Consider the following 55741-nt stretch of genomic DNA (forward strand, 5'->3'; position numbering starts at 1 on the left):
GTACCCGATGGCGGCCCGGAAGTCCTCGGCCGCGCGCGCGTAGTCGCCCCGTCTCTCGCTGGCCTCGCCCCGGGAGGAGAGCGATTCGGCGGCGCCCCAGTCGTCGCCGAGCCGGCTGAAGATCTCCAGGCTCTCGTCGGCGTCCGCCTGCGCGTCGCCCGCCCAGTCGGTCCGGTTGGCCAGTACGTTCGCCCGCATCTGGAGGGCTCCGGCCAGCTCCCACTCGTAGCCGTACTCCCGGCTGGCGCGGACCGTTTCGTCCAGCAGCTCGCGCAGTTCGCCGACGTCACCGGTGATCATGATCGCGAAGAACCAGAGCATCGCGGGGGTACGGCAGGTCTGTGGCTGACCCGCCGTGTAGGTCTGCGCGATGACACGCAGCCGGGCCATGCCCTTCTCGTCGACCCACACGTCCCTGGCGTGGTCCATGCTGACCAGCTGGACCAGGGCGACCTCGCGCCGCGCCTCCTGGAGCAGTTCGGGCGACATGGGCGGTGGCGCGTCGATGCACCGTTCGTGGATGGACGGCGCGGGCTCGGCGGGCGGGGCGAAGGGGTCGGGGCCCAGCGCGGCGGCCGCGTCGGCCCACTGCAGGGCGTCGGTGCGCAGATCGCGCATCTGCCAGTACCAGCACAGCGACAGCACCATGCAGAGCGCCTCCTGCTCGTCGCGGGCGGCGACGGCACGGCGCAGGGCGGTACGGAGGTTCTCGTACTCGCGCTGGAGGAGTTCGATGACGGACCGCTGTCCGGCGCCGCGGAGTCCGGGTTCCGCGGTACGGGCCAGTTCCCGGAAGAACACCAGATGGCGCCGCTCCACGGTGTTCCGCTCCGCCGCCGAGTCGAGCCGTTCGGCGGCGTACTCGCCGACGGTCTCCAGCAGCCGGTAGCGCATCTCGCCGTCGTCGGCGGGCGCGGCGACGACGAGGGACTTGTCGACGAGCGAGCCGAGCAGCCCCGCGACCTCGCGCGCGTCCCGCGGTCCGTCCGCGCAGACGGCCTCGGCCGCGGCCAGCGTGCAGCCGCCCGAGAAGACCGACAGACGGCGCAGGACGGCGCGTTCGGAGGCGTCGAGCAGGTCCCAGGACCAGTCGACGACGGCGCGCAGGGTCTGCTGACGGGGCAGTACGGTGCGCGCCCCGCTGGTGAGCAGACGGAACCGGTCGTCGAGCCGGTCGGCGATCTGACGCGGCGTGAGCATCCGCAGCCGGGCGGCGGCGAGTTCGATGGCGAGCGGCAGTCCGTCGAGGCGGCGGCAGATCTCGGCGGCGGCGGCCGCGGTCTCCTCGTCGGCGTCGATCCGGAATCCGGGCCGTGCGGCGGCACCGCGGTCGGCGAGCAGCCGAAGCGCCATCGGGTCGGGAAGCGGGTCGACGGGGCGGACGAACTCGCCGGGCACGCCGAGGGGTTCACGGCTGGTCGCGAGCACGGTGAGTTCCGGACAGTGGGTGAGCAGATGATCGGCGAGGGCGGCTGCGGCCCCGACGAGGTGCTCGCAGTTGTCCAGGAGCAGCAGCATGCGGCGCCGGGAGCAGTGCTCGATGAGGCGTACGAGGGGGTCGCCCACGTTCCCTTCGGCGACCCGGAGTTCCTCGGCTCCCGCCCCGCGCAGCACGGTCTCGCGGGCGCCGAGCGCGGTCAGCACGGCCTCCGGTACGGCCTCGGGGTCGTCGACGGGGGCGAGTTCGGCCAGCCAGACGCCGTCCGGCCAGGCGGGAGCGACGGATTCGGCGGCCTCCTGGGAGAGCCGGGTCTTGCCCGCGCCGCCGGGGCCCAGGAGGGTGACCAGCCGGGCGTGCGAGAGGTCCGCGCGCAGGGCGTCGATGTCCCCCTCGCGCCCGACGAAGCTGGTGAGCCTGGCCCGGAGGTTTCCCTGCGGGGCGGCGGCCGGAGGCCGGTGCGGGTGGACCGCGGCGGCGGCCGCGACGGGCATGGCCGTGACGGGCATGGCCGTGACGGCCGGTGCGGCCGGTGCGGCTGTCGGGGCCGCTGTGGCCGGTGCGGCTGTCGGGGCCGCTGTGGCGGGCACGGCCCCCGCGGCCGTCGCGGCGTCGGCGGCCGTCGCGGCGTCGGCGGCCGGGCCCGTCGGACTCACCCGCGTTTCCGGTTCCTGGCGGAGCAACTCGGCGTGCAGGGAGCGCAGTTCGGGCCCGGGGTCGGCGCCGAGCCGGTCGGCGAGCACGGTGCGCACCTCGTCGTACGCGGCCAGCGCCTGCGCCGTGCGCCCGGCATCGCGCAGGGCCCGCAGTCGCAGCGCCTGGAGGGGTTCGTCGATCGGGTGCTCGGCGCACAGGGCGACCAGTTCGGGCAGGGCCTCGTCCGCACGCCCGAGAACGAGGGCCGCGGCGAGCCTGCCGCGGCGGGCGTCCAGCCGCCGGGTGGCCCAGCGGGCCGCGGGAGCGCCGCGGTCGGGCAGATCGGCCAGGGCCGGTCCGCGCCACAGGGCGAGCGCGTCGTCGAGCACGGTCATGGCCTTGGCCGCGTCGCCCTCCTCCAGCGCCCGCACCCCCTCCCCCGCGAGCCGCTCAAAACGGTGGAGGTCGACCGCGTCCGGCTCGGCGGCGAGCCGGTAGCCGCTCTCCGCCGAGGTGATCGCCGCATGGCCGAGGGCCCGCCGGAGCCGTCCGACGAGCGCCTGCAGGGCGCCCACCGCGTCGGCCGGCGGGTCGCCGTCCCACACCTCGTCGACGAGCACGGCGACCGGAACGGTGCGGCCGGGCCGCAGCGCGAGGACGGTGAGCAGGGCACGCAGCCGCGCCCCGCCGAGGGTGACGGCCGTGCCGTCGTCGCGGAGTGCCTGGGTGGTCCCGAGGATGCAGTAGCGCACGCGCCTATTCTCCGTGACCGTGACCGGGAAGTGCACATATGTGCGGACGCGCCCCTGTGCGCCGTGCGCGCGGTGTCCGCCGTCTGCCGGGATCGCTCTTCATGGCCCCAGCCTTCATGGAACCACTGCCCCGACGCGAGACGTTTGTGACGTGTCGCCTGTACGGTCGCTCTCGCCGCGCACCTCCCCGTCCACCTTCCGGCCGGCCACCAGGAGTTCACCGATGCCTACCGCAGCAGCCCGCCGCGACCGGCGGATCAGCCCGGTCTTCCTCGCGATCGTCGCCGTGGCGGCGGTGTCGGGCTGGGCGGTGTGGACGGATTTCGCGCAGCGGCCCGGAGTCGCCGTCTTCCTCTTCGTGACGGCGGCCTGGGTGGTGTCGCTCTGTCTGCACGAGTACGCGCACGCCCGCACCGCGCTGCACAGCGGGGACATCTCCATCGGATCGAAGGGTTATCTGACCCTGAATCCACTGAAATACACCCATGCCCTGCTGAGCATCATTCTTCCGGTGCTGTTCGTGATCATGGGCGGCATCGGGCTGCCCGGCGGTGCGGTCTTCATCGAGCGGGGCCGGATCAGCGGTCGCTGGAAGCACAGTCTGATCTCCGCGGCGGGACCGCTGACGAACGTACTGTTCGCGATCGTGTGCACGGCGCCGTTCTGGCTGCACGCACTGGACGGCGTGCCGGTCGGCTTCCAGTACGCGCTGGGATTCCTGGCGCTGCTCCAGGTCACCGCGGCGATCCTCAATTTCGTCCCGATGCCGGGTCTGGACGGCTACGGCGTGATCGAACCCTGGCTCTCGTACCGGATCCGCCAACAGGTGGAGCCGTTCGCCCCGTTCGGGCTGATCGCGGTCTTCGGCGTGCTGTGGATCCCCGAGGTCAACCACGCGTTCTTCGACGCGATCCACGCGCTGTTGCGGACACTGGGCATCAGTGAATTCACGACGTACTGCGGATTCGACACCTACCGCTTCTGGCGGGCGGCCGATCCGGTCTGCGCGTCCGGCGGCTGACCCGTGGCGGTCCGCGGCCGCCCCGTGGTCACCGGGGACTCCCGTTCCGGCCGGGCCGCCCCCGCGGTCAGGTCCGCACGAAGACCCCAGGGCCTCTCGTCCGGGTTGCGCCGGGCCCGCGGGGTCCGGCGCGATCGTGAACGAAAGCCTCTAGCCCGCGGCGCTCTCCGCGCGCCGTCGGCGCAGATAGAACCACGCCATGTTGGACGAGAGCCCGGCCAGCAGCACCCAGACGATCCCGAGCCAGCTGCCCTGGACGAACGAGATCACGGCCGCGACGACGGCCAGGACGCAGACGGCGATGGCGTAGAGAGCGAGGCGGGGCATGGGGAGCGGCTCCTGTCCGGGTGATGCACGGTCCCGTCCAGTGTCCCTCATGCCCCTTTCCGCTCACCGCAGGGTGGGCCGGGAACACTCTCAGACGTCGGTGGTACGCAGACCGGCGTGCGCCTTGTAGCGGCGGTTGACCGAGATCAGGTTGGCGACCAGCGACTCGACCTGGTGGGCGTTGCGCAGCCGCCCGGCGAAGATGCCGCGCATGCCGGGGATCCGGCCCGCCAGCGCCTGTACGAGGTCGGTGTCGGCGCGGGCCTCGCCGAGCACCAGGACGTCGGTGTCGATCTCCTCGATGGCCTCGTCCTGGAGCAGCACCGCCGAGAGGTGGTGGAAGGCCGCGGTGACCCGGGACTCCGGCAGCAGGGCGGCGGCCTGTTCGGCGGCGCTCCCCTCCTCGGGCTTCAGGGCGTAGGCGCCCTTCTTGTCGAAGCCGAGCGGGTTGACGCAGTCGATGACGAGCTTGCCCGCGAGCTCGTCGCGCAGCGACTCCAGGGTCTTGGCGTGGCCGTCCCACGGCACGGCGACGATCACGGCGTCGCTGCGCCGCGCGCACTCCGCGTTGTCGGCGCCCTCGACGCCCTGGCCCAGCTCGTCCGCGGCGGCCCGGGCACGGTCGGCGGCGCGGGAGCCGATGATCACCTTCTGCCCGGCGCGGGCGAACCGGTAGGCGAGTCCGCGGCCCTGCGGCCCGGTACCGCCGAGCACACCGACGGTCAGCCCGGACACATCGGGGAGGTCCCAGGGGTCCTTGGCGGGGGGCTTGGGTGCGCTGCCGCTCTCGTTCGTAGTCATGTGCCCGACACTACTGCGCGCCATGGCGGGGAACGCAGCGTCGTAGCCCTGCGATATCCGTCACGGCTCCTGCCCCCGTCCGGCTGGTTCGGTGCCGTTCACCGGTGCGGGGGACGGCCCCTGCGGCATGATGCCGGGCCATGGATGCCGTACGCGTCGCCCTGCTGCGTGAAGTGCTCGCCGGGACCGAGTGGCCCACCGCCGCCCGGCGGTTCGCCGGGGCGCTCAAGTCGTCCGTCGTCCCGCACGGCGGCGGGCTGCTGCTGGTGGGGACGGCGGCGTACGAGCCGTGGCATCTGGCGGCCCACCTGGTCGACGAGTCCGCCTGGTCCGGACTGCCGGAACTGACACCCACCCTGGTACGCCACCGGGTGGAGCCGGGCGATCCGGCGCATCTGGCCGTCGGACTGGGGCGGATCGAGACGGCCGGGCGGGGCGAGACGCTGCTCCTGGTGGCCCCGGAGCGGCCCGGCGCCGGGCTGCTGGAGCGGGTGTGCGACGCCCGCCGGGCGGGGGCGACGGTCCTCTCGCTGGGCGACGGTGATCCGGACGTGCGGGGGCTCGCCCACGAGACGCTCGCGGTGACCGGCACCGACGACATCGACCTGGACACCGTGCAGCATCTGGTGAGCGCGGCGGCCGGGGAGAACAGTGCCCCCGCGCCGCGCCGGAACCGTCGCTTCCGGGACCGGCTGTCCCGGCTGGCCGACCAGCTGACGGCGCCACCGCCGGCCCGGTGGTGAGAGCCCGGGAGCCGCGGCGGGAGCCGCCGGGGCACCAGGACCGCAGGGTTCACCGAGGCGCCGTCAGGAAAATCTGTTGCACGAGGCACCTGTAGCACCTGACCATCACCTCTCGTGACCTCAGCCCCCTCACCGGCAGGACGGCTCGCCGCACTGCTTCCCGATCTCTCGCCCCTGCGTTCCTCCGCCGACTTCCGGCTGCTGTGGATCCAGGGCCTGGTGACCTACTTCGGCAGCTTCATGGCGCTGATCGCGCTGCCGCTCCAGATCAAGGACCTGACGGGTTCGCCCCTGGCCGTCGGTGCGATGGGTGCGGTCGAGCTGGTGCCGCTCGTCGTCTTCGGTCTGTACGGCGGGGCACTCGCGGACTCCGCGGACCGCCGCAAGGTGATCCTGGGCACCGAGGCGGGGCTGGGGCTGCTGGCTCTCGTGCTCCTGGTGAACGCCGCGCTGCCCGACCCGATGCTCTGGCCGCTCTATCTGGTCGCGGGCGGAGTCTCCGCGCTCGCCGGGCTCCAGCGGCCCGCGCTGGACTCCCTGATGGCCCGGATCGTGCCGCACGAGCAGCTGACCGCGGCAGCCGCGCTGAATTCACTGCGCTGGCAGTTCGGCGCGATCACCGGACCCGCGGTGGCCGGACTGGTGGTGGCCTACGCCGGGCACGCCACGGCGTACACGGTCACGGTGGCCACATTCGCCCTGTCCGTGCTGCTGTGTCTGCGGCTGGCACCCGCACCGCCCGCCCGGGACAGCGGAAAGCCCTCGCTGCGCGGCATAGCCGAGGGGGCGAGGTACGCCTGGAGCCGGCCGGTGCTCCTGGGTACGTACGCGGTCGACATGGCAGCGATGTTCTTCGCCTTCCCGAACGCGATCTTCCCGTTCCTGGCGGACGATCTGAACGCCGACTGGTCGCTGGGCCTGATGTACGCCGCGGATTCGGTCGGCTCCCTGGTGCTGGGCCTGACCAGCGGCTGGACGTCACGGGTACGGCGGCACGGACTGTTCGTGGTGTTCGGCGCGGCGGCCTGGGGACTGGCGATCGCGGCGGCCGGCTGGTTCAGCAACGTATGGCTGGTCCTGGCCTGCCTGGCGGTGGCGGGCGCGGGGGACATGCTCAGTGGTCTCGGCCGCTCCACAATCTGGAACCAGACCGTCCCGGAGGAGCTGCGCGGCCGGCTGGCGGGCATCGAGGTGCTCTCGTACGGCGTCGGCCCGCAGCTGGGCCAGGTCCGGGCCGGCGCGATGGCGGGCTGGACGGGAACCCGCTCCGCGATCTGGAGCGGGGGCGTGGCGTGCGTGGCCTCGGTCGCGCTGCTCACCGCGGCCCTGCCGAAGCTGCTGACGTACGACTCCGAGACGGACGAGGACGCGATGCGCAGGCGCGATGCGAGGGAGTCCAGCCCCTCCGGCGCCTGAGGAGCGGGGGGCTCCGCCCGCCTGAGGAGCGGGGGCTCCGCTCCTCCCCGGCCCCCGGGTCCTCAATCGCCGGTCGGGCCGGATTCCCCCCGGTCGTGCCATTTGGGGTCCGTCTCCCATTCGAGGTTCCGCTCCTGCGCCGTCTCCATCGCGTGCCGCGCCTCCTGCGGCGAGGCATACGGCCCGAAGCGGTCCTTGGCCGGGCACTCGGGGCCCTCCTCGACCTTCCGGTGCTGCAGGCAGTAGTACCACTCGCCCGGCTTGCCGGCCGTGCGCTTCTTGAACAGGGCCATCTCCGGCTCCTTCCCTCGGGGCCATGCTGCCCCACGCACGCTGGTTAGACTCGCTGACATGTCTGGCCAGTCGCTGCTCACACCCGGGGAGATCACTCCCATCCGTTCCGTACCCGGAAACATCCGGCGTCCCGAATACGTGGGCAAGCCGGCCCCCACCCCGTACACCGGTCCGGAGATCCAGGACGCCGACACCATCGAGCGCATGCGCATCGCGGGGCGGATCGCCGCACAGGCGATGGCGGAGGCCGCCAAGCACATCGCCCCGGGCGTCACGACGGACGAACTCGACCGGGTCGCCCATGAGTTCATGTGCGACCACGGCGCCTACCCCTCGACACTCGGCTACCGCGGATTCCCCAAGTCGCTCTGCTCCTCGCTCAACGAGGTGATCTGCCACGGCATCCCGGACTCCACCGTGCTGAGTGACGGCGACATCGTGAATCTCGACGTCACGGCGTACATCAACGGTGTGCACGGCGACAACAACGCCACGTACCTCTGCGGCGACGTGGACGAGGAGTCCCGGCTGCTCGTGGAGCGCACCGAGGAGTCGTTGCGGCGGGCCGTCAAGGCGGTCCGCCCGGGGCGGCAGGTCAATGTGATCGGGCGGGTCATCGAGTCGTACGCGAAGCGCTTCGGGTACGGGGTGGTGCGGGACTTCACCGGACACGGGATCAATGCGTCGTTCCACTCCGGGCTGATCATTCCGCACTACGACAGCCCGCGCGCGACCACCGTGATGCAGCCGGGCATGACCTTCACCATCGAGCCGATGCTGACGCTGGGCACGCATGACTACGACATGTGGGACGACGGCTGGACGGTGGTGACGAAGGACCGCAAGCGCACCGCCCAGTTCGAGCACACGCTGGTGGTGACGGAGACGGGCGCCGAGATCCTGACGCTCCCGTAGCCACCCGGACAGCTCCACCGAAAGCGGCCGCCCGTCCCCGGGCGGCCGCTTTCGCATGCTCCCGCTCCTCCCGCACGGAGGCGGAACCAGGCGTAGCATTTTTACCGACAAGCCGTCGGGAAGTCATTGACTTAGGTAAGCCTAAGTAGGAAGATCGGAGACGTCGACAGCCGCTGCCGTACGCAGTCGCTGCCGACGCTTCTGTCTCTTTCCGGACTTCCCCGTCCCCCTCGGCCCCCGGAGGCCCGCCTTGGACGCAACCGCCGCCCCCACGCCCTTCTCGACACTGATCCGCACCGCGTCGCACGAGCAGCACACCGAGGCGGAGACCTCGGCCTTCATGAGCGACCTGCTCGGCGGACGCCTCGGTGTGGACGCGTACACGCGCTACACCGAGCAGCTGTGGTTCGTCTATCAGGCACTGGAGGAGGGGGCCGGGGCACTGCGGAACGACCCGGTCGCCGGTCCGTTCATACGGCCCGAGCTGATGCGCACCGCCGAGCTGGAACGCGATCTGGCCCACCTGCGGGGTGCCGGCTGGCGCGACGGCCTGGAGCCGCTGCCCGCCACGGCCGCGTACGCCGCCCGGGTCGAGGAATGCGCCCGCACCTGGCCCGCCGGATACGTGGCGCACCACTACACCCGCTATCTCGGCGACCTCTCGGGCGGCCAGATCATCCGCGACAAGGCGGAGAAGACCTGGGGCTTCGCGCGCAAGGGCGACGGGGTGCGGTTCTACGTCTTCGAGGAGATATCCAACCCCGCCTCGTTCAAGCGGGGCTACCGCGAGCTGCTGGACGCGGTGGACGCGGACGACCTGGAGAAGCAGCGCGTCGTCGACGAGTGCAAGCGGGCGTTCGCGCTGAACACGGCGGTGTTCCGGGAGCTGGGCGAGGTGTTCCCGCTCAGCGCCTAGGGCCTTTCGTTTGGATCAGGCCGGATCAGGGAGCGGGGTCTGGTGCGTGCGATCGCAAGGCGGAGGAGGGAGGCAGATGGGGTCTCCCCTGCTCGAGCGGAGCCGAGAGCTTGGGGAAGGAGCCATGGCGACCGACGACAACGCGGCGAGCGTGCGTGCCGGACCCCGCGAGCCCGGCATGATCCAAACGAGAGGCCCTAGCGCCCGGGTCCCGGCCACGCATCGCCAACAGGACGCGGCCCCCGATCTCCACCGTGCCGTCGGGCGCGGGTGCGGTGAGGATCTGGGAGCCGCGTCCTTGTGCGATGTTGAGGGCGCGGCCCAGCTCCGCGCTGAGCAGCAGGGCCGCCGCGCCCGTCGCCTCGTCCTCCACGATGCCGTCGTCGCGGCGCGGGAACGCCCGCGCCCTGACCCGGCCGGCCGCCTCGTCCTCCCAGGCCCATACGTACAGCCAGCCCTCGCCCGGTGGCGGCCCGGTCAGCGCCTCGACCTCCGCGGCGGATGCGTACCGCTCCAGCGTGCGCGGCGGCGCCCACTCCGGGCGGGCGGTGATCCAGCTGAACTCCCCGTCCTGACGGGCGAATACCTCCCCGACCGGCAGCTCCAGGATCTCCAGGTCGAGCAACCAGGCGGTGCCGACGAGCGGGTGCCCGGCGAAGGGGAGGCGGAGCCCCGGTGTGTAGATGTCGACGTGTCCGCGCTCGGGGTCGTCGACGAACACGGTCTCACTGAAGCCCAGTCGACCGGCCAGCTTCTGCCGGGACGCCTCGTCGGGGTACGTACGCCCGTCGCGCACGACCCCGAGGGCGTTGCCGTGCCTTCCGTCGGGGCCGCAGAACACACGCAGTACGTCGATGCCCGCGGGTACGTCGAAGTCGCTGTCGCTCACGTGGGCATTCAAGCACCGCCCGGCTGACGGCCCCTTGACCGGGCCGTCCCCCGGGCGGTGGTGCCGGGCGATGCGGACGGATCAGGCGGTACGACGACGGCGTGCGGCGATCACGACTCCGGCGCCGGCCGCCACGACGACGCCCGAAGCGGCGAACAGGGCACCGGCCGGGATGCCGGAACCGGTGGCGGCGAGGGAGCCCGAACCGCCGACCGAACCGCCGCCCGCACTGCCGCCGCCGAGGGCCGTGGAGCCGTCCGCCGGACCGGCGGAGCCGGTCGAGCCGCTGGAGCCGGTGGAGCCCGGCAGTTCGGCGTCCTTGTCGAGGGCGACCGCGATGGTCGGCGCGTCGAGCTGCTCGCCCGCCGGGTACATGCCGCCGAAGGCCTTGGTGCCGTCGGCGGTGAGGGTCGCCGGGACGGACGGGAGGGTCACCACACCGCCCTCGGCCGCGAGTTCCCCCTGGGGCAGTTTCAGGTCGGCGACGGCCAGACCGGTGTACGTGCTGACCTTCCTGGTCTCGCGGTCCTTGGTGGAGACGTCCGCGATCAGCGTGCCCTTCGCCCCATTCACCTGGATCTTCATGTTCGTCAGGGAGAGGTCGAGGGTGTACGCGCCGTTCTCCTCGTGGCCCAGGAAGCGGACCTTGCCGCCGAAGCCGGCGTTCAGGGTCTGCTTGCCGGCGTCGAAGTGGCCGGTGGCGTCCGGGAACCGGTAGCTGTCGCCGGACGCGGTGGCACCGGCCGTCGTCTCGGCCTTGCCGTGAGCGATCGGCCCCGTGACGTACGTACGGAAGGACTTCTTGACGCCCCAGTCCAGGGTGCCGTCGACGATCGCGCCCGGGGCGGAGGCGGACGGCTTGCCGGTGGCCGGGGCGGAGGCGGACGGGGACCCGGTCGAGGTGGGCCGCTCCGTGGGCTCGGTGGTCGGCTTGGTGGTCGGCTTGGTGGTCGGCTTCCCGGTCGGTCCGGTGGTCGGCTTCTCCGTCGGCTTCCCGGTCGGGGCCGGGACCGCCTTCACCGAGAGCGTGGCCGGGTCGAGCGCATCGCCTTCCTTGTACTGGCCGTTGAACGCCTCGGAGCCCGCCTTCGTCAGCGTCGCCGGAATGTCCTTGAAGACCATTGCACCGCCCGCACCCTGCCCCGGCTTCACCGCCGACAGGTCGAGAGCCGCGAACGCCACGTCGTCGCGGGTGCCTTCCGGGGTCGTGACATCGACGGTGATCGCGCCACCGGTACCGGTCGTGGAGAGCTTCACGTCCGAGAGCGTGATGTCGAGAACGCCGCCGTGGGCGTAGAAGTTGATGCCGCCCTCGAAGGCGGTGTCGGTGCCGTGCGTGGCCGTGTCGTAGGTGCCCTTGCCGTTGACGAAGGTGAACACGCCGTTGTCGGGCGCCTGGGTGGCGCCGCCCTTGACGGTGATCTTCCCGCCGGAGAACGAGGAGGCGAGGTACGTGCGGAAGGACTCCTTGACGCCCCAGTCCAGCGTGCCGTCCGTCAGTTCCAGCTTCGGTGCCGCGGCGGGTGCCCCGTCGGATGCGGTGCTGTCGGCGGCGAGCGCCGGAAGGGCGAACGCGGTGACGCCGAGGGCGGCTGCCGTGGCGACAGCGGCGGCGAGAGCTATGGGGCGGCGGGTGGCTGCCATGGTCGGTGGTCTCCTCAGGAAATGGAACGGGGGTGGGACGAAGGGATGGGAAACGGGAAAGGGAGAACGGGGGGGAACGGGGGGGAACGGGGGAACGGGGGGGGAACGGGGGGCTGGAGAACGGGAGGACGGGGGTCTAGTTGCCGTTCTGCCGGGTGCCGCGGCGGCGGGCGAGATACAGCGCACCCGCTGCGGCGGCGAGCACGCCCGCGCCGCCGATGCCGAGATACAGCCCGGTGCGGGAGCCGGACTCGGACACCGATGCCGCCGTGGCGGTCTTCTCCGCGGGTGCCCCGGACGGCTCGGACGACGCGGCAGGGGCACTGCCCAGGTCGGGCAGGGCGGGCAGTTCGGCCTTGGTGTCGAGGGCGACGGCGAGCGAGACCGGGTCCATCGCGGTGCCCGCCTTGTAGAGCGAGCCGAATGCCTCGGCACCGTCGGAGGTGAGGGTCGCGGGGGCTTCGGTGAGAACGGCGAGGCCGTCCTCGGGCGCGAAGTCCTTCGCGGCGAAGGTGACCAGCGGGACGGCCTCGCGCCGGTCGCCACGGCTCAGGACGTCGGCGGAGAGCGTGCCCGTACCCGACTCCACCCGGACCGCGACCGCGGAGAGTTCCAGGTCGAGCCCGTCGGCGCCGGTGAAGCGGACACGGCCCGCGAAGTCTGCGTCCAGGGTCTGCTCCTTCGGGTCGTACGTGCCCGTGCCGCGCGGGAAGCGGAAGAGGGCCCCGCCGTCCTGGGCGCCGTCGGCGAGGGTCCACTTCCCCCTGCCGATGGGGCCGGTGACGTACTCGCGGAAGGTCCGGCGCACGCCCCAGTCGACGGCGGCGGCCTCGAAGCGGCCCGCGGCCTTCCCGTCCTTCTTCGGCTCCGCCGGATTCTCGGGGGACCTGGACGCGGCCGGCTTCCCGGCCGGGGCGGCGGTGTCCACGGAGAGGCTGACCGGGTCGAGCGGCGTGCCGGCCGTGTAGTAGCCGGCGAACGCCTTCGCCCCCTGTGAAGTCAGGGTCGCCGGCACGTTGTCGAGGGCGACGGGGGTGGCACCGCCCCTCATGTCGATCCCGGAGAGACCGAGCGTCGCGAGAGGTACCTGGGCCGTCGAGGTGACCCGGCCGCTCCCCCGGTCCTTGCTGACCATGTCGGCGTACACCGTGCCGTTGCCGCCCGCGGTGCGGACGGTCAGGCGGCTGATGGTGAGGTCCAGTTCATGGCTGCCGTCGGACTTCTGGTGGCCGACGAAGCGGACCCCGCCCGAGAAGCCCGAGGCGAAGGCGCCGGTCGCCGGGTCGTAGGAGCCGGTGGCGGAGTGGAAGCGGAACTGGCTGCCGCCGACCGTGGCGGCGCCGCCGGTCAGGCTCCAACTGCCGTTGGCGATGGGGCCGGTGACGTAGCTCTGGAAGGAGGACTTGATGCCCCAGTCCAGCCTGCCGCCCTGCACCGTGCGGCTCGCCGCTTGCGCGGCGGCGGCCGGGAGCAGGGCTCCCAGCAGGGCCGCGAGAAGCGCGACAGCGAGCGCGCGGGCAGGTCTGGACGACAGCATGGGGCCCCTCCGAGGTCTGGCAAATAAGGTAAGGCTAACCTAAGCTATGCACATTCTGTGGCGGTACCCCCCTTCCACCACATTGCTCGCAGAACCGTGCCAACTACTCACCGCAGAACGACAGGACGGTGCCCCAGTGCGCTTCTCGCAGGACTTCGCCCCGCCGGGTCAGGGATCCCGGCGGCCAGGGCGCGGGCCGGTCAGGACCCGTGGCCCGCTGGGCGCGCTGACGGCCGTCGTCGCCCTGGCCCTCGCCCTGACCGGCTGCGGCGGCGGTACGGACACCGCCGCTCCCGCCGCCCGTTCCAGGAGCGCCGCGGCCGACCGTGTCGAGCCCCTGACCACCGCCCCGAAGCCGCAACTGCCGGTCACCGTGAAGTCGGCGGACGGCGCCGAGGTCACCATCGCCTCGACGGACCGCATCGTTCCGCTGACCGGCAGCCTGAGCGAGATCGTCTTCACGCTCGGCCTCGGCAAGCAGGTCGTGGCCCGCGACATCACCGCCACCTTCGAACAGGCGGCGGAACTCCCGGTGGTGACCCGCGCCCATGACGTCTCGGCGGAGAGCGTGCTGTCGCTGAAGCCGACCGTCGTTCTCGCGGACACCACGACCGGGCCCGCGGAGGCCATCGGCCAGATCCGCGATGCCGGGATTCCGCTCGTCGTCGTCGAACCGGCCAAGGCTCTCGCCGATGTCGGCCCCCGGATCGACACCGTGGCGGCGGCCCTGGGCGTGCCGGACTCGGGCGCGGAGCTGAACGCGCGCACCCGCTCCCGTATCGAAGCCGTACAGAAGTCCGCACCCGCTCCGGCGGACGGCCACGAGAAGCCGCGGGTCGCATTCCTCTACCTGCGCGGCTCGGCCTCCGTCTATCTGCTGGGCGGCCGCGAGTCCGGTGCCGGTTCACTCATCGAAGCGGCCGGAGCCGTCGACGCGGGCAAGGCGTCGGGGCTGAAGAAGGACTTCACCGCCATCACCAGCGAGGCCCTCGCCAAGGCCGCGCCCGACGCCATCCTGGTGATGAGCAAGGGGCTCGAATCGGTGGGCGGCGTCGACGGCCTGGTGAAGATCCCGGGCGTGGCCGAGACCCCGGCCGGGATGGACCGGCGGATCGTCTCCATCGACGACGGCGTGCTGCTGAACTACGGGCCGCGCACGGACCGGGTGCTGGGTGAACTGATCGCGCAGCTCCACCGGAAGAACGGGGCGGCCGAGTGACCACCGCATACGAGGAACGCACCCGGCCGGCCGCCACCGCGGCGCCGGAACCGCGGACGCCCAAGTCCCGGCGCTCCACCGGCTTCGTCCTGACCGCGGGACTGCTCATCGCTCTCGTCGTGTGCTGCCTGCTCTCCGCCGGGTTCGGCGCCTACCGCATCCCGCTCGGCGATGTCCTCGGCTCGGTCCAGCACCGGCTCGGGCTCGGTGGAGCCGAGCTGGACCGGGTCGGTGAGAGCGTGCTGTGGAACGTACGGCTGCCGAGGGTCGTCCTCGCCCTGCTCGTCGGCGCGTCGCTGGGCTGCGCGGGAGCCCTGATGCAGGGCGTGTTCGGCAACCCGCTCGCCGAGCCCGGGGTGATCGGGATCTCCTCCGGTGCGGCGGTCGGCGCGGTCGCCTCGATCGCGCTCGGGCTGGACTTCCTCGGCAACTGGACCATCACCGTCTGCGCGTTCGCCGCCGGACTCGCCACCGTGCTGCTGGTGTACGCCTTGTCGCGGTCGGGCGGGCGGACCGAGGTCGTGACGCTGATCCTCACCGGTATCGCGGTCAACGCCTTCGCGGGCGCGCTGATCGGGCTGTTCATCTTCTTCGCCGACAACGCGCAGATCTCGCAGATCACGTTCTGGCAGCTGGGTTCACTGGCGCAGGCGACCTGGCCCAAGGTGCTCGCCGTGCTGCCGTGCGCGGTGCTCGGGCTGCTCGTCGCACCGTTCCACGCCCGGAAGCTGGACCTCCTCGCGCTCGGCGAGCGGCCCGCACGGCATCTGGGGGTCGATGTCGAGCGGCTGCGGATCGTGCTCGTCCTCGTGGTGGCACTGCTGACCGCGGCCGCGGTGGCGGTCGCCGGGATCATCTCGTTCGTGGGGCTGCTGGTGCCCCATCTGCTGCGGATGGCGAACGGTCCCGGTCACCGCTTCCTCGTTCCCGGCAGCGCCCTCGGTGGCGCTCTCGTGCTGGTGGTGGGCGATCTCGCGGCCCGTACCGTCGCCGATCCCGCCGAGCTGCCGCTCGGTGTGCTGACCGCGCTCCTCGGCAGCCCGTTCTTCTTCTGGCTGCTGCGCAGGACCCGTCGCAGGCAAGGTGGTTGGGCATGAGGACCTTGAAGAACCCGTTCCGGACCCGGGACCGGCGGCTGCCCGTTCGCGTCTCCCCCGGTTCCCCCGTCGCCGAGGCGCGCGGGCTGTGCGTGCGGCTGGGGCAGCGGCCGGTGCTCGACTCCGTCGAACTGACCGCGCACGCGGGCGAGGTGCTGGCGCTCGTCGGGCCCAACGGGGCCGGGAAGTCGACCCTGCTGGCCGCACTGGCCGCCGATCTGCCCGCCGAGAGCGGTGGGGTACGGATCGACGGGCGCCCGGCCGCCGACTGGTCGGCGCCCGAACTGGCCCTGCGCCGGGCGGTGCTGCCGCAGTCCGCCGCGCTGTCGTTCCCGTTCCCGGTGGAGGACGTCGTACGGATGGGGCGGGCGCCGTGGGCCGGGACGTGGCACGCGGACGAGGACGGCCCGGCGGTCGCCGCGGCGATGGCGGCCACCGAGGTCACCGAGTTCGCGCCGCGCCCCTTCTCCGCACTGTCCGGCGGTGAACGGGCCCGGGTCGCGCTGGCCAGGGTGCTGGCACAGCGCGCCCCGCTGCTGCTGCTCGACGAACCGACCGCGGCGCTCGACCTGCGCCATCAGGAACTCGTGCTGCGGATCTGCCGGGAGCGGGCCGCCGCCGGGGACGCGGTCGTCGTCGTGCTGCACGATCTGGGGCTCGCCGCGGCGTACGCGGACCGGGCCGCCGTGCTGCGCGACGGGCGGATCGCGGTGGCGGGCCCGCCCGCCGAGGTGTTCACCGGCGAGTTGCTCGGCGAGGTCTACCGGCAGCCGGTCGAGGTGTTCCCGCACCCCCGGACCGGGGCTCCCCTCGTCGTACCGACCCGAAGAACTTGACCATTACTTGACCATTTCATGAAACACCCATGAGACACCCGTGATCGCCTCGTTCTCGCACCGCCGAGATGAGAGCTGAATCACTGCACAGGTGGGTACCGGTCAGGTAAGCCTCGGTTAAGTTAGGTCCGCCTCACCTGTCTTTGTCCGACCTTCTCCCACTTCTCCTTCATCCTCTGTGGAGCCCGTATGCGAGCCGTTCGTTTCTCCGTCGTCACCGCTGCCGCCACGGCGGCAGCCCTGACCGCCGTCACGGGCTGCGCCGAGAAGAGCGACGGGAAGGGCGACGGGGCCGTACAGGTCGTCGCGAAGGACGACTCCTGCGAGGTCTCGAAGAAGAAGCTGCCGGCCGGTCACGTCGAACTGGCCGTGGAGAACAAGGGCTCGAAGGTCACCGAGGTCTATGTCCTCTTCCCGGACGACCGCATCGTCGCCGAGCGCGAGAACATCGGCCCCGGCACCAAGGCCAACATCACGGCCGAGATCAAGGCCGGTTCGTACGAGGTCGCCTGCAAGCCCGGCATGAAGGGCCACGGCATCCGGCAGAAGATCGAGGTCACCGGCGGCAACGCGGCCAAGCGCAGCCCCGAGATGGACAAGGCCGTCGCCGAGTACCGCACCTACGTCCAGGCGCAGGCCGACGAGACGCTGCCCAAGGCCAAGAAGTTCACGGACGCCGTCGCCGCCGGTGACATCGAGACCGCCAAGAAGCTCTACGCCGACTCCCGGCTCGGCTGGGAGCGCACCGAGCCGGTCGCCGAGTCCTTCGGTGACATCGACCCGAAGGTCGACCTCCGGGAGGACGGCCTGGAGGACGGCCAGAAGTGGACCGGCTGGCACCGCCTGGAGAAGGCGCTGTGGCAGGACAAGAAGCTGGGCGCCGAGGAGAAGGCCCTGGCACCGGTTCTCTACAAGGACCTGCTCGACTGGCAGAAGCGGGTCGGCACGGCGGACATCACCCCGACCTCGATGGCCAACGGCGCCAAGGAGCTCCTCGACGAGGTCGCGACCGGCAAGGTCACCGGTGAGGAGGAGCGCTACAGCCACACCGACCTGATCGACTTCAAGGGCAATGTCGAGGGCGCGGAGAAGTCCTACGAGCTGCTGAAGCCGATCGCCTCGAAGAACGACCCGGCACTGACGGCGTCCCTGGACAAGCAGTTCGCGTCGCTGAACACGCTGCTGGACAAGTACCGCAAGGACAAGAGCTCCTACGAGTTCACCTCGTACGAGAAGGTCGGCAAGGCCGACCGCAAGGAGCTGTCGGACGCGGTCAACGCGCTGGCCGAGCCGCTGTCCCGGCTCGCCGCCGCGGTGACGAAGTAACGGACGGGGAGGGGCCGGTCATGTCCGATCAGACGCAGAACAACACCGGGACGACGGCGGCATCCGGCGGCCTTGCCCCGTCGCGCCGGGCCCTGCTCGGCTGGGGCGGCGCCGGTCTCGCGCTGGGCGCCGTGGCGGCCGGCGGCGCGGTCGCCGCGGTACGTACCGACAGCGACCCGGTGCCGGCCGCGGACGGCGGGGCGGCCGTGCCCTTCCACGGCGCGCATCAGGCCGGTATCGCCACCGCCGTGCAGGACAGGCTGCACTTCGCCGCGTTCGACGTGACGACGAAGGACCGCGCCGAGCTGATCGCGCTGCTCAAGGAGTGGACGCGGGCGGCCGAGCGGATGACGGCCGGTCACGCGGTCGGCGACGGTGCGTACGGCGGTCTCGCCGAGGCCCCGCCGGACGACACCGGCGAGGCGCTGGGCCTCAAGCCGTCCCGGCTCACGCTCACCATCGGCTTCGGCCCCTCGCTCTTCGCCAAGGGCCGGTTCGGCCTGGAGGGCAAGCGCCCCGAGGCGCTCGTCGATCTCCCGAAGTTCCCCGGCGACAACCTCGACGCGACCCGCAGCGGCGGCGATCTCTGCGTCCAGGCGTGCGCGGACGACCCGCAGGTCGCGGTGCACGCCATCCGCAACCTGGCCAGGATCGGCATGGGCCGCACCGCGATCCGCTGGTCCCAGCTGGGCTTCGGCAAGACGTCCTCGACGACGCCCGACGCCCAGACCCCGCGCAACATGTTCGGCTTCAAGGACGGCACCCGGAACATCTCCGGCACCGACACCGCCGCCCTGGACAAGCACGTGTGGGTGGGTGAGAAGGACAGGGCGGGCTGGATGACCGGGGGTTCGTACCTGGTGGCCCGGCGCATCCGGATGCACATCGAGACCTGGGACCGCACCGCGCTCCAGGAGCAGGAGGACGTCTTCGGACGCGACAAGGGCGAGGGAGCCGCGGTCGGCAAGCCCAAGGAGCACGACGAGCCGTTCCTGAAGGCGATGCTGCCGACCGCGCATGTACGACTCGCCCACCCGGACAGCAACGACGGGGCGACGATCCTGCGCCGCGGCTACTCCTTCACGGACGGCACGGACGGCCTCGGCCGGCTCGACGCCGGGCTGTTCTTCCTCGCCTACCAGCGCGACGCCCGCAAGGCCTTCATCCCGCTGCAGCGGCGCCTCGCGGCGCACGACGCACTCAACGAGTACATCCAGCACGTGGGTTCGGCGCACTTCGCCGTCCCGCCGGGCGTCCGCGACAAGGACGACTGGTGGGGCCGGGCACTGTTCTCGTAACGGGGCCGAAGCAGCAAAGGAGAACGGAAACGTGTTCAGCAACTTCCTGATCGGCCTGCGCGAGGGCCTTGAGGCCAGCCTGGTCGTCTGCATCCTGATCGCCTATCTGGTGAAGACCGGCAACAAGAACAAGCTGGTGCCGATCTGGATCGGTGTCGGTATCGCGATCGTCGTCAGCCTGGCGTTCGGCGCCGGCCTCGAATTCGGCTCGCAGGAGATGACGTTCAAGGCCCAGGAGGCGCTCGGCGGCACGCTGTCGATCGTCTCGGTCGGCCTGGTCACCTGGATGGTCTTCTGGATGCGGCGCACCGCGCGGCATCTCAAGACCGAGCTGCACGGAAAGCTCGACGCGGCACTCGCGATGGGGACCGGCGCGCTGGTCGCCACGGCGCTCCTCGCGGTGGGCCGGGAGGGCCTGGAGACCTCGCTGTTCGTGTGGCGCGCGGTACACGCGGCGGACGACGGCTGGCACCCGATGATCGGCGCGTTCCTCGGAATCGCGGCCGCCGTCGTCCTGGGCTGGCTGTTCTACCGGGGTGCGCTGAAGATCAATCTGTCGAAGTTCTTCACCTGGACCGGCGGCATGCTGGTGGTCGTCGCCGCAGGTGTACTCGCGTACGGCGTCCACGACCTGCAGGAGGCCGAGTTCATCGGCGGCATCCACAACCAGGCGTTCGACATCAGCGCCACGATCCCGCCGGACAGCTGGTACGGCACGCTGCTGAAGGGCACGTTCAACTTCCAGCCCGACCCGACCGTTCTCCAGGTCACGGTGTGGGCGCTGTATCTGATCCCCACCCTCGCGCTGTTCCTCGCCCCGGTAGGGTTCGGACGGTCAGTGGGGGCGACGGACCAGAAGGCGCGGAAAGCAGCGGATGAGAAGTCTGAGGCCGATTCGGCTGGCGACGGGGCTCGCGACGGCGACGGTGCTGTCCTTGACGGCGAGCGGGTGCGTGACGGTGCACGGCGAGCTGGCAGTGGTGCCGGCGGCAACCAGGTCTGAGGCCGCCCGGGCCCTGAAGGACTTCACCACCGCGTACAACGCGGCGGACAAGGCCTACGACCCGGCTCTGGACGCGGACCGGGTCACCGGCCCGCTCGGCGCGATCAACCAGGCCGGGCTGAAGGCCCGGCAGAGGAACAACCCGGACGGCAACGCGAACCACCAGCCGCTGGAGCTGACCGACGCCCGGTACCTCATCCCGAAGAAGGCCGGCTGGCCGCGCTGGTTCCTCGCGGACACCGACTCCAACCGTGACGAGGACAGCGGGAAGCTGGACACCCGCTGGCTGCTCGTCTTCGTCAAGTCCGGGCCCGGCGCGGGCTGGAAGACCGCCTACCTGTCGGTCGTCGCACCGTCCCAGCTGCCCGCCGTCGCCGTGGACGACGACGGCCGCGCCGAGCCGGTGGCCGCGGACAGCTCCGAACTGGCCGTGGCACCGAAGGACTTGGGCACCCAGTACACGGAGTACCTGCAGAAGGGCGCGCCGGACGTCTTCGCTCCCGGCACCGCCACGTCCGGCTGGCGGGAGGCGCGCCGCACCACCCGGCGGGCGGGCTTTTCGTACCAGTACATCGACCGGCCGCTGGACGGCGGTACGTTCGCCCCGCTCGGCCTGGAGACCGAGGACGGCGGGGCGCTGGTCTTCTTCAGCAGCAAGCACTTCGAACGGCAGACGGCGGCGAAGGGGCTGCGTCCGCCGCTCAACCCGGACGTGGAGGCGCTGCTGACCGGTGAGGTGAAGTCCACCCTCACCAAGGAGCGGGTCTCCAGCCAGCTGGTGTACGTGCCGAAGAAGGGTGCGAAGGACGGCAAGGTGGCCATGCTGAACCGGCTGCCGGGCCTGACGGCGGCGAAGGGCTCGTGACCGGGGCGGCCGGCTTCGCCGAGCCGGCCGGCACCTTCTTCAGCGGCTCGTCGGCCACGCCACCGAGTCGTGGTCGAGATCGCTCTGGTCCGCCGCGTCCGCGTACTGCGCGCACGCGTCGGTGAGCGTCTCCAGCAGCGTCAGCGGATCGGGCAGCGGGTTCTCCGGCCCCCGCACCCACCCCATGTCCAGCTCACCGGGAAGCCTGGCCGGTGGCAGGAGCACATAGCTGCCGCGGCAGTGCCACCGCAGTCCCGGATGCTCGTCCATGGTCTCGGGGTGGCAGTCCAGCTCGCACGGCCACCACTCGTCCTCGTCCTCGGGCGTACCGCGGGTGGCGGTGAAGAAGAGCATCCGGTCGTCGCCGGACCGGGCGACGGGGCCGACGTCGATGCCCGCGGCGAGGAGCCGCTCCAGCGCCTGGCCGCCCGCGGTCAGCGGCACGTCGAGCACGTCGTGGATCATGCCGGTCGCGGTGATGAAGTTGGCCTGCGGCTGGCTGCGGGCCCAGCGCTCGATCTGGGCGCGGTCGGTGGTGGACTGCGTCTGCCAGGCGAAGGAGATGGGGTGCCGGGCGGGAGTGGGACAGCCGATGCGCTCGCACGAACATCGGTAGCCGACCGGATGGGCGGCGGGCGCGATCGGCATTCCGGCCTCGGCGACAGCCAGGAGCAGCGCCTCCCGGGCGGAGTCGTCGACCTCGCTCTGCTGCGGTTTGGGTCGGCGGCGAAGCCATTGGGAAAATCTGCTCTCTGAGCCGCGATAGCGGCCGAAATCGGCGCCCATCTATCCCCTCACCTCAGCGTTGCCCCTGTCCATGGTCCCACCATCCTGCGCCCCGGGTGGCCGGAGTTCCGAAGCGGGGTACGCGGCACACCACCACGAGCCGGGCACTATGACACGTGTTGTCGTGAAATGACGGGTGCGTCTCAGGGCTGCGTCAGCCCACGCAGGGTGTAGTCGACGATCGTGTCCGCGTACGCGTGGGTGAGCGGGAGGGTGCGCAGCAGCCAGCGGTGCGTGAGCGGGCCGACGAGGAGTTCCAGGGCGATCCGCGGGTCGACGTCGGCGCGCACCTGTCCCGCCTCCTGGGCGGCACGCAGCCGTGCGGCATAGAGCCGGAGGGACGGATCGAGCAGCTTCTGGACGAATTCGGCGCCCAGCCGCGGGTCGACGATCCCCTCGGCGGTCAGCGCCCGGGTCGGAGCCTCGAAGGCGGGGTCGGTCAGCTCGTCGACGGTGGCCCGCAGCACGGCCTTGAGGTCGGCGGCGAGATCACCGGTGTCCGGAATTCCCTGCCCGGCGCCCGAGCCGCCCTGCTCCGCGACCCGGGCGCCGAGGGCGATGAAGGCGTCCAGCAGGACGGCGGCCTTGGAGGGCCACCACCGGTAGATCGTCTGCTTCCCGACGCCGGCACGTGCGGCGATGGCCTCGATGGTGGTCCTGGCGTAGCCCACCTCGCCGACCAGGCCGAGCGCCGCGTCATGGATCGCACGGCGCGAGCGTTCACTGCGACGGCTGGGGTCGGGTGGCCGGTTCTCTACCATGCCGGTCAATCTAACAGCGGTGCGAGTCGATACGTATCGTCTCATCACCGTGCGGAACCACCCGATCGGATCACTGCGCGCGGGCCCCGGAGAGCGGACCATGGGCTCACGCACACACCCGTGCGAAGCCCCCCGGCAGGTCACCCCTGCTGTGTTCGTGAGGAGCCTTAGTTGCCTCGTGAAGCCACACCCCGCCGCTACCTGATGTGCGCTCCGGCCCATTTCAGGGTGACGTACTCCATCAACCCCTGGATGGACCCCAGCAAGCCCGTGGACCTCCCGCTGGCCCAGACCCAGTGGGAGGATCTCCGCGACCGCTACCGTGCCCTCGGACACACCGTGGAGCTGCTCACGCCCCGGCCCGCGCTGCCCGACATGGTCTTCGCCGCCAACGGCGCCACCGTCATCGACGGCCGGGTGCTGGGCGCCCGGTTCGCCTACCAGGAGCGGTACGAGGAGGCCGGGGCCCATCGGGAGTGGTTCCGGGCCAACGGCTTCACCGAGATCCACGAACCGGCCCACGTCAACGAGGGCGAGGGAGATTTCGCGGTCACCGCTTCGTACCTCCTGGCCGGACAGGGCTTCCGGTCCAGCCCGCTCTCGCACGACGAGGCGCAGGAGTTCTTCGGGCGCCCGGTGATCGGGCTCGATCTGGTCGACCCGCGCTACTACCACCTGGACACCGCCCTGTCCGTGCTCGACGAGGCGGGCGACGAGATCATGTACTACCCGGGGGCGTTCTCGCCCGGCAGCCGGTCGGTGCTGGCGAGGCTCTTCCCCGACGCGCTGATCGCCAAGGAGGCGGACGCCGCGGCGCTCGGCCTGAACGCGGTGAGCGACGGGCTCCATGTGCTGCTGCCGCAGGCCGCCACGGGGCTCTTCGGTCCGCTGCGGGCGCGCGGCTTCGAGCCGGTGCCGATGGATCTGGGCGAGCTGCTGAAGGGCGGCGGCAGCGTCAAGTGCTGCACACAGGAGCTGCGCGGGTAACCGGGCCCGCCCCGGGCCGCCCCGTCCTCAGTCCTCGGACGGGCCCGGCAGGTGGGGCGGCGGCCACGCGTCGCCCCACGCGGTGTCCCGGGCGGCCCGGTACAGCTCGCCGTGCCGTTTGGTGACCGTGGAGCGCCGCAGGGCCTCGTCGCGGGTGCACAGGTCCAGCAGCACCTGCCCCTTGCGGATCTGCGGCTTGCGGGTGACGCGCGCCCGGACGGGCTCCGTACCGAAGCGGGTCGCCACGACATAGCTGAACTTCTCGTCCTCGTACGGCAACGAGCCGCCCTTCACCTGCCGGTGGAGCGAGGAGCGGCTGACCCGGGCCGAGAAGTGGCACCAGTCCGTGCCCGGCTCGATGGGGCAGGCGTCGCTGTGCGGGCAGGGCGCGGCGACCTTCAGCCCGGCGGCGATCAGCCGGTCGCGGGCCTCGATGATCCGGGCGTAGCCGTCGGGGGTGCCGGGCTCGACGACCACGACGGCCTGGGCCGCGGCCGCCGCGGTGTCGACGAGCGCGGTACGGACGTCCGCCGTCAGCTCCTTGAGTACGTAGGAGACGGTGACCAGGTCCGTGGGGGCGAGTTCGAGGCCCGCGCCGATCCGGGCCCGCCGCCACTCGGCGGCGCGCAGGGCGGGGATGCCGGAGAGCGCGGCCAGCTCACGGCCCAGGGCGAGTGCGGGCTCGGCCCAGTCCAGGACGGTCGTACGCGGCCCCTCCCAGGCCCCGGCCACGGCCCAGCTCGCCGCTCCGGTGCCGCCGCCGATGTCGGTGTGCGTGGCGGGCACCCAGTCCGGGGCGGCCTCCTGGAGTGCGGCGAGGGCGGACCGTACCGCTTCGAAGGTCGCGGGCATCCGGTACGCGGCATAGGCGGCGACATCGGAACGGTCGCGGAGCACCGGGGCGTCCGTGGGGGTGGTCCCCCGGTAGTTGGCGATGAGCCGGTCGACCGCCTGGGCGGCCTGCTTGGGCGGCAGCCCGTCGAGCAGTCCGGCCAGCGCCGTACGCAGGGCTTCCGCGGTGGGGAGGGTGGCGTTCACCGACGAATTGTAGGCGGAGGCCGTCCTCCCGCTTCCGGCCCGGTACTGGCGGCGAACAATACAACATACGAACTGCCGCGACCCCTGCGCCAGTTGCTACGCTGACCGCCGCGAGGTCGGGATTGCCCATCGAGGGAAGCCATGAGACAGAAGATCGTGCGCCTGGTTCTGGTCGGCGGAGTGCTCGTGCTCGCCATGCTTCTTCTGCTGGCGACCTGCGCCAGTGGTGAGAAGAGTGCCGACAAGCCGAAGAAACATGCCAAGAAGAACTCGGTCCCGGTGACACAGCTCACCGTCCCGTCCGTGTTCGCGACGGAGCGCGGCTGGGAGCTGATCGGCACCTCGCCCGACTACGCGCTGTCCCGGACGACGGGCAGCCTCGCCTACCTCGCGCGGGTCTCGGACACCAAGTACCAGCTGCGGACCATCGACGCGGAGACCGGCGAGGCCGGCTGGCACGGCGAGAGCTGGCGGCCCCCGTCCCCGCAGCACTTCCCGAGGCTCCTCCCGCTCACCGCGGGCGACCACGAGTACTTCGTGACGTGGTCGTACGGAAAGGTCGGCGAGAACGCGCTGACGCCCGCCGACACGATCGTCTCGCTGGACGTCTACGACGTGGAGGACGGCTCGCGGCGGCGCGTCGAGGTGCCGTGGAGCTCGGTGCCCACGGTCTCCACCACCGGCCCCGGCATCCTGATCAGTGACGGCCGGACGAACAGCGCGGTGGTCGACCCGGTGACCGGCCGGGTGTCGCAGATAGCCGCCCCCGCGCTCAAGTACCCGAAGGGCTGCACGACCTGCAAGCAGCTCACCGAAGTCCGCGGGCTGACCCAGAAGGGCCTGCTGGTCAGCGGGGCCAAGGAGTTCTGGGTGCAGGGCGGCTGGTTCAGCCGCGATGTCGCCCCCAAGGGCACCGACCGGCTCAGCGGAATCCCGACGACGGTGATTCCGGGCCTGGTACTGGCGAAGTGGCAGCTCGCCAAGGGCGCGAAGCGCGCCGCCACCCATGACCTGTGGACGGTGCACGACCTGGAGACGGGCAAGCCGCTCGCCTCGGTGGAGTGCAGCAAGCCCGCGATCAAGCCGGGCCAGTACCCGCAGCTCGTCTCCGCGCCCTCGGGGAACTTCCTGGTGGCCGGGCCGCTCGCCTTCGACGTGTTGACGAAGCGGGGCTTCTGCTTCGAGGGGGCGGACGGCACGAAGCCGCTGACGCTGGCGTCGGTGAACGACGAGGGCATCGCCTACGGCGCGGCGAACGCGCGCAACGCGGCCGACGTGCTGGCCGGCGGCGGAACTCCCGTCGCGGTCGCGATCAGGAGCGGCACGACGGGCGCCCTGCCGTCGAACCAGCGGATTCCCGGCACGGTGACGTCGGACGGCGTCGGCCTGTTCCGCTGGACGGACGAGAAGGACCGCCCGCATCTGATCGGCTATCCGAGCGCCCACTGAGGCCTGTCGGCCGGACCGGGCCGGATCGTGATCGCATGGCGGGGCGCGAGCCGGCCGGGAGGCCCCGGGCGCTGCCCGGACCGGGTGCGGCACACCCGGTCCGTCCGGTCCCGGATTCCGGCGCCCCCCGTCACGGGACCCGCGTCACGACACGCGCTGCCAGGGCCTGCACAGCCCCAGGAAGCAGGCCATCGCGCCCACCGCGCACACCAGTTGCACGACGGCCATCGGCACGGCCGTCCCCTCGCCCGCGATCCCGACGAGCGGCGAGGCGACGGCGCCGATCAGGAAGGACGAGGTGCCGAGCAGCGCGGACGCGGACCCGGCCGCGTGCTTGGTACGCATCAGGGCCTGCGCGTTCGTGTTCGGCATCGCCAGGCCCATCGCCGACATCAGCACGAACAGCCCCGCCGCGACCGGAACCAGGCCCACGTCCCCGAAGACCCCGGACGTCATCAGCAGCAGCGCGGCCGCGGCGAGCACGATGACGGAGAGGCCGAAGGCGAGCGCCTTGTCCAGGCTGATCCGGCCGACCAGCAGCTTGCCGTTGATCTGGCCCACGGCGATCAGGCCGACCGAGTTGATGCCGAAGAGCAGGCTGAAGGTCTGCGGCGATGCCCCGTAGATCTCCTGCACGACGAACGGCGAGGCGCTCACATAAGAGAAGAGGGCGGCGAAGGCGAGACTGCCCGCGATCATGTAGCCGGTGAAGACCCGGTCGGCGAGCAGCCCGCGCATGGTGCGCAGCGCGTCGCCGATGCCGCCGGTGTGCCGGTCCTGCGGCGGCAGGGTCTCGTGCAGCCACTTCCAGACGACCAGGGTGAGCGCCACGCCCACGACGGTGAGGACGGCGAAGATCCCCCGCCAGTCCGTGAACCTCAGCACCTGTCCGCCGATCAGCGGCGCGACGACCGGTGCGACGCCGGAGATCAGCATCAGCGTGGAGAAGAACCTGGCCATCTCCACGCCGTCGTACAGGTCGCGCACCACGGCGCGGGCGATGACGATCCCTGCCGCGCCCGCCAGACCCTGCAGCAGGCGGAAGCCGATGAGAAGGCCGGTGGTGGGCGCGAAGACGCACAACGCGGTGGCGACGACGTAGACGATCATGCCGAGGAGCAGCGGCCTGCGCCTCCCCCACCGGTCGCTCATCGGTCCGACGACGACCTGGCCGAGTGCCATGCCGGTGAGGCAGGCGGTGAGGGTGAGCTGGACGGTCGCGGCGGGAGCGTGCAGGGACTCGGTGACCGCGGGCAGCGCCGGGAGGTACATGTCCATGGAGAGCGGCGGCAGTGCGGTGAGGCCGCCCAGGACGAGAGTGACGAGAAGTCCGGTGCGCCGGGCCGCGTCGGTGGCGGCCGGTGTTCCGGGGGACGTACCGGTGACTCGGTGCTCTGCCGCCCCGGTCCCGGTGGCCGGTATGTGTGTGCGTTCCTGCTGGGCCCGGCTCGCGCCGCTCTCCGGCATTCTCATCTCCATGTCGTTGAATCCGCCTCTATGCTCTCAGCTCAGCCGGACTGGTCGAGACCGTTTTGGGGTGCAGGCATGACAGGCATGGGCAGGGCTGTGCGGTGGGGTGTGCTGGCGACCGGCGGCATCGCCGCGACGTTCACCGAGGATCTCCGGACGATGCCGGACGCGGAGGTGGTGGCCGTCGCGTCCCGTACGGACGCGTCCGCGAAGGCGTTCGCGCAGCGGTTCGGGATACCCCGGGCCCACGGCAGCTGGGCCGGGCTCGTCGCCGACGACGACGTCGACGTGGTGTACGTGGCGACGCCGCACTCGGCGCACCGGGAGGCGACCGCGCTCTGCCTGGAGGCCGGGAAGCACGTGCTGTGCGAGAAGGCGTTCACCCTCGACGCGCGGGAGGCGGAGGAGCTGGTGAAGCTCGCCCGGGACCGCGGGCTGTTCCTGATGGAGGCCATGTGGATGTACTGCAACCCGGTCATCCGGCGCATGACGGAGCTCGTGCGGGACGGCGCCATCGGGGACATCCGGACCGTGCAGGCCGACTTCGGGTTCGCGGGCGACTTCGGTCCCGGGCACCGGCTGCGCGATCCGGCGCTGGGCGGTGGCGCGCTGCTGGACCTCGGGGTCTATCCGGTGTCGTTCGCGCATCTGCTGCTGGGTGAGCCGGACCGGGTCCAGGCGGACGCGCTGCTCTCCCCGGAGGGCGTCGACCTGAACACGGCGATGCTGCTGAGCTGGTCGCGGGCGGGCGCCTCGGCGCTGCTGAACTGTTCCCTCGTCGGGGACACCCCGGTGACCGCGTCGGTCACCGGGACGAAGGGCCGGATCGATTTCCCGCACGGCTTCTTCTACCCGGAGCGGTTCGTGCTGCACCGGCCGGGGCGCGAGCCGGAGGAGTTCACCGCGGGGGCGGCGGGCGCGGGGCTGCGCGGGATGCAGTTCGAGCAGGCCGAGGTGGCGCGGGCGTTGCGGGCGGGCGAGACGGAGTCGCCGCTGGTGCCGCTGGACGGTTCCCTCGCCGTGATGCGGACGCTCGACGCGGTACGCGACCGTATCGGCGTCCGCTACCCGGCCGACGGACTCGGCTGACCGGCACCCGTCCGGAGGGGAACAGGGGCCCTACGCGGGCGTGAGGCCCTGGTTCCCCACCTCCGTGACGAACGATCCGGCCGTCGCGAGGGGCGCACCGGGCGTGGTGACGGCCGACACCGTGCGGTAGTCGGCGCGCGCCCGCTCCGCGCCCAGCGTGACGACGGCGTATCCGCGACGGCCGTTGAAGAACCTCATGTGCGGGTTGGCCTGCATCTGGTTGTTCCAACTGGCCGGCTTGTCGGAGCCGTTCTTGCCGCTGGTGACGGAGGTGGCGACGATCTCCGTGCCGAGGGTGCGGGACGACGGGTCGTCGAAGTCCTTCTTCAGGTCGAAGCCGTAGCCGACGTGCACATCGCCGGTCAGCACCATCAGGTTGTCGATCCCGGCGGCCTCGGCTCCCTTCAGGACCCGTTCCCGGGAGGCGGGGTAGCCGTCCCACGCGTCCATCGACAGCTTGAAGGCATCGGTGGGGACATCGCGCCGCTGAGCGAAGGCGACCTGCTGCGGTACGACGTTCCAGGTGGCGTGCGAGTCACGCCAGCCGTCGAGCAGCCAGCGCTCCTGGGCGGCGCCGGTGAGGGTGCGCGACGGGTCCTCGGACTCCGGTCCGGGCTTCTGCCAGCCGTCGCCGTACGCCTGGTCGCTGCGGTACTGGCGGGTGTCGAGGATGTCGAACTGGGCGAGGCGGCCGAAGTGCAGGCGCCGGTAGAGCTTCATGTCCGGGCCGGTGGGCCGCTGCGGGGTGCGCAGCGGCTGGTTCTCCCAGTACGCCCGGTAGGCGGCGGCGCGCCGCAGCAGGAATTCCTCCGGCGGTACGTCGTTCTCGGGGGTGTCGCCCGCGTAGTTGTTCTCGGTCTCGTGGTCGTCCCAGGTGACGACGAAGGGGTGCGCGGCGTGGGCGGCGCGCAGATCGGGGTCGGATTTGTAGAGGCCGTAGCGCAGCCGGTAGTCCTCCAGCGTGACCGTCTCCCGGTTGAAGTGGGCGGGGAGGGTGCGGTCGGTGTAGCCACGGGCCCCGCCGGTCGCGTTGACGGCGTATTCGTAGAGGTAGTCGCCGAGGTGGAAGACGACGTCGACGTCCTCCTGGGCGAGGTGCCTGTACGCGGTGAAGTAGCCGTCGTGGTAGGCCTGGCAGGAGACGGCGGCGAGGCTCAGCGTGCTGTTGCGGGCGGCGCGGGCGGGCGCGGTGCGGGTCCGGCCGGTGGGGCTGGTCCAGCTCCCGGTACGGAAGCGGTAGTAGAAGACGCGGTCCGCGTCGAGGCCCTTGATCTCGACATGGACGCTGTGGTCGAACTCCGGGTGGGCGGTGGCCGATCCGCGCCGGACGATGCGGGAGAAGCGCTCGTCGCGGGCGAGTTCCCAGCGCACCTGGACGCGGGCCCGGGGCAGTCCGCTGCCGGGCTCGTACGGGCGCGGGGCGAGTCTCGTCCACAGCAGGACCGAATCGGGCAGCGGGTCGCCGGAGGCGACACCGAGGGTGAACGGGTCCTCGCCGATCTTCCGGTTGTCCAGCTCGGCGGCGCTCGCGGTGCCCGCGGCCGGCAGGTTGACCGAGAAGGCGAGTGCGGCGGCGGCACCCGTGACGGTGAGGAAGCGGCGGCGTCCGAGGTTCCTGGCGGCGTCGCGCAGCTCCTGCTGGTGCGATGAGTGCGTCATCTGTCCCTCCCCTGGCTGGTGGTGTGCTCGGAAAGTGCACCGGGCCGGCCCATCGCGCAGCTGTCGTGTTCGCGTCATCAGGGCATCGCGTGGATGAGAAGTGCGACAGGAATGGATTCGCGGGGGCATAGCGCGCATACGCGACGGAGACGGTGATCACCACTGATGGCCCCCCATGACACGAACCCGCCGTCGCGCAGGCCTTCTTGACCCCCACGCGGCCCCATGGATCCGCCCGGACCGGCCGGGCGGGCGGACGTACGCTGACGACAGTTCCGGTAAAACACCTACAGCCATGCCCGGTTGCGCCCACCGCCATGCGGGATGAGCTCGCGCACCAACGCCCCAAATATGCACGCACAACCGCGCCGGTCACGGCGCATGGGGCCGCACTCCACACCATCGCCCATCGAGGTGGGGTTCACCCGCGCTGCCGGGGATCTCGCTCCACTGGTGCAGAGACACGATCAGACGGACGAGGCGGTCAAGGACCACTCCCGCCGGATCGATGACCACGATGGGCGCCTCGACATGGTGGTGCGTGGGGAGACGGAACGGCAGAAGCGGGACGCGGCACGGCCCGATGCGCGTCAACGCGCCCGCCGGCCGCTCCCCTCCCTCGCTGCCCTGGTCGGCGTGATCAGCCTCGCCGTCGCCCTGTGGCAGGCCGCCCGGAAGCAACCCCGCCCCCTCCCGCAGCGCGCGGGAGGGGGCGGGGTTTCGTGCCGACGGTGCGGCCTTCTCGTTGTCGACGGAACGGGCTTCCGGCCGGGCTGGAAGCCGAGAGCACCGCCTCTTGGGTGAGTGGCGACGAAGCCACGGGGAAGGATCGACCGCGGCCGCACTCCCGCCCCCGCTGATACCGTCGCCGCTACAGGACCGCGATGGTGAAGCTGGAGGACGCGGGCAGGCCGTTCTTGAGGGTCACCACGGTGATGGCGTCCCGTCGGCTGTTACACGCCAGGGTGGGCTCCCCAATCGTCACGACGCTGTCGGCATGGATATGGGGATTGGCCAGGATCAGGGCACTGGGAAGGTTGATGCCCGCGTTCGGGTCGACGATGACACAGTAGACGCCCGGGTCGTTCTGGAAGCTGTTGACCACGTTCTTCTGCCTCATCAGGTCGCCGCGGTAGCCCACTTCGGCTGCGGCCCTGGCGTTGGGTGCGTCGATCTCGGCGGGTGCCGCGACAGCCTGGGAGGCGAGGGCGGCCGACAGGGCAAGAGCTCCTACGAAGACAGCAGTGGTACGGCGCATGACGTCACTCCAGGAATCGACTCGCAGCGCGGATCCGCCGCGAAGTGATGGGTTACCGATGACGCTAGTGCGGGAGACCGCGGCAGAACGCCGGACTGCCCGAGGAGTCATCTGATCAGGTGCCCGCTGAGAACGCCTTCGGCGCAATAAGAATCTCGTACAAAGAAAACCGCCGCCCTGGACTGGCCGGCCGCCGATCTCGACCCGGCGCTGCCGCCCCGGATCGCGTACGCGGGCGCCCGGCATCTGGTGCTGGCCGCCGCGACCCGGGAGCGGCTCGCCGACCTCGACTACGACTTCGCGCGCCTCGAAACCCTGATGCACCGACTGGACCTGACCACCCTGCAGCTGGTGTGGCGGGCGTCGCCCGCCGTCTTCCACGTCCGCGACCCGTTCCCGGTGGGCGGCGTCGTCGAGGACCCCGCCACGGGCGCGGCGGCGGCCGCCTTCGGCGCCTATCTGCGCACGCTGGACCTCGTCCCCGACACCGCGCTCCTCACTCTCCACCAGGGCGAGGACATGGGCCGCCCCGGCGTCCTCACGGTCGGACTCCGGGCGGGCGACGCCCGGGTGCGGGTGAGCGGCACGGGCACCCGGATCGGGCCCTGAGCGACGATGCCCGCCGCCGTCAGCGGCCCGGAGCGGCGTCCAGGTACCGGCGGTACCACGGGGCGTGCCGGGCGAACGCGGTCGTGAAGCCTTCGCCCGGCTCCCAGTCGAAGTCCTGGCCGGCCCGTTCGTCGGCGAACCAGTGATCCACGGCGAGCATGCCGAGGTGGTGCAGTGCGTACGGCACACCGGCAAGCCGCTCACGGGCGGCCTCCACGTCGATACCGGCGGCTCCCCAGGGCAGCCGCAGTTCGTCGAGGATCGTGGACATCAGCTGCGAACAGCTCACCGGCTCGGGGTGGTTGACGTGGTAGACCCCGGCCGGCTCCTTCGGGGACAGCGCCGCACCCAGCAGCGCCCGCCCCAGCGCCTGTACGTCGATCATCGAGTACCGCGCCCCGCACCCGGTCAGCCCGGTCGAGAGCTGCCGGACCAGCCCGACCAGTCCGGGCACGGCCCACCGGTCCCCGGCGCCGTACACGAGGTGCGGCCGCACGACGACGCCGCCGGCCGCGAGGACGTGCTGCTCGGCGGCGGCGCGGGTCAGGCTGGTGGCCGAGACCGGGGCGAGCTCGGCCTGTCCGGGCAGCAGCCCGGTGAACGGGCCCCGGCCGTAGACGGATGCCGTGCTCAGATACACGATCCGGGTGACCCCGCAGCGAGCCGCCTCTTCGGCCAGGGCCCGCGTTCCATGATCATTGACGGACCGCGCGGTCGGTTCGTCGGAACCGATCCAGGAGGCGCAGTGGATCACCGCGTCGACGCCCTCGCAGCTGCCGCGCAGCGTCGCCGGGTCGGTGAGATCCCCGTACACCGTCTCGACGCCGGGCCCTTTGGCGGATGCGGCGAGGGCGGTCCGGTGGGTCATCAGACGCAGCCGGAGGCCGGGGGTGGCGCGGGCCGCGGCCACCACATGGCCGCCGATGAAGCCGGCCGCGCCGGTGATGAGTACGCGCGGTGTCATCACTGTCCCGCCCACCGGGGGTGCGCCGCGTCCTGCCGCGGGCCCGGGGATTCGAGGGTGCAGGCGAAGACCGGCCGGCCGTCCTGCGCCGCCGAGACGTGCACCGCGGTCGCCATGGGGTCGCCGGCCGGGACGGGCCGGGCCTCGACCCAGCAGGGGCGGTCGAGTTCCACGTACTGGAGGAAGTCGGTCCGCACCGACGTGGGGAGGAAGTCATGACCGGGGGTGACGGCGACCGCCGCCTGGCGGGCCGCCTCCAGCAGCAGAATGCCCGGCACATGGTCGTTGGGCCGGGCGAACAGCGTCGGATGTCCGGTGTCGAGCCGCAGCTGCCAGACGTTGTGCCGCGGCCCCGGCGCCAGTACGACATCGCGTTCATCGGCCCTGCCCACCTCGGCCGGTGCGACGGCGGGCAGGAGGGGTATCGGGGCGCCGATCGCGTCCCGCCGCCCGTTCCGCAGCTTCCGGTACGCCTCGGCCGAGGCGCAGCTGATACGCCCGCCTCCACTGGCGAGGACGGCGCCCAAGCGGTGCAGGAGCAGCTCGACGTGCATGGAGCCGATGTGCCGGCGGCCGCGCCGGATCCGGGAGCAGGACACATCCACCGTGATGTCCCAGGGCGCCTCGCCCAGGAGCAGCTGGTCGGGGTCGGAGACGTACGCGAGCTCCCACATCACGAACTGGTTCTCGAACGGCATGCCGAAGGCCGCATGCCCCAGGAGCATCGTCGTCTGCCGCATGGTCTCCGCGATCAGCAGCGGATCCTGGTGACGACCGGACACGGGGGCGAAGAAGCGGTGCGCCCGCGGCCACCGGGCCGATACCGAGAACTGGGTCTCGGTCTGCCGGGTCCAGCCGGTGGCGAAGATGTCCTCGGCGTCGGGCCGGTGGACCAGCCGCCGCAGGAAGTCGCCCTCCGGCTGTCTTCCCGTCGGCACCGTCCCGTCAGCTCCCGGGTATACGGCGACTCCGGCACGTCCGGCGCCGTCGGCGCCTTCGACGAATACCGAAACGCTGCGCGAGGTGAGCTGAACCATGAATATTCCTCCCAGAGGATGCATACCGGGAGGGCAGTCCGCCCCCGCAGTAAGATACTGACAGTTCGGTTTTCCTATCCAGCCATATCCCAGTGGCACTGACCACGCCACGACTGAGAGAGACTCGTAGCTGATGGCACAGCAGGCGCGCGCGATCCAGACTCGACGGTCGATCCTGGTGGCGGCCGCCGCCGTTTTCGATGAACGCGGCTACAGCAGCGCCACCATCAGTGAAATCCTCACGCGGGCCGGCGTGACAAAAGGTGCGCTCTATTTCCATTTCACCTCAAAGGAAGACCTGGCACTCGGGGTGATGGATGTACAGCTGGACGGCGATCCACTCCCTCCCCAGCTGACGAAGCTTCAGGAATTGGTCGATCAGGGAATGCTGCTCGCCCACCGGCTCCGCCACGAGCCGCTGGTACGCGCCAGCGTCGGGCTCGCCATGGACCAGGCGGTGGAAGGACTGGACCGGGGCACTCCGTTCCGTGCCTGGATAGACCGGCTCGAAAACCTGCTGGTCGCCGCGAAGAATCAGGGCGAACTCCTGCCACACGTCGACCCCCGCGAGACCGCCGAAATGCTGGCGGGCTCCTTCTCCGGCATTCAGGTCATGTCTCAAGCCCTGTGCAAGCGCGAGGACTTGGGGCGGCGGATCTCGGTACTTCTGCATTACGTGCTGCCGAGCATCTCGACCCCGTCCGTGCTGACCACGCTCGACATGGCCGAGGACCGGGGCAAACGCCTGGTCGGCCTCCTCGAATCGGTTCCCAGCCAGGCCGGCGCACCCGGCTGACGGGTGGGCGCGCGTACATGACGACCGAGTATCCGCCAAACGCCCAACACGGCATGCTCCTGGTCAACCTCACTGGACCGACCGTCGGCCTGCCCAGGACGACCGACTCGGCGCGCAAGTTACTGAAGCGGGCTGGCTACCGGCTGGACCTCGGCCCGGTCTGGCCGCACATGTTCCGGCATCGGTTCGGCAGCGCCGTCTTCGACGCCGCGGACGGCAACGCGCTGATCGCGCGGGATGCGGGCGGGTGGGCCTCGGCGCAGACCGTCGAGGAGGTCTACGGACACGTCGACGTCCACGTCACCGCATTGAACACCGTTTGGCGTGAGCAGAGTTGAGCTCGCCTCTACGCGCGCTGCCCGATCGCGGGCTCGGCCGGGCCGGACGGGACCGCCTCGAACTGCTGGAGGCCCTGGTCAACGGGCCGCACCTTGATCCCCTGTTCCGCGGTGACGTGCTGGACATCCCGCCCGATCACGAGAAGTACGGGTGGGGCTGCGCCATCCCCGAGTGCCTGCGCATCCGGGCGGGCGGCAACGGCTTCTGCACTGTGCACCGCAAGGAGTGAATCGACTGCCTGACACGAGATCCGCACGGCGCCACCCGGAGTGAGTTCCAGGACCGGAAGATCGCCGACCTTCAGGCACGCCTACTCGAACAACAGCCTCCGGCGTCCGTCCGCCCTCTCCGATCCCTCCAGAGACATCCGACCAGTACGACAAATAACTAGATGGAGGGAAAGTCGATTCGTCCACTTACTCCACCATTCTGCACATGTCACATTCCATGATATGAAGAAGATCACCGCACTCGTGTCACCTGTCGCGGCAGCGACCATGCTCCTCGTCGGCTTCGCCGCCCCGGCCCAGGCGGGTCCGTACTGGAACAAGAGCGCCAAGTGCAACGCGACCGATCCTGATGGTCGGCACGTCCCCACCCGCGTCGGCAACGGCGAACTGGGCTGGAACCACTTCTCCGGCAAGCACAACATCAAGAAGTGCGCAATCGTCGACATCCCGATCCAGGGGAACGTCGACGACGTACAGGGCGCCAACATCCAGTACTGGGGATGGGCCTCAAACCGGGCCTACGGGCGCGTGAAACTCATCGTCAAGGTGCGGTACGCGCGCAAGACGGACGACGGAAGGTACGACGCGGGACGCGGCAACGTGATCGGTGTGATCACCGCGTACTGCAACGGCATGCAGAAGTGTCCAAACTGGGTGAATGAATAACCTCGTGAGCGAAGACGACCGAGAGATCGAAGACCTTCAGGTGGAAGTAGCCGACCTCCTGTTGAACTTCGTCTACGCGCCGCTGCTGGAGGACCAGCACGTACGCGGGATTCTGCCCGCACCCTCGGATGCACCGGCAGTGCGGGCCGTCCTCGGGGACAGGAGTGAGTGCTCGCCGGACCGGCTGACTGCGTACGAGATCCCGCTCCGCCGGGGAGAGGAGCTGCGTACCGCGCACGATGTCGTCGCCTTGCTCCGCGCTGTGCACACCGGTACGCACATCTACCCGGGAAACAGGGTCACTTCCACCATGGGGATGGACCTGTATCTGGTCGATCCGGAGCAAGTGAAGGAAGCCCCGTTCACCACAGACGACTGGTCCGCGACCTTGCTACGGTGCCTGGCCCGTCCGTCCACGGGGCGGGCCAGGGCACATCTGCGCGGGTTCCTCTTTCGCAACGACGGCCTGCTGCGCCTGTACATGGACAGCGACGAGATCCCTGGCGTGATCGCCGCAGACGTGCGGCCTGGCGGTGCGCTGACCGCACTCCTGGCAGCGCTACCGTCCTTGCTCGGCGAGGAGTGGAGGACGTCCGACGCCGCGGACGACCCGCACTGCCGATATCTGGTGAACCTCACCGACTGGTGAGCCGCCCCGATCCGAACGTGGGGCAGCTCAAAGGATCGGTGGGCGGCCCAACCGGGTCATGCGCCACGCCGTGCGCCACTTCATCGCCTTACGCGGAGGACACGACGTCCGCACACCCTCGGCAAAACCGCCCCACCATGCCCGCAGCCCGGCCACGGACCGGGTACGTGCCGTGGTCAGAAGGACCCACACGCCGAGGTAGACCGGAACCAGCGGCCAAGGCAGCCGACGGCGCGCCAGCCACACCCGATTCCGCGCCGTGAACCGGTAGTAGACCGCATGCCGCGCCGGGGACGTCGCCGGATGCTGAAGGACGAGCTCGGGCTCGTACAGAATCTTCCATCCTTCATCGAGCGCACGCCACGCCAGGTCGGATTCTTCATGCCCGAAGAAGAATTCCCCAGCCCACAGCCCGGTCTCCCTCAGCATCGGCATGGAGAAGGCGTGCCCACCACCGAGGAATGCGGTCACCAGCCCACGACGCATCGGATCATCGGCGCGCAGCCGAGGAACCCATCGTCGCTCGGTGTACCCGTATTCATCGGCGACCCGGAATCCAACGATTCCGAGCTTCGGGTCCGACGCGAAGAGCTGCTGGACCCTTCGGAACACGTCCGCGTCGATCAGCAGACCGTCGTCGTCCAGCTCGATGACGACATCGACCTCACCAGAGTCGCGCAGCATCTCCAGGCCGACGTTGCGGCCTCCCGGGCAGCCCAGGTTCTCCTCCAGCGGGACCTTGGTCACGTTCTCCGCCACGTCCACGTCCACGAGGGGTGCCGAATTACCGATCAACATTACCCGTGTCGCCGGCACATCCTGCTTCTCCACCGAAGCAAGCAGAGCCGCCAGCTCCCGCGGGCGCGTGCCCATGGTCACGATGACGACTCCGATACGCGGCAACGACATAGCGGCAAACTCCAGTGGTCGGCGGAGTGCCGATGCTAGCGTCGCGCGACGTGGCCGCCTCACCACCTCACACACATGTCCACGACGTACTACCGCACGTCCAACAGCATGCCGGGCGTCCCGAGGCTGGAAAACACGAGGAGACGGACCTGTCCTGGCGGGCGCTCGACGCGGGCTGGAAGATCCTCTACGAGCCCGGTCTGCTGCTCCAGCACCCCAAGACCTCCCGGCCAGACACTCCGTCTACTACCGGATGACGGCCCGCAACCGGGTCTGGCTGGCCCGCCGCAACCTGCCGGTGCCCCTGGTCCCGGCCTATCTGGGCACCTGGACCCTCCTCACCGTGGCCCGCACCCGGTCGGCCACCGGGCTGCGGGCCTGGGCGGGCGGCTTCGCGGAGGGCGTCCGTACGCCGTGCGGGCCGCGGCGGCCCATGCGGTGGCGCACGGTGTGGCGGATGACGAAACTGGGACGGCCGCCGGTCATCTGACCCGCCGGCGCAGAAGGGGCGTGCGCCGCTTCTGCGTCCCCGACCCCGACGGCCGTGTGATCAAGGTGCTGAGCTGTCGCCGACGGGCGCCGCCACCGTTGCGCCACCGCCGTCGCCGCCGTACGGCAGGATCCGCCGCAGAAGCCCCCTGGGGTGGCCCCGCCTGCGCCATTCCCTGGGGTAGCCGATGGAGACCTCCTCGAAGCGGACCCCGTCGTACCAGGTCGTCCGGGGAATGTGCAGATGGCCGTAGACCACGGCCGCCACATTGAAGCGCCGGTGCCAGTCGGCGGTGAGCTCCGTGCCGCACCACTGGGCGAACTCGGGGTACGTCAGGACGGCCATCGGCTCCCGGACCAGGGGCCAGTGGCCGGCGACGACCAGCGGAACCTCCGGATCATGTGCGGCGAGGCGCCGCTCCGTCTCCGCCACCCGCGCCCAACACCAGGCGTCCCGGCTCGGGTACGGGTCGGGGTGCAGCAGGAACTCGTCGGTGCACACCACCCCCGTCCCGTGCGCGTACGCCAGGGACTCCTCCTTGGTCGTCGTGCCCGGCGCCCGGAAGCTGTAGTCGTACAGCAGGAACACGGGCGCGATCGCCACCGGCCCTTCGGGGCCGGGCCACAGCGGGTACGGGTCCTCCGGAGTGGACACCCCGAGGCTCCGGCACAGCTCGACCAGGTGCTCGTACCGTTCCTGGCCCCGGAGCTGGACCGGGTCCTGTCCGGTCGTCCACAGCTCATGGTTCCCCGGGGTCCAGATCACCCGGGCGTAGCGGCCCGCCAGCAACCGCAGCGCCCACTCCACGTCCTCGATCCGTTCCGCGACATCACCGGCGACGATGAGCCAGTCCTCGTCCGAATCGGGCCGCAGCGACTCGACGACGGGGCGGTTGTCCGCCATCCCGACGTGAAGGTCGCTCACCGCGAGCAGAGACCCATGTTTCCCAGAGGCGCGATCGGACATGGACAATCCTTCCCGAGGGGTGACTGGACAAGATCGTGCCCCATGACCGGGCCCGGCACATCGGCCTCCGCCCGGTTGACACGTGTGTGTGACAGGGGTTTCCCGCGATTGCGGCGGCGATCCCGGGGCCGGTACCCCTGCCGGCCGGTCCGCAACGGCTCGTGGGCGGGGCTTCATACGGCGCGGCGACCACCGGCAGCGGATCACGGCCGTCTTCGCTCAGGCGGGTGATCTAGGACCGGCGCAGCCCCGCCACCGGGCATAGCGCCGCCCCTGACGTGGAACATCCATGCATGACCGAAAGTGCGAGCCCCCGTTCCTCGACTCCTCGGATCACTGTGCTGAAGGTGCAGCCCGGTGATCCGCCCTTCCGCCTCGTGGAGATCGACGGGGAGGTCGTCGGCGCGGCGACGTCGATGACGGACGTGCTCGCCCTCGCCGCGGCCGCGGGCATCACGGTCCACGATCTCGATGACCTGGAGATGATCCGGTGGGTGAGCGGCGGCAAATTCCACTGGAGGCTGCACTGAGTGCGGCCCGTGGTCGCGCGGCGCGGCGGCACCGACCGTCCTCGTTCCGGCCTCGCCGCCCCTACCGGGTCCGTCCGGTGCCCGGAACTGACGTGTCCGCGCGGTAGAGATCGTCCCCGGGTCTCCTCCAGGCGCAGACGGTGCTGTTGTCGGCTGCAAAGAGCCGGCGGCCCTGTGGATCACTCCACAGGGCCGCTGGACTGCTGAGCACTCGGCAGGATTCTCCGAGCACTCCTGCGAAACCGCCACCGGAACCCTGCTGCGGCAGTTGGTGCGGGCTGCCGGACCGCTCAATGTGCTCCAGATCGGCTGTCCGGACGAGTCGTGCACCGCCGGGCTCGCGGCGGCCATGAGCGAGAACGGGCGGGGCCGGGTCATCTGCTGCGAGCCGGATGCCCAACGCGCCGAGGCCGTCGCGGCCACGGTCGAGAAGGCCGGACTCGGACAGTACGCCCAGGTGCGGGTGGGCAGTCCCGAGCGGCTGCTGGCGACCGTGCCCGGGCGGGTCGATCTGCTGTTGCTCGATGGTCCGCCGGAGTCCTTCCTCGCGCTGCTGAAACTGGTGGAACCCAGGATGCTGCCGGGTGCCGTGGTGGTGGCTCATGGAGTGCGAGCCGTGTCGGCGCGGTGCGCGGAGTTCCTCGCCCATGTCCGGGTCTCCGGCAGCGGCTATGTGTCGCTGCCTCTTTCCTTCGACGGCGGTGTGGAGATGGCCGTCCGCGCCGCATGACGAGTTCGCGCATCCACCTCCAGGAGTGCCATGTCCCTGCGTCCGTTCAACCCGGAGTTCCTGCCCGAGGGGCATCCCGACAAGATCGCCGTCCCGCCCCGCCGCACCGCCTCGGGCGCTGTGTGGCGGGGGCTGGTGCGCTACATCCTGCTGCCGTCGTACCGGGGCCTGGTGGCCCTCTGTTCCCCGCATGTGGCCGGGCCCTGGCATCCGGAGTTCGGTCCCCTGTGCGGTCCGCCGCAGCAGGACCCGCCCGGCTACAGGGTGTTTCGAGCCGGCCTTGAGAGGCGGCCGGAAGCCTGGCCGGGACATCCCACTCCGCCCGTTCCCCCAGAGAATCGAGGAGATCTGTGATGATCGACGCACGGCTGGTCGGTACCTGGACCACGCAGTTGGACGACGACGGGAAGATGGTCCCCGGGCTCGTCTGCTTCTCGGCGGACGGCTCGGTCGTCTCCACCCAGCTCAACACGAAGAACATCGGCCTGGGCTCCTGGCGTGCTACGGGCCCGGACGGTTTCGAGTACGGCTTCCGCATCCTGGCCGCCGACCCCGATGGCAATCACGTGGGGGAGGCGCATGTCCGGGTGTCGGGCGAGTTCGTCTCGGACACCGAGTGGCAGGGCACCGGCGGCGCCGAGTTCTTCGACCCGCAGGGCACCAAGCTGCGCGGGCACGCGGGCTCCAAGGTGACCGCCGGCAAGTTCGGCATCGACGACTGATGCGTGCGGCGGCGCTGCGGGACCGGCTCGACGGCGACCTGGTTCTGCCTCACGAGGTGGGCTTCGCTCTGGCCCGACAGCTCCAGAACACCGAGTACGACACGATCGAGCCGTACGCCGTCGTGTACTGCGCCTCCGAACGGGATGTCGCGCTGTGTGTGCGCCACGCCCGGGAGCACGGGGTGCGGCCGCACATCCGGGGCGGCGGCCACAGCTTCAACGGCTGGTCGACCGGTGCGGGGCTGGTCGTCGACCTGTCCCGGATGAACCACGCCGTGGCCGAGGGGCCCGTGGTGCGGCTCGCGGCGGGTGTCCAGTCGTTGGACGCGCTCGACGCCCTGCGGTCCCAGGGGCGGCAGATCGTCACCGGAACGTTTCCCACAGTCGCCGCGGGCGGATTCCTGACCGGCGGCGGGATCGGCTGGCAGACGCGGCGGTTCGGACTGGGCAGCGACCGGATCACCGCGGCTCGCGTCGTACTCGCCAACGGCCGGACCGTCCGCTGCTCGCCCACCGAGGAACCCGATCTCTACTGGGCGCTGCGCGGTGGCGGCGGAGGCACCTTCGGGGTGGTCACGGAGTTCGAGGTGCACCCGATCGACGCGCCGGTGATGACCGGCTTCGAGACGCTGTGGGCGTACGACGACGCCGTGGAGGTGCTGACGGCCTGGCAGGAGTGGGCCGTCGACGGCCCCGACGAGCTCGGCACCTCGCTGGTGGTGCTGCCGGGCATGTTCGGGCCCGGCGGGCGTCCCGTGGTCAAGGTCTGGGGTGTGCACCTGGGCCCGGACGAGGCGTTGCGCGCCGGGCTGGACGAACTGGCGGAACGGGCCGGGAGCAAGCCGCTGAGCCGGACCGTCGGTGCGCGGGGAGGGTATGCCGAGGTGATGCACGAGGCGCTGTGCGGCTCGAAGACCGTGGCCCAGTGCCGTCGTACCGGAACCGGTCCCGAGGCTGAGGGGCACCGGCATCCGTACACCCGGCAGAGCTACCGGCTGACCCGCCGGGCCGCGACCCGGGCGGAGTCGGCGGCACTCCTGGACGCCTGGGATCCCGAGCTCGACGCGGCGGGCCAGGAGCGCTATCTGCTGTGCATCGCGCTGGGTGGTGCGGCGAGCCGGGTGCCGGGCACCGCGACCGCCTATGCCCACCGGGACGCACGGTTCCTGATCGGCTATCAGTTCGCCTGCCGCGAGGTGGCGGCGGACCCGGCGGCGCCGGCGCGACTGACCGCGCTGGCGGACCGTGCGGCGACGGCACTCGAACCGCTCGCCTGCGGCTCGTACATCAACTTCCCCAGCTCACGGGTGGACGGGGACTGGGAGACGGAGTACTTCGGCGCGAACCGTCTCCGGCTGCGCGCCGTGAAGCGGGCCTACGACCCGGAGGACTTCTTCCGGCACGCGCAGAGCATCGGCCACCGTGCCCCGACGACGACCGAGGTGGAGTCATGAGGACGGATCTGCGGAACAAGGTCGTACTGGTCACCGGCGCCTCCTCGGGCATCGGCCGGGCCACGGCCGTGGCGTACGGGGAGGAGGGCGCGAGGGTCGCGATCACGTACCACAGCGATGAGGACGGAGCCCGGGAGACGGCGCGGCTGGTGACCGAGGCGGGCGGGACACCACTGGTGGTGCGCTACGACCTCGCAGACGAGCGGTGCATACGGGACGCGGTGGGGCGGGTCGCCGAGGAGTGGGGCGGCATCGATGTGCTGGTGGCCAACGCGGTGGTCTGGAGCGAGGCGATCCCGCGGCCCGGGCAGCCGGTGCCGCACTTCGAGGACGTACCGGCGAAGCAGTGGCAGGAGGTGCTGCGCACGTCCGTCGACGCCGTGTTCCACACGCTTCAGGCCGTGCTGCCGTGGATGCGCGGGCGGCCGTGGGGCCGGGTCGTGCTGCTCGGCGCGGGCCTCGCGGACACCGGCAAGGCCGGGGCGGGGGCGTACGGCGCGGGCAAGTCCGCGTTCTTCGGGCTGATGCGCAGCCTGGCCTGGGAGCTGGGACCCGACGGGATCCTGGTCAACATGGTGGTGCCGGGGCAGACCAGCACCGAGACCGTGCGGGCGCATGTGCCCCCGGGCTTCCTGGAGGAGAAGGGCAAGACCCTGCCGTCGGGCCGGATGTCCGCACCCGAGGACGTGGCCCGGGCTGTCGTCTTCCTCGGCTCGGCCGCCAACGGCAACACCAACGGCGAGACGCTCCGCGTGACGGGCGGCGCCTGACGGGTCCGATCAGCGCCCCCGTGGTACCGGGCCCCGTCGCCTTCCGGAGGAATCCTGGAAAGCGACGGGGCCCGTCCCATTTCCGCGCCGGTGCCCGCGCCCGGTGTCGAGTTGTCCTCGACGGTGCTTCGAGAGGTCCGGGCCACCGTGTGGGGTATGGAGATTCGTAGCCTCGACGGCGATGAGCCGGCGACCATCGCCGCATTGCTTCCCGGGTTCCGGGAGACCATGAGCCTGGAGCTGCCCGGTGATCCGCCAGTGACGGAGGCCCTGCTGGCGCGGCTGTTCCAGCGGCGGCACGGGACCGAGCGGATCGTGCTCGTCGCGTACGACGGCGGCACCCCGGCCGGGGTGCTGAAGCTCGGGCTCGACCTGGGGGATCCGAGCGGGCCGGGGCACGGTTCGCTGTGGGTGTTCCCCGGCTTCCGGCGGCGTGGTGCCGGGCGGGCCCTGGCGGCCGCGGGGCTGGCGGCGCTGCGGGAGCGGGGACGGGATCTGCTGCTGGCCGACGCTCCCAGGGCAGCGGCCGGTGAGCGCTTCGCGGCGGAGCTCGGCGCGGAACTCATCGGCAAGAGCGTGCGCCATCGGCTGCGTCTGACCGGGCCCGCCCGTGGGGTGATTCAGGCCGCGGCGGGCCGGCCGGTCCCCGGGTACCGGCTGGTGGCGTGGCAGGGGTCCTGCCCCGACGACCTCGTGGAATCCTATGCGCGGGCCTGGAGCGCGCTGGAGGAACGGGTCAACGGCCAGGCCCGGGTGCGGCGTCCCTCCGCCGACGACGTACGGGCGCGGGAGGCCGAGGCGGAGCGGGCCGGGCATCTGCCCCATGTGGTGGCGGCGCTGCCCGAGCACGGCACCGCGATCGTCGCGTACGCCACCGTGTTCGTGCGCAGCAGTCCGATGGCGGACGTCGGCGAGACGCTGGTGCTGCCGCAGCACCGGCGGCGTGGTCTCGCCACCTGGCTGAAGGCCGAACTGCTGCTCGGGGCTGCCCGGGAGAACAGCCGTCTCGCGCTGGTCCAGGTCTTCAACGACACCGCCAATACGGCCGTGGTCGCGCTCAACCGCAAACTCGGCTTCGAGGCCGACTCCCACTGGTCGACGTACGCGCTCAAGGCCTGAGCGGTCACCCTCCCCTGATCCTCCCCTTGTTCAAGAGCCGAGCCGAGAGGACCCCATGACCACCGTGACCCCCGCCGGGCAGCGCACGCGCAACGCCGAGCTGGTCCGCCAGCTGTACGGGACGCTCTACCGCGAGCGCCGCCTCGCGCAGGCGGGCCGCTTCTTCCACGCCGACTTCGTCGAGCACGACCCGGCGGGCTGGCGGACGTCGGACCGTGAATTCCCGGAGCTGCGCGCGGGTATCGACCACCTGGTGGCCGACAACGACCGGGTGATGCTCTTCGCGACTTGGGCCGGACGCACCCGATCGGGCGCCGAACTCCGGCTGCACACCGCCGAGTTGTACCGTCTGCGGGACGGCAGGGTCGCCGAGCACTGGAACGTGGTCGACCGGGACGTGCTCGCCGCGCACGGCGTGGACGACGGGCCGGAACAGAGCGGCCGGCCGGCCGCCCCCGGTCTGCACGGCCCGCACAGCGACACCGAGCGGGCCAACGCGGATCTGGTGCTCGGCGCGTACCGCGACGTCTTCAGCGAGCACCGGCTGGACCTGGCCGAGCGCTACTACCACCAGGACTACCGGCACCACAACATGCGTACGGACGCGGTGCCGGACGGGCTCGACGCGTTCAAGGCGTTCTTCGCGGACAACATCGCCGCCTTTCCCGACCTGGTCACCACAGTCGACCACATCGTCGCCGCCGACGACCGGGTGATGGTCTTCGTCACCTGGACCGGCACGCTCACCGGCGCATGGAGCGGGGGCGGCCCCTCCGGGCTGCCGCTTCAGATGCGCACCTGCGACCAGTTCCGCATCGAGCGCGGCAAGGTCGCGGAGCACTGGGAGGTCGTGGACTACCTGGCCCTGGGGCGGGCCGGGCTGCCGACCCCGTGAGCAGGACCGACGTCCGTTCCGAGAGCCGATGTCCGACGCCGATATCCCAGAGAGGGACTGTGCGATGACCACCGCTTCCGATCCTTCCGACAGTGCACCCGTACTGATCGTCGGCGGCAGCCTCGTCGGGCTGTCCACCGTCCTGTTCCTCGCCCGGCACGGGGTCCGGTGCACCATGGTGGAACGCCATCCCGGCACGTCCATCCATCCAAGGGCCGTCGGCTACTATCCCAGGACCGGGGAGCTGCTGCGGCAGGCCGGCGTCGAGGACGCGGCCGTACGGGAGGCGGCGGGGTTCGCCACCCACCGCACTCGTGCCGGGGTGACCTCGCTGGCGGGGCAGGTGCTGTTCAGCAAGGAGGAGCTGGAGGGCGACGACGACCTGGGCGACCTCACCCCCTCCCGGCTGCTTCTGCTGCCGCAGGACCGGCTGGAGCCTCTGCTTCGGGACCGGGCCATGGAGCTCGGCTCCGACCTCAGGTTCGGTACGGAGCTGTTGTCCTTCGCGGAGGACCCGGAGGGGGTGACCGCCGTCCTCGGTGACGACGCCGGCACCCGTACCTTCCGCAGCTCCTATCTGGTGGCCTGCGACGGGCCGCGCAGCACCGTGCGGGAGGCGCTGAAGGTGCCCCGACAGGGGCGCGGGGTGCTGTCCCGGCATGTGAGCATCGCGTTCGGCGCGGATCTGCGCCCGGTGCTCAAGGAGCGCCGTTACAGCGTGGTCCATGTGAAGAATGACCAGGTCACCGGCATCCTCGTACATGACGACACATTGACCGGGGGCACGCTGATCGTCGGGTACAGGCCCGAGGACGGCGAGAGTCTGGAGGACTTCACCGACGGCCGCTGCGCCGAGCTGGTGGGGGCGGCCGTAGGAGCGCCCGGGGTCGAGGTGACGATCCGTTCGCGCTTCCCCTGGGACATGGCGGAGCAGGTGGCCGAGGACTTTGTGCACGGGCGGGTGCTGCTCGCCGGGGACGCGGCGCATGTGGTGCCGCCGACCGGGGGTTACGGAGCCAACACCGGTATCGCCGACGCCCACAACCTCGCCTGGAAGCTCGCCCTGGTGGTCGATGGCGTCGCGGGTGCCGGCCTCGTGGAGACGTACGACGCCGAGCGGCGACCCGTGGCGAGCTACACGGCCGAGCAGGGGTCCCTCCAGCTCGCCCTGCGTTCCGGCACCGCCACCCCGGAGCAGCGGGCCGCCGTCGCGGACGCCGTGACGGTGACGTCGGGCCAGGCGTACCGCTCCGCCGCGGTCGTCGCGGAGCCGGGCGGCGCGGATCTTCCCGTCGCCTCCGATCCGCGGGCGCTGCACGGGGAGCCGGGGACCCGGGCGCCGTACGCGATGCTGTCGCGGGGCGGCGAACCCGTCTCCACGCTTGACCTGTTCGGGCGCGACTTCGTCCTGCTGACCGGGGAGCGCGGCCGCGAGTGGATCTCGGCCGCCGTCTCCGCCTCCGCCGGGCTGGGCCTGAAACTCATTGCCCGCCGGGTGGTGCCGGGCACGGGCGGCGGGGCGGGCACGCTGGCCGATCCGGACGGCACCTTCTGCGAGCGCTACGGCGGTCTGCGCCCCGAAGGGGCGGTCCTGGTACGGCCCGACGGTGTCGTCGCATGGCGGTCGCCGGGCGCGGACCCAGGGGGCGAGGAGACCGCGGTGCTCACGGCGGTACTGCGGAAAGTTCTCGTACGGGGATCCCGTACGGGGCAGAGGTAGCGGACCGGGGTCCGCGGCGGGTCGTCGCCGCGGGCCCTTCCCGTGCGCTCGCCGGACGGTCAGGCGGAGCCGGAATCCTGCTGCAACTCGCCCACGGAGTCCACGTACTTGATGAGCAGGCGGGCGAATTCGAGCCGCTCCTCCTCCGGCCAGTCCTGGGTGATGCGCTCGAAGGCCGCTCGCTGGTGGTGGCGGAAGCGGGCGAGCGTCTCACGCCCCTCCGGGGTGAGCTGGAGGATCGTGCGGCGGCCGTCCCGCTGTGAGGCCGCGCGGATCAGATAGCCGGCGGTGATGCAGTCGGAGACCATCCGGCTCGCCACGGAGGGGTCGACGGCGAGTCGCTCGCCCACGACACCGACGGTGATTTCCTGGCCCTCCTGGTCGGGCCCGTCCTGGACGATATTGAGGACCAGCGTCCTGGTGAAGTCCTTGCGGGACACCTGCTTCTCGACATTCAGGACCTGCGCACGCCGCAGCCGGGAGAAGGCGGGGCCGACAGCGTCGAGTGGATCCGCTGCCCGCGGCGGGGGCTGAGTCGATGTGTCCATGTCCGCATTCTAAGCGAGTTGATTACGACGGACGAGCATCTGTATGCTCTCAATCCACTGCATGACTTTAAGCACATACCTGTAAGCAAACATGTATTGCTCGTCCATTGGAGGACCCATGCCCCATCCCGTGCCCCCCGAGTCCGATCGCGACTTCGAGATCGCCTACGACACCGACGTCGACTTCGACGTGCTGATCGTCGGCGGCGGCCCCGTCGGCATGCTGCTCGCCGCGGAACTCCGCATCGCCCGCGTCCGGGCGATCGTGCTCGAACGGCTGCCCGAGCGCACCCCGCACTCCAAGGCCTTCGGGCTGCACGCCCGTTCCCTGGAGTCGCTCGACCGGCGCGGCCTGCTCAAACGGTTCCGCGAGGGCGCCCGCTCCTGGAACAACGGTCATTTCGCCGGCCTCGACGAGTGGGTCGACTTCTCCACCCTCGACAGCGCGCACGGCTACGCCCTGCTCTCCGAACAGACCAGGACCGAACGCCTGCTGGAGGAGCGCGCCGCCGAGTTCGGCGCCGAGATCCGGCGGGGTCACGAGGTCACCGCGATACGCCAGGACGCCGACAGCGTCGAGGCCGAGGTGACCGGCCCCGACGGCACCTACACCGTGCGTGCCCGGTTCGCCGTGGGCTGTGACGGCGGTCGCAGCCTGGTCCGCCAGGAGGCCGGCATCGCCTTCCCCGGTACCGGCGGCCGGGTCACCGCCCGGCTCGGTGATGTGATCCTCGCCGACCGCGAGAACGCCCCCATGGGCATGGAGCGCACCGAACGCGGCCTGCTGTTCTGCGTGCCGCTCGACGACACCTACCACCGGGTGTCCACGTTCGAGTTCGAGGCGGAGCGGGAGGCCGGCGCGGAACTCACCCTGGACGAGCTGACCGCGAGCCTGCGCGAAATCTGGGGCAACGACCTCGGTGCGCACTCGCCACGCTGGCTCTCCGTCTTCACCGACTCCGCGTGCCAGGCCGACCGCTACCGCGAGGGTCGGCTGCTGATCGCCGGCGACGCCGCCCACACCCACTTCCCGGTCGGCGGCCAGGGCGTCAACCTCGGCCTCCAGGACGCCTTCAACCTCGGCTGGAAGCTCGCCGCCGCGGTGCACGGCTGGGCTCCCGAGGACCTGCTCGACAGCTACGACCGCGAGCGCCAGGCGCCGGCCCGCAAGGTACTGGCCAACACCCGGGCGCAGATCGCGTTGATGAACCCGGACCCGTATGTCACCCCGCTGCGCGAGCTCTTCACCGACCTCATGCGCAAGGAGCAGGTGAACCGGTACCTCGCCGAGATGCTCAGTGGCGTCACTGTCCGCTACCCGATCGACGGCACCGAGCACCGGCTGCTCGGCGACTTCGCCCGCGACCTGGAGCTGAAGACCGAGGACGGCGTCCGGCCCCTGCCCAAGTACATGAAGCGTGGCACCGGCGTGCTGCTCGACCTGACCGGCGACGCGCAGATCAGCCAGGTGTACGAGAAGTGGGCCACGGGCGTTTCCTGGGCAGGCCGGCTCCAGCACGTCCGGGCGGAGTGCGCCCAGGAGCCGCAGCTGGCCGGTCTGCTGGTCCGCCCCGACGGCTATGTCGCCTGGGCCACGGACCGGGACATGCCGGAGGCGGAGTTGCGGGAGTCACTGACCGCAGCCGTCACCACCTGGTTCGGCACCGTCTGACGAAGGGGCCCGAGATTGGCGGGAGGGGGTACGTCCCTTCGGCCGACGTGGCACCTCCCCCACCCCCCACACACAGCTTGCACGCGAGAGGACGAAGTGAGCAATCCCCCCTGGTCGCAGGAGTTATTGGAAAAGAGCGACCTGATCACCCCCATGGCCATCAGAGTGGCCGCCACCCTGCAACTGTCGGACCACATGGCCGCCGGAGCGGTCACGGTCGAGACGCTGGCCCGTGCGGCGAGCGTGGACGCGACCGCTCTGGGCCGCCTCCTCGGCCACCTGGTGAACGCCGGGATCTACCGCCCCCTCCCCCAAGGGGGCTACGAGCCGACCGAGCTCGGTGCCCTGCTGCGCCACGACGTCCCGGAGTCGGGCCGTGACTGGCTCTGCCTGGACGGCCCGACCGGCCGGGGCGAGGCCGCGGTGTTCCGCCTGCTCGACGCGGTGCGCTCCGGCGCACCCGTCTACTCCGCGCTGTACGGGCAGGAGTTCTGGACGGACGTCGAGTCGGACGGCGCGCTCGCGGAGGCCTTCGCCCGGCGGATGGCAGCGAGCATGCGCTGGGTCGTCCCCGAGCTGCTGGCCCAGGGCGACTGGCAGGCCGTACGGCATGTCGTCGACGTGGGCGGCGGCAGCGGCGACCTGCTCGTGGCCGTGGTCGACGCCACCCCGGGCGCGCGGGGCACCCTGCTCGACCTGGAGGGGCCCGCGGCGGCGGCCGAGCGGGACTTCGCGGCCGCCGGCCTCCAGGAGCGCTGCCGTGCGGTGGTCGGCAGCTTCTTCGATCCGCTGCCCGCCGACGGCGATGTGTATCTGCTGTCCAATGTCCTGCTCAACTGGCCCGACGACCGGGCGCGCGAGATCCTTCGGCGCTGCGCCGAGGCCGTCCGTCCGGGCGGCCGGGTCATGGTTCTCGAGGGCCTGCTCGACGTACAGACCGACCAGACCGATCTGGACCTGCGGATGCTCGTCTATCTGGGCGGGCGGATGCGCACCACCGAGCAGCTGCGCGAGCTGGCGGCCGAGGCCGGGCTCTCGCTGCACCGAGTGGTCGGCCTGGGACCGGTGCGCTCGCTCGTCGAACTCACACCGGCCTGATCCGGCTCGTTCCCCTACCCGCACGCCGTAACGCGCGCAAGTGAACCCCCTGTCGTGCACGCCAAGGGAACCCCCGTAGTGCACGCGAGAGAAACGCCAGAAAGAGGAGTACGTCCATGCGCATCGTCCGACACCACGAATTCGGCGCCCCTTCGGTGCTGCGGCTCGAAGAGGCCGACACCCCTGTCCCCGGTCCCGGCCAGGTGCTGATCCGCACCGAGGCGGTCGGGGTCAACTTCGCCGAGTGCCAGCGCCGTCAGGGCATCCCGGTCGGCGGTCCCGCCACACTTCCCGGCTCGCCCGGCGGTGATGTCGCGGGCGTCGTGGAGCAGGTCGGCGACGGCGTCGACCAGGTCGGAGTTGGTGACCGGGTGGTCACCGGTGTCGCCCACGACGGATACGCCGAGTACGTCGTCACCCAGGCCGGCTGGCTGTTCGCCGTCCCCGAGGGGATCGACGCCGGCCAGGCCACCTCGCTGCCCATCCCCGGCCAGACCGCCTACCACGTGATCGTCACGGCGGCGAAGCTCCAGCCCGGCGAGTCCGTACTGATCACCGCCGCCGCGGGCGGTATCGGCCATCTGCTGGTCCAGATGGCCAAGACGCTCGGCGCGGGGCAGATCATCGCCGCGGCCCGCGGGGCGGAGAAGCTGGCCTTCGCCGCGTCGCTCGGCGCCGACGTCACCGTCGACTACGGCGAGGACGGCTGGGACGAGAAGGTCCGCGCCGCGACCGGCGGCCGGGGCGTGGACGTCGCTCTGGAGACCGTCGGCGGGGACGTGCTCACCAAGTCCGTGAATCTCACCGCCCAGTTCGGGCGGACGGTGGTGTATGGCGCTGCAGGTGGCGAGCTGCCGGCCATCGAGGTCGGCGACATCTTCGACAACCGCATCGTCATGGGCTTCAGCATGTGGGGCGTGATGGGCGAGAAGCCGGACGTCATGGCCAAGGGCGCCCGGGAACTGCTGGACATGGTGGCCTCCGGCAAGGTCCGTCCCGTCGTCCACGCCGAGCTGCCGCTGAAGGACGCCGCGGCCGCGCACGAGCTGATGGAGTCGCGCTCCCAGCTCGGCCGTGTCGTGCTCGTTCCCTGACCATCTTTCACCCAATGCATCGAATCATCTATGTGTAATTGACAGGTACGTGCTAGACAGCATGTAATTGCTGTCGGTAAACCACTCCATGCAACCCGGATCCCTGGGCGGAGCCGCGCGACGATTCGTCCGCAGCTCGACAACACCTCCTAGTTGGGAGAACACCATGCGCATCGTCCGCCACCACGAGCACGGGGCCCCCTCGGTGCTGCGTGTCGAAGAGGCGGAGAAGCCGCAGCCCGGACCGGGCGAAGTGCTGATCCGCTCCGAGGCCGTCGGCGTCACGTTCGCCGAGGTCCAGCGCCGTCAGGGCATCCCGATCGGCGGCCACGCCACGCTGCCCGGCGCCCCCGGCGGCGATGTCGCCGGCGTCGTCGAGGCACTCGGCGAGGGCGTCACCAACGTCAGCGTCGGGGACCGTATCGTCGTCGACGTCGACCACAGCGCCTACGCCGACTACGTGACCGCCGACGCCGCCTGGGCCATCACCATCCCGGACACCATGGACGCCGCCGAGGCGACCCTGCTGCCCAGCCCGGCCCAGACGGCGTACCACGCCATCAAGGAGTCCGGTCAGCTCAAGCCCGGTGAGTCGATCCTGATCGACGCCGCCTCCGGGGGTGTCGGCCACCTCGCCGTGCAGATCGCCAGGGCGATGGGTGCCGGCAAGGTGATCGCCACCGCCAGCACGCAGGCCAAGTTGGACTTCGTCCGTGACCTCGGTGCCGACGTCACGATCAACTACACCGACGACGACTGGGACGAGCAGGTCCGGGCCGCGACCGAAGGCCGCGGGGTGGACGTGGTCCTGGAGACCGTCGGCGGCGACATCCTCACCAAGAGCGTCGCCCTCACCGCCCAGTTCGGCCGGCTGGTCTTCTACGGCTCGGCCAGCGGTGACATCCAGCCCGTCCACCCGCTGATGCTCAGCCGGATGAAGACCGTGGCCGGATTCGCCCTCTACGCCATGCTCTACAACAAGCCCGAGGCCATCGCCACGGGACAGCGCGACCTGCTCGACATGATCGCCACCGGCAAGGTGCGCCCGATCATCCACGAGCGGCTCGGTCTCGACGAAGCCGTCAAGGCACACGAACTGATGGAGGCCCGGGCCCAGCTCGGCAAGGTCGTCCTCGTCCCCTGACGCGGGACCGGCGACCCGCCGTCTCCCGACCGACGTGGCCGGTCACGATCATCCCCCGCTCGGGGCCGGCCACCCGCCGTACGGCACGCGAGGCACTCGTGCCGTACGGCGCACCCCACCACAGACCACAGCGATCCCCTGACGGATCCCACGCCGCAGACGACGCCGGCCGACCACGGCCGGCGGGACGGGGATGGCACCCACTCCAGCCCGAAAGGCGAATCACCGTGCCCTCCCGTACCACCGGGACCGACAGCCCGCTCACCGCTGTCGGCTCCCCACCCCGGCCCCGCATCCAACCCGTCATCACCGCCTGCCTGCTGGCCGTCTTCCTGGCCATGCTGGACTCGCAGATCGTGGCCACCGCGCTGCCCCGCATCGTCGGGGACCTCGGCGGTCTCGACGTGTTCTCCTGGGTGACGACCGCGTACATCATCGCCGCCAGCGTCACCACGCCCCTCTACGGCAAGCTCGGCGACCTCTTCGGCCGCAAGAAGATCTTCCTGATCGCCGTCACGGTGTTCCTCGCCGGCTCCGCGCTGAGCGGCGCCGCGCAGTCCATGGACCAGCTCATCCTGTTCCGCACCGTGCAGGGCATCGGCGCCGGCGGTCTCTTCGTCTCCGTGCTCGCCATCATCGGGGAGCTGTTCAACCCGCGTGAGGCCGCCAAGTACTTCAACCTCTTCGGTATCGTCTTCGCGCTCGCCGCACTGACCGGGCCCGCCGTCGGCGGCGCGCTCACCGACCTGCTGAGCTGGCACTGGGTCTTCCTGATCAACTTGCCCGTGGGCATCGTGATCCTGGTGCTGGTCTCCACCTGTCTGCACCTGCCCCGCGCCGACCGGCCCGCGCACATCGACTACACCGGCTTCGTCCTGCTCAGCGCCGCGATCGTCGCGCTCACCCTGGCCGCGAGCTGGGGCGGAGTGAAGTACGAGTGGCTGGACTGGCGGACCCTCGGGCTCGCCGCGGGAACGGTGCTGCTCGCCGTGGCGTTCATCGCCGCCGAGCGCCGCGCCGCCGAACCTGTCATCCCGCTGCACCTCTTCCGCGACTCCACCTTCAGCGTCAGCGTGCTGGTGAGCGTCGCGGCGGGCATCGTCTTCCTCGGCTCGGTCAACTTCCTGGCGATCTACATCCAGGTGGTGACCGGCGCCAGCCCCACCATGTCCGGTGTGGTGCTGCTGCCCATGATGTTCGGCCTGGTCGCCTCCTCGGTCATCAGCGGCGCCGCGATCACCAAGACGGGGCGCTACAAGTGGTACCCCGTGCTCAGCATGGCGATCGGCATCGTGGGGGCGCTGCTGCTGGCCACCATGGACACCGGGACCTCCCGTACCGTGGTCATCGGCTACATGCTGGTCTTCGGCGTCGCCGCCGGGCTGAACATGCAGGTGCTCACCATGGCCGCACAGAACACCGCGCCCCGCGACGACATCGGCGCGGTCCACGCCACGGTGTCCTTCGCCCGGCAGCTGGGCACCACCGTGGGCATCTCCCTGTTCGCCTCGATCTTCTACAACCGGCTCACCGAGGAGATCGCCGAGCGGACGCCCGCGGACGCGCTGCGCGGCATCGACCCCGACGCGCTGAACTCGACCGAGACACTGGACCGGCTCACCGAGCCCGTGCGCAACGCCGTGGAGCAGTCGTACGCCGCCGCGCTCACGCCTGTGTTCCTCACCGCCGTACCGGTCCTCCTCCTGGGGCTGCTGGCCGCCCTGACGATGAAGAATCTCCCGCTGCGCGGCGAGGACCACCGGGATCACGAGGTGACCCCCGAGGAGAACTGACCTCTCTTCACCTGCCGCCCGCGAGCCGCCCTCCCGCACGGGAGGGCGGCTTACGTACGTCGGCCTCCGTGCCCCGGCCACCCTTCAGCGCCCTTCGAGCCCGAATTGACGGCTCGCGACCATCGTCGGCACTGCACAGCCGTACGACGCAGGACTCAGGCCGAAGAACAGGCAGAGGCAGACCAGGAGGCTCGTGTGACAACGACCGAAGACCCGCAGACGGCCCCGGCGGTCGACCCCGGACCGCTGATCCGGCTGACCATTGCCGACTGCACCGCCAAGGTGCTGCACAGCGCAGTGACCCTCGGCGTGTTCGGCGCGCTCGCCGGAAGTCCCGCCGACGCGGCCGAGTTGGCCCGGCGCACCGGCACCCACCACCGCATGGTCCCGGACTTCCTGGACGCCCTGGTCGGACTCGGTCTGCTGGAGCGCACGGAGGGCCGCTACCGCAACTCCCCGCTGGCGCAGGCCTACCTGGTGCCCGAGTCCCCCTCCTACCTCGGCGGCTTCGTCGAGCTCACCAATGAGACGCTGTACGGCACCTGGGGCCGGCTCACCGAGGCGCTGCGCTCCGGCGAGCCCCAGCACCTCGACCCGGACAAGGGCGGCTTCGTCGGAGACCGGCACAAGGACCCCGCCAAGATGAAGCGCTTCCTGGCCGGGCTGGACGCGTACAGCGACCGGATGGGCGCCGAACTCGCCCGGCGCCTCGACTGGGGCCGCCATTCCTCGTTCGTCGACCTCGGCGGCGCACGCGGCAATCTCGCGGCCGTACTGGTGCGGGCACACCCGCATCTGCGGGCGACCTGCTTCGACCTGGAGCGGACCCGGCCGCTGTTCACCGAGCACATAGGCGGCCTCGGCCTGGCCGACCGGGTCGCCTTCGCCGGCGGCGACTTCTTCACCGACCCGATCCCGCCGGCCGACGTCGTCGTCCTCGGCCACATCCTGCACGGCTTCGACACCGCCCGGCGGCGCGAGCTGCTCGGCCGGGTCTTCGAGGCGGTGCGGCCCGGCGGCACGGTCCTCGTCTACGACCGGATGATCGACGACGACCGCAGCGACCCGGAGCGGCTGCTCAGCAGCCTGCACATGCGGCTGGTCAGCCCCGACGGCTCCGAGTACCGGGTCGCGGACTGCCGGACCTGGCTGCGCGGGGCCGGCTTCACCGACGGCGACACACGGCCCCTGCTCGGTACGCACACCCTGGTCACCGCCCACAAGGAGGCAGCATGAAGCCGCACCGGACCCCTGTGCTCATCGTCGGAGGCGGGCTGACCGGACTGTCCGCGGCCGTCTTCCTCGCCCATCACGGCGTCCGCGCCAC

At 71.1% G+C, this 55741-nt stretch carries 53 protein-coding genes and 3 pseudogenes (2 of these 56 only partly in view); 38 read left to right on the forward strand and 18 right to left on the reverse strand.

Annotation, left to right across the window (positions count from 1 at the left end; translation table 11 throughout):
• A protein-coding gene (locus ACF08M_RS05190) for a BTAD domain-containing putative transcriptional regulator (protein ID WP_392183852.1) crosses the window boundary here: on the reverse strand, positions 1–2826 show its 5' portion. Its footprint begins 666 nt before the window's first position; 2826 of the gene's 3492 nt are visible here — the first part of the coding sequence; it begins with the start codon at positions 2824–2826; its stop codon lies off the left edge, out of view.
• A 223-nt stretch (positions 2827–3049) separates the two neighbouring features.
• Here ACF08M_RS05190 and ACF08M_RS05195 point away from each other — a divergent pair, with 223 nt between their 5' ends.
• Positions 3050–3847: a site-2 protease family protein gene (locus ACF08M_RS05195; RefSeq protein WP_392183853.1), complete on the forward strand. Its 798-nt coding sequence runs from the start codon at positions 3050–3052 to the stop codon at positions 3845–3847.
• 150 nt (positions 3848–3997) lie between these two features.
• Here ACF08M_RS05195 and ACF08M_RS05200 read toward each other — a convergent pair whose 3' ends face one another.
• Positions 3998–4174 (reverse strand): hypothetical protein, encoded by a 177-nt coding sequence (locus ACF08M_RS05200; protein ID WP_392183854.1) that lies wholly within the window; start codon positions 4172–4174, stop codon positions 3998–4000.
• Positions 4175–4264: 90 nt separating this feature from the next.
• Complete coding sequence (gene npdG, locus ACF08M_RS05205; RefSeq protein ID WP_392183855.1) at positions 4265–4975, reverse strand: NADPH-dependent F420 reductase; 711 nt, start codon at positions 4973–4975, stop codon at positions 4265–4267.
• 140 nt (positions 4976–5115) lie between these two features.
• Here npdG and ACF08M_RS05210 point away from each other — a divergent pair, with 140 nt between their 5' ends.
• Together ACF08M_RS05210 and ACF08M_RS05215 are read left to right on the forward strand one after the other, a co-directional pair.
• Complete coding sequence (locus ACF08M_RS05210; protein WP_392183856.1) at positions 5116–5718, forward strand: hypothetical protein; 603 nt, start codon at positions 5116–5118, stop codon at positions 5716–5718.
• A 114-nt stretch (positions 5719–5832) separates the two neighbouring features.
• Positions 5833–7134, forward strand: coding sequence for an MFS transporter (locus ACF08M_RS05215; RefSeq protein ID WP_392183857.1), 1302 nt, complete (start codon positions 5833–5835; stop codon positions 7132–7134).
• 62 nt (positions 7135–7196) lie between these two features.
• Here ACF08M_RS05215 and ACF08M_RS05220 read toward each other — a convergent pair whose 3' ends face one another.
• On the reverse strand, positions 7197–7427 hold the full coding sequence (locus ACF08M_RS05220; protein WP_392183858.1) for a hypothetical protein: 231 nt from the start codon (positions 7425–7427) through the stop codon (positions 7197–7199).
• A gap of 58 nt (positions 7428–7485) precedes the next feature.
• Here ACF08M_RS05220 and map point away from each other — a divergent pair, with 58 nt between their 5' ends.
• Together map and ACF08M_RS05230 are read left to right on the forward strand one after the other, a co-directional pair.
• The gene (map, locus tag ACF08M_RS05225; protein WP_392183859.1) at positions 7486–8343 is read left to right on the forward strand and encodes a type I methionyl aminopeptidase; all 858 of its coding nucleotides are present in this window, start codon (positions 7486–7488) and stop codon (positions 8341–8343) included.
• A gap of 250 nt (positions 8344–8593) precedes the next feature.
• Positions 8594–9259, forward strand: a complete 666-nt coding sequence (locus ACF08M_RS05230) for a heme oxygenase (biliverdin-producing) (protein WP_392183860.1) — start codon at positions 8594–8596, stop codon at positions 9257–9259.
• A gap of 214 nt (positions 9260–9473) precedes the next feature.
• Here ACF08M_RS05230 and ACF08M_RS05235 read toward each other — a convergent pair.
• From ACF08M_RS05235 to ACF08M_RS05245, 3 genes and pseudogenes are all read right to left on the reverse strand, one after another.
• Positions 9474–10160: pseudogene (locus ACF08M_RS05235) on the reverse strand (PhzF family phenazine biosynthesis protein); the annotation flags it as partial.
• Between the two features lie 69 nt (positions 10161–10229).
• Complete coding sequence (locus ACF08M_RS05240; RefSeq protein ID WP_392183861.1) at positions 10230–11792, reverse strand: HtaA domain-containing protein; 1563 nt, start codon at positions 11790–11792, stop codon at positions 10230–10232.
• Positions 11793–11928: 136 nt separating this feature from the next.
• A complete protein-coding gene (locus tag ACF08M_RS05245) occupies positions 11929–13329 on the reverse strand; it encodes an HtaA domain-containing protein (RefSeq protein ID WP_392183862.1) in 1401 nt (466 codons plus the stop codon).
• 136 nt (positions 13330–13465) lie between these two features.
• On the opposite strand from ACF08M_RS05245, the gene ACF08M_RS05250 reads away from it, so the two are divergent.
• The 7 genes from ACF08M_RS05250 (at position 13466) to ACF08M_RS05280 (ending at position 20973) form a co-directional block, all read left to right on the forward strand.
• Entirely contained in the window at positions 13466–14548 is a 1083-nt protein-coding gene (locus ACF08M_RS05250) for a hemin ABC transporter substrate-binding protein (protein WP_392183863.1), read from the forward strand.
• Positions 14545–15645: a FecCD family ABC transporter permease gene (locus ACF08M_RS05255; protein WP_392183864.1), complete on the forward strand. Its 1101-nt coding sequence runs from the start codon at positions 14545–14547 to the stop codon at positions 15643–15645. The genes ACF08M_RS05250 and ACF08M_RS05255 overlap by 4 nt, the downstream gene beginning before the upstream one ends.
• Positions 15642–16481, forward strand: a complete 840-nt coding sequence (locus ACF08M_RS05260; RefSeq protein ID WP_392183865.1) for a heme ABC transporter ATP-binding protein — start codon at positions 15642–15644, stop codon at positions 16479–16481. Before ACF08M_RS05255 ends, ACF08M_RS05260 begins: the two co-directional genes overlap by 4 nt.
• 189 nt (positions 16482–16670) lie before the next feature.
• Positions 16671–17807: an iron uptake system protein EfeO gene (gene efeO / locus ACF08M_RS05265; RefSeq protein WP_392183866.1), complete on the forward strand. Its 1137-nt coding sequence runs from the start codon at positions 16671–16673 to the stop codon at positions 17805–17807.
• Positions 17808–17827: 20 nt separating this feature from the next.
• Complete coding sequence (gene efeB, locus ACF08M_RS05270) at positions 17828–19105, forward strand: iron uptake transporter deferrochelatase/peroxidase subunit (protein WP_392183867.1); 1278 nt, start codon at positions 17828–17830, stop codon at positions 19103–19105.
• A gap of 31 nt (positions 19106–19136) precedes the next feature.
• Complete coding sequence (gene efeU, locus ACF08M_RS05275; RefSeq protein ID WP_392183868.1) at positions 19137–20108, forward strand: iron uptake transporter permease EfeU; 972 nt, start codon at positions 19137–19139, stop codon at positions 20106–20108.
• Positions 20059–20973 (forward strand): hypothetical protein, encoded by a 915-nt coding sequence (locus ACF08M_RS05280; protein WP_392183869.1) that lies wholly within the window; start codon positions 20059–20061, stop codon positions 20971–20973. Before efeU ends, ACF08M_RS05280 begins: the two co-directional genes overlap by 50 nt.
• A gap of 39 nt (positions 20974–21012) precedes the next feature.
• Here ACF08M_RS05280 and ACF08M_RS05285 read toward each other — a convergent pair whose 3' ends face one another.
• Both ACF08M_RS05285 and ACF08M_RS05290 read right to left on the reverse strand, forming a co-directional pair.
• Positions 21013–21759: a bifunctional DNA primase/polymerase gene (locus ACF08M_RS05285; RefSeq protein ID WP_392183870.1), complete on the reverse strand. Its 747-nt coding sequence runs from the start codon at positions 21757–21759 to the stop codon at positions 21013–21015.
• Between the two features lie 143 nt (positions 21760–21902).
• Positions 21903–22520, reverse strand: a complete 618-nt coding sequence (locus ACF08M_RS05290) for a TetR/AcrR family transcriptional regulator (protein WP_392183871.1) — start codon at positions 22518–22520, stop codon at positions 21903–21905.
• Between the two features lie 171 nt (positions 22521–22691).
• On the opposite strand from ACF08M_RS05290, the gene ddaH reads away from it, so the two are divergent.
• Positions 22692–23507 (forward strand): dimethylargininase, encoded by an 816-nt coding sequence (gene ddaH, locus ACF08M_RS05295; RefSeq protein ID WP_392183872.1) that lies wholly within the window; start codon positions 22692–22694, stop codon positions 23505–23507.
• A gap of 27 nt (positions 23508–23534) precedes the next feature.
• Here the strand turns inward: ddaH and ACF08M_RS05300 are convergent, their stop codons facing one another.
• Positions 23535–24545 carry a small ribosomal subunit Rsm22 family protein gene (locus ACF08M_RS05300; protein WP_392183873.1) on the reverse strand — a complete coding sequence of 337 codons (1011 nt, stop codon included), beginning with the start codon at positions 24543–24545 and terminating at the stop codon, positions 23535–23537.
• A 141-nt stretch (positions 24546–24686) separates the two neighbouring features.
• Here ACF08M_RS05300 and ACF08M_RS05305 point away from each other — a divergent pair, with 141 nt between their 5' ends.
• The gene (locus tag ACF08M_RS05305) at positions 24687–25994 is read left to right on the forward strand and encodes a hypothetical protein (protein WP_392183874.1); all 1308 of its coding nucleotides are present in this window, start codon (positions 24687–24689) and stop codon (positions 25992–25994) included.
• 144 nt (positions 25995–26138) lie between these two features.
• Here the strand turns inward: ACF08M_RS05305 and ACF08M_RS05310 are convergent, their stop codons facing one another.
• Positions 26139–27461, reverse strand: a complete 1323-nt coding sequence (locus ACF08M_RS05310; protein ID WP_392183875.1) for a multidrug effflux MFS transporter — start codon at positions 27459–27461, stop codon at positions 26139–26141.
• Positions 27462–27548: 87 nt separating this feature from the next.
• On the opposite strand from ACF08M_RS05310, the gene ACF08M_RS05315 reads away from it, so the two are divergent.
• On the forward strand, positions 27549–28553 hold the full coding sequence (locus ACF08M_RS05315) for a Gfo/Idh/MocA family protein (protein ID WP_392183985.1): 1005 nt from the start codon (positions 27549–27551) through the stop codon (positions 28551–28553).
• Between the two features lie 30 nt (positions 28554–28583).
• Here the strand turns inward: ACF08M_RS05315 and ACF08M_RS05320 are convergent, their stop codons facing one another.
• Together ACF08M_RS05320 and ACF08M_RS05325 are read right to left on the reverse strand one after the other, a co-directional pair.
• The gene (locus ACF08M_RS05320) at positions 28584–30212 is read right to left on the reverse strand and encodes an alkaline phosphatase D family protein (protein ID WP_392183876.1); all 1629 of its coding nucleotides are present in this window, start codon (positions 30210–30212) and stop codon (positions 28584–28586) included.
• Between the two features lie 871 nt (positions 30213–31083).
• On the reverse strand, positions 31084–31470 hold the full coding sequence (locus ACF08M_RS05325) for a hypothetical protein (protein ID WP_392183877.1): 387 nt from the start codon (positions 31468–31470) through the stop codon (positions 31084–31086).
• A 171-nt stretch (positions 31471–31641) separates the two neighbouring features.
• Here ACF08M_RS05325 and ACF08M_RS05330 point away from each other — a divergent pair.
• Positions 31642–32079 (forward strand): annotated as a pseudogene (locus ACF08M_RS05330) (PhzF family phenazine biosynthesis protein); the annotation flags it as partial.
• Positions 32080–32098: 19 nt separating this feature from the next.
• On the opposite strand, the gene ACF08M_RS05335 reads toward ACF08M_RS05330, so the two are convergent.
• Positions 32099–33043: an NAD-dependent epimerase/dehydratase family protein gene (locus ACF08M_RS05335; protein WP_392183878.1), complete on the reverse strand. Its 945-nt coding sequence runs from the start codon at positions 33041–33043 to the stop codon at positions 32099–32101.
• Positions 33043–34080 carry a ScbA/BarX family gamma-butyrolactone biosynthesis protein gene (locus tag ACF08M_RS05340; protein ID WP_392183879.1) on the reverse strand — a complete coding sequence of 346 codons (1038 nt, stop codon included), beginning with the start codon at positions 34078–34080 and terminating at the stop codon, positions 33043–33045. The genes ACF08M_RS05335 and ACF08M_RS05340 overlap by 1 nt, the downstream gene beginning before the upstream one ends.
• Positions 34081–34213: 133 nt before the next feature.
• Between ACF08M_RS05340 and ACF08M_RS05345 the strand changes: the two genes are divergently transcribed.
• From ACF08M_RS05345 to ACF08M_RS05365, 5 genes are all read left to right on the forward strand, one after another.
• A complete protein-coding gene (locus ACF08M_RS05345; protein WP_392183880.1) occupies positions 34214–34876 on the forward strand; it encodes a ScbR family autoregulator-binding transcription factor in 663 nt (220 codons plus the stop codon).
• A 17-nt stretch (positions 34877–34893) separates the two neighbouring features.
• Positions 34894–35214 (forward strand): hypothetical protein, encoded by a 321-nt coding sequence (locus ACF08M_RS05350; protein WP_392183881.1) that lies wholly within the window; start codon positions 34894–34896, stop codon positions 35212–35214.
• Positions 35211–35444, forward strand: a complete 234-nt coding sequence (locus ACF08M_RS05355; RefSeq protein ID WP_392183882.1) for a hypothetical protein — start codon at positions 35211–35213, stop codon at positions 35442–35444. The genes ACF08M_RS05350 and ACF08M_RS05355 overlap by 4 nt, the downstream gene beginning before the upstream one ends.
• Positions 35445–35667: 223 nt before the next feature.
• Complete coding sequence (locus ACF08M_RS05360; protein WP_392183883.1) at positions 35668–36111, forward strand: hypothetical protein; 444 nt, start codon at positions 35668–35670, stop codon at positions 36109–36111.
• 4 nt (positions 36112–36115) lie between these two features.
• Complete coding sequence (locus ACF08M_RS05365) at positions 36116–36760, forward strand: hypothetical protein (RefSeq protein ID WP_392183884.1); 645 nt, start codon at positions 36116–36118, stop codon at positions 36758–36760.
• Positions 36761–36787: 27 nt separating this feature from the next.
• Here ACF08M_RS05365 and ACF08M_RS05370 read toward each other — a convergent pair whose 3' ends face one another.
• Entirely contained in the window at positions 36788–37669 is an 882-nt protein-coding gene (locus ACF08M_RS05370) for a glycosyltransferase family 2 protein (protein WP_392183885.1), read from the reverse strand.
• 134 nt (positions 37670–37803) lie between these two features.
• Here ACF08M_RS05370 and ACF08M_RS05375 point away from each other — a divergent pair.
• Positions 37804–38159: pseudogene (locus ACF08M_RS05375) on the forward strand (glycosyltransferase family 2 protein); the annotation flags it as partial.
• A gap of 60 nt (positions 38160–38219) precedes the next feature.
• Here ACF08M_RS05375 and ACF08M_RS05380 read toward each other — a convergent pair.
• Positions 38220–39125 (reverse strand): metallophosphoesterase family protein, encoded by a 906-nt coding sequence (locus ACF08M_RS05380; RefSeq protein ID WP_392183886.1) that lies wholly within the window; start codon positions 39123–39125, stop codon positions 38220–38222.
• 293 nt (positions 39126–39418) lie between these two features.
• Between ACF08M_RS05380 and ACF08M_RS05385 the strand changes: the two genes are divergently transcribed.
• The 9 genes from ACF08M_RS05385 to ACF08M_RS05425 all read left to right on the forward strand — a co-directional run bounded on the left by ACF08M_RS05385 (position 39419) and on the right by ACF08M_RS05425 (position 47065).
• Positions 39419–39655, forward strand: coding sequence for a hypothetical protein (locus ACF08M_RS05385; protein WP_392183887.1), 237 nt, complete (start codon positions 39419–39421; stop codon positions 39653–39655).
• Positions 39656–39926: 271 nt separating this feature from the next.
• On the forward strand, positions 39927–40385 hold the full coding sequence (locus tag ACF08M_RS05390; RefSeq protein WP_392183986.1) for an O-methyltransferase: 459 nt from the start codon (positions 39927–39929) through the stop codon (positions 40383–40385).
• Between the two features lie 30 nt (positions 40386–40415).
• Positions 40416–40739, forward strand: a complete 324-nt coding sequence (locus tag ACF08M_RS05395) for a hypothetical protein (protein ID WP_392183888.1) — start codon at positions 40416–40418, stop codon at positions 40737–40739.
• Positions 40739–41107: a hypothetical protein gene (locus tag ACF08M_RS05400; RefSeq protein ID WP_392183889.1), complete on the forward strand. Its 369-nt coding sequence runs from the start codon at positions 40739–40741 to the stop codon at positions 41105–41107. The genes ACF08M_RS05395 and ACF08M_RS05400 overlap by 1 nt, the downstream gene beginning before the upstream one ends.
• On the forward strand, positions 41107–42561 hold the full coding sequence (locus ACF08M_RS05405; RefSeq protein WP_392183890.1) for an FAD-binding oxidoreductase: 1455 nt from the start codon (positions 41107–41109) through the stop codon (positions 42559–42561). Before ACF08M_RS05400 ends, ACF08M_RS05405 begins: the two co-directional genes overlap by 1 nt.
• Complete coding sequence (locus tag ACF08M_RS05410; protein ID WP_392183891.1) at positions 42558–43331, forward strand: SDR family NAD(P)-dependent oxidoreductase; 774 nt, start codon at positions 42558–42560, stop codon at positions 43329–43331. The genes ACF08M_RS05405 and ACF08M_RS05410 overlap by 4 nt, the downstream gene beginning before the upstream one ends.
• Before the next feature lie 156 nt (positions 43332–43487).
• Complete coding sequence (locus ACF08M_RS05415; RefSeq protein WP_392183892.1) at positions 43488–44450, forward strand: GNAT family N-acetyltransferase; 963 nt, start codon at positions 43488–43490, stop codon at positions 44448–44450.
• Between the two features lie 55 nt (positions 44451–44505).
• Positions 44506–45345 (forward strand): ester cyclase, encoded by an 840-nt coding sequence (locus ACF08M_RS05420; protein WP_392183893.1) that lies wholly within the window; start codon positions 44506–44508, stop codon positions 45343–45345.
• Between the two features lie 64 nt (positions 45346–45409).
• Positions 45410–47065 carry an FAD-dependent oxidoreductase gene (locus ACF08M_RS05425; RefSeq protein WP_392183894.1) on the forward strand — a complete coding sequence of 552 codons (1656 nt, stop codon included), beginning with the start codon at positions 45410–45412 and terminating at the stop codon, positions 47063–47065.
• Between the two features lie 59 nt (positions 47066–47124).
• Here ACF08M_RS05425 and ACF08M_RS05430 read toward each other — a convergent pair whose 3' ends face one another.
• Positions 47125–47613 (reverse strand): MarR family winged helix-turn-helix transcriptional regulator, encoded by a 489-nt coding sequence (locus tag ACF08M_RS05430; protein WP_392183895.1) that lies wholly within the window; start codon positions 47611–47613, stop codon positions 47125–47127.
• A gap of 118 nt (positions 47614–47731) precedes the next feature.
• Between ACF08M_RS05430 and ACF08M_RS05435 the strand changes: the two genes are divergently transcribed.
• From ACF08M_RS05435 to ACF08M_RS05465, 7 genes are all read left to right on the forward strand, one after another.
• The gene (locus ACF08M_RS05435) at positions 47732–49285 is read left to right on the forward strand and encodes an FAD-dependent monooxygenase (protein WP_392183896.1); all 1554 of its coding nucleotides are present in this window, start codon (positions 47732–47734) and stop codon (positions 49283–49285) included.
• Positions 49286–49438: 153 nt separating this feature from the next.
• Positions 49439–50383, forward strand: a complete 945-nt coding sequence (locus ACF08M_RS05440; protein ID WP_392183897.1) for a methyltransferase — start codon at positions 49439–49441, stop codon at positions 50381–50383.
• A gap of 116 nt (positions 50384–50499) precedes the next feature.
• Positions 50500–51477, forward strand: coding sequence for a zinc-binding alcohol dehydrogenase family protein (locus tag ACF08M_RS05445; RefSeq protein ID WP_392183898.1), 978 nt, complete (start codon positions 50500–50502; stop codon positions 51475–51477).
• 166 nt (positions 51478–51643) lie between these two features.
• Positions 51644–52621, forward strand: coding sequence for a zinc-binding alcohol dehydrogenase family protein (locus tag ACF08M_RS05450; protein WP_392183899.1), 978 nt, complete (start codon positions 51644–51646; stop codon positions 52619–52621).
• A gap of 227 nt (positions 52622–52848) precedes the next feature.
• Entirely contained in the window at positions 52849–54414 is a 1566-nt protein-coding gene (locus ACF08M_RS05455; protein ID WP_392183900.1) for an MDR family MFS transporter, read from the forward strand.
• A 195-nt stretch (positions 54415–54609) separates the two neighbouring features.
• Complete coding sequence (locus ACF08M_RS05460; protein ID WP_392183901.1) at positions 54610–55650, forward strand: methyltransferase; 1041 nt, start codon at positions 54610–54612, stop codon at positions 55648–55650.
• A protein-coding gene (locus tag ACF08M_RS05465; protein WP_392183987.1) for an FAD-dependent oxidoreductase crosses the window boundary here: on the forward strand, positions 55560–55741 show its start. Its footprint extends 1522 nt past the window's final position; only the first 182 of its 1704 coding nucleotides appear in the window; its start codon is at positions 55560–55562; its stop codon lies beyond the right edge, outside the window. Before ACF08M_RS05460 ends, ACF08M_RS05465 begins: the two co-directional genes overlap by 91 nt.

The organism is Streptomyces sp. NPDC015032 (assembly GCF_043080425.1).
Taxonomy (GTDB): domain Bacteria; phylum Actinomycetota; class Actinomycetes; order Streptomycetales; family Streptomycetaceae; genus Streptomyces.

Coding starts and splice junctions, on each gene's coding strand:
- ACF08M_RS05335 (WP_392183878.1), bottom strand. CDS start 33,043: ATGACACCGCGCGTACTCATCACCGGCGCGGCCGGCTTCATCGGCGGC.
- ACF08M_RS05285 (WP_392183870.1), bottom strand. CDS start 21,759: ATGGGCGCCGATTTCGGCCGCTATCGCGGCTCAGAGAGCAGATTTTCC.
- ACF08M_RS05395 (WP_392183888.1), top strand. CDS start 40,416: ATGTCCCTGCGTCCGTTCAACCCGGAGTTCCTGCCCGAGGGGCATCCC.
- ACF08M_RS05220 (WP_392183858.1), bottom strand. CDS start 7,427: ATGGCCCTGTTCAAGAAGCGCACGGCCGGCAAGCCGGGCGAGTGGTAC.
- ACF08M_RS05340 (WP_392183879.1), bottom strand. CDS start 34,080: ATGGTTCAGCTCACCTCGCGCAGCGTTTCGGTATTCGTCGAAGGCGCC.
- ACF08M_RS05360 (WP_392183883.1), top strand. CDS start 35,668: ATGAAGAAGATCACCGCACTCGTGTCACCTGTCGCGGCAGCGACCATG.
- ACF08M_RS05440 (WP_392183897.1), top strand. CDS start 49,439: ATGGCCATCAGAGTGGCCGCCACCCTGCAACTGTCGGACCACATGGCC.
- ACF08M_RS05310 (WP_392183875.1), bottom strand. CDS start 27,461: ATGCCGGAGAGCGGCGCGAGCCGGGCCCAGCAGGAACGCACACACATA.
- ACF08M_RS05325 (WP_392183877.1), bottom strand. CDS start 31,470: ATGCGCCGTACCACTGCTGTCTTCGTAGGAGCTCTTGCCCTGTCGGCC.
- ACF08M_RS05400 (WP_392183889.1), top strand. CDS start 40,739: ATGATCGACGCACGGCTGGTCGGTACCTGGACCACGCAGTTGGACGAC.
- ACF08M_RS05380 (WP_392183886.1), bottom strand. CDS start 39,125: ATGTCCGATCGCGCCTCTGGGAAACATGGGTCTCTGCTCGCGGTGAGC.
- ACF08M_RS05320 (WP_392183876.1), bottom strand. CDS start 30,212: ATGACGCACTCATCGCACCAGCAGGAGCTGCGCGACGCCGCCAGGAAC.
- ACF08M_RS05445 (WP_392183898.1), top strand. CDS start 50,500: ATGCGCATCGTCCGACACCACGAATTCGGCGCCCCTTCGGTGCTGCGG.
- ACF08M_RS05435 (WP_392183896.1), top strand. CDS start 47,732: ATGCCCCATCCCGTGCCCCCCGAGTCCGATCGCGACTTCGAGATCGCC.
- ACF08M_RS05430 (WP_392183895.1), bottom strand. CDS start 47,613: ATGGACACATCGACTCAGCCCCCGCCGCGGGCAGCGGATCCACTCGAC.
- ACF08M_RS05195 (WP_392183853.1), top strand. CDS start 3,050: ATGCCTACCGCAGCAGCCCGCCGCGACCGGCGGATCAGCCCGGTCTTC.
- ACF08M_RS05450 (WP_392183899.1), top strand. CDS start 51,644: ATGCGCATCGTCCGCCACCACGAGCACGGGGCCCCCTCGGTGCTGCGT.
- ACF08M_RS05350 (WP_392183881.1), top strand. CDS start 34,894: ATGACGACCGAGTATCCGCCAAACGCCCAACACGGCATGCTCCTGGTC.
- ACF08M_RS05405 (WP_392183890.1), top strand. CDS start 41,107: ATGCGTGCGGCGGCGCTGCGGGACCGGCTCGACGGCGACCTGGTTCTG.
- ACF08M_RS05410 (WP_392183891.1), top strand. CDS start 42,558: ATGAGGACGGATCTGCGGAACAAGGTCGTACTGGTCACCGGCGCCTCC.
- ACF08M_RS05385 (WP_392183887.1), top strand. CDS start 39,419: ATGACCGAAAGTGCGAGCCCCCGTTCCTCGACTCCTCGGATCACTGTG.
- ACF08M_RS05200 (WP_392183854.1), bottom strand. CDS start 4,174: ATGCCCCGCCTCGCTCTCTACGCCATCGCCGTCTGCGTCCTGGCCGTC.
- ACF08M_RS05245 (WP_392183862.1), bottom strand. CDS start 13,329: ATGCTGTCGTCCAGACCTGCCCGCGCGCTCGCTGTCGCGCTTCTCGCG.
- map (WP_392183859.1), top strand. CDS start 7,486: ATGTCTGGCCAGTCGCTGCTCACACCCGGGGAGATCACTCCCATCCGT.
- ACF08M_RS05305 (WP_392183874.1), top strand. CDS start 24,687: ATGAGACAGAAGATCGTGCGCCTGGTTCTGGTCGGCGGAGTGCTCGTG.
- ACF08M_RS05240 (WP_392183861.1), bottom strand. CDS start 11,792: ATGGCAGCCACCCGCCGCCCCATAGCTCTCGCCGCCGCTGTCGCCACG.
- ACF08M_RS05425 (WP_392183894.1), top strand. CDS start 45,410: ATGACCACCGCTTCCGATCCTTCCGACAGTGCACCCGTACTGATCGTC.
- npdG (WP_392183855.1), bottom strand. CDS start 4,975: ATGACTACGAACGAGAGCGGCAGCGCACCCAAGCCCCCCGCCAAGGAC.
- ACF08M_RS05370 (WP_392183885.1), bottom strand. CDS start 37,669: ATGTCGTTGCCGCGTATCGGAGTCGTCATCGTGACCATGGGCACGCGC.
- ACF08M_RS05315 (WP_392183985.1), top strand. CDS start 27,549: ATGGGCAGGGCTGTGCGGTGGGGTGTGCTGGCGACCGGCGGCATCGCC.
- ACF08M_RS05345 (WP_392183880.1), top strand. CDS start 34,214: ATGGCACAGCAGGCGCGCGCGATCCAGACTCGACGGTCGATCCTGGTG.
- ACF08M_RS05420 (WP_392183893.1), top strand. CDS start 44,506: ATGACCACCGTGACCCCCGCCGGGCAGCGCACGCGCAACGCCGAGCTG.
- ACF08M_RS05415 (WP_392183892.1), top strand. CDS start 43,488: ATGGAGATTCGTAGCCTCGACGGCGATGAGCCGGCGACCATCGCCGCA.
- efeB (WP_392183867.1), top strand. CDS start 17,828: ATGTCCGATCAGACGCAGAACAACACCGGGACGACGGCGGCATCCGGC.
- ACF08M_RS05210 (WP_392183856.1), top strand. CDS start 5,116: ATGGATGCCGTACGCGTCGCCCTGCTGCGTGAAGTGCTCGCCGGGACC.
- ACF08M_RS05260 (WP_392183865.1), top strand. CDS start 15,642: ATGAGGACCTTGAAGAACCCGTTCCGGACCCGGGACCGGCGGCTGCCC.
- ACF08M_RS05290 (WP_392183871.1), bottom strand. CDS start 22,520: ATGGTAGAGAACCGGCCACCCGACCCCAGCCGTCGCAGTGAACGCTCG.
- efeO (WP_392183866.1), top strand. CDS start 16,671: ATGCGAGCCGTTCGTTTCTCCGTCGTCACCGCTGCCGCCACGGCGGCA.